Annotated in this window: 35 protein-coding genes, 1 tRNA gene and 1 pseudogene; 20 read left to right on the forward strand and 17 right to left on the reverse strand. The window is 72.6% G+C overall.

Features of this window, described 5'->3' with window-relative positions:
* A partial coding sequence (locus MXD62_RS34780) for a pyridoxal-dependent decarboxylase (RefSeq protein WP_248833582.1) occupies positions 1 to 1,411 on the reverse strand: 1,411 nt, incomplete at its 3' end.
* Positions 1,408 to 2,811 carry a diaminobutyrate--2-oxoglutarate transaminase family protein gene (locus MXD62_RS34785; protein ID WP_248833583.1) on the reverse strand — a complete coding sequence of 468 codons (1,404 nt, stop codon included), beginning with the start codon at positions 2,809 to 2,811 and terminating at the stop codon, positions 1,408 to 1,410. The genes MXD62_RS34785 and MXD62_RS34780, both read right to left, overlap by 4 nt.
* 366 nt (positions 2,812 to 3,177) lie before the next feature.
* Here MXD62_RS34785 and MXD62_RS34790 point away from each other — a divergent pair, with 366 nt between their 5' ends.
* A complete protein-coding gene (locus MXD62_RS34790) occupies positions 3,178 to 4,653 on the forward strand; it encodes a type III PLP-dependent enzyme (RefSeq protein ID WP_248833584.1) in 1,476 nt (491 codons plus the stop codon).
* Here MXD62_RS34790 and MXD62_RS34795 read toward each other — a convergent pair.
* Both MXD62_RS34795 and MXD62_RS34800 read right to left on the reverse strand, forming a co-directional pair.
* Positions 4,650 to 5,093, reverse strand: a complete 444-nt coding sequence (locus MXD62_RS34795) for an ATP-binding protein (RefSeq protein WP_248833585.1) — start codon at positions 5,091 to 5,093, stop codon at positions 4,650 to 4,652. The genes MXD62_RS34790 and MXD62_RS34795 overlap by 4 nt on opposite strands.
* A 224-nt stretch (positions 5,094 to 5,317) precedes the next feature.
* Entirely contained in the window at positions 5,318 to 7,741 is a 2,424-nt protein-coding gene (locus tag MXD62_RS34800; protein ID WP_248833586.1) for a SpoIIE family protein phosphatase, read from the reverse strand.
* Positions 7,742 to 8,298: 557 nt separating this feature from the next.
* Between MXD62_RS34800 and MXD62_RS34805 the strand changes: the two genes are divergently transcribed.
* From MXD62_RS34805 to MXD62_RS34825, 5 genes are all read left to right on the forward strand, one after another.
* The gene (locus MXD62_RS34805) at positions 8,299 to 12,513 is read left to right on the forward strand and encodes a HAMP domain-containing protein (protein WP_248833587.1); all 4,215 of its coding nucleotides are present in this window, start codon (positions 8,299 to 8,301) and stop codon (positions 12,511 to 12,513) included.
* A gap of 139 nt (positions 12,514 to 12,652) precedes the next feature.
* Positions 12,653 to 13,297: a two-component system response regulator gene (locus MXD62_RS34810; protein WP_020458319.1), complete on the forward strand. Its 645-nt coding sequence runs from the start codon at positions 12,653 to 12,655 to the stop codon at positions 13,295 to 13,297.
* 148 nt (positions 13,298 to 13,445) lie between these two features.
* On the forward strand, positions 13,446 to 14,291 hold the full coding sequence (locus MXD62_RS34815; RefSeq protein WP_248833588.1) for a hypothetical protein: 846 nt from the start codon (positions 13,446 to 13,448) through the stop codon (positions 14,289 to 14,291).
* A gap of 106 nt (positions 14,292 to 14,397) precedes the next feature.
* On the forward strand, positions 14,398 to 17,376 hold the full coding sequence (locus MXD62_RS34820; protein ID WP_308301372.1) for a protein kinase: 2,979 nt from the start codon (positions 14,398 to 14,400) through the stop codon (positions 17,374 to 17,376).
* 187 nt (positions 17,377 to 17,563) lie between these two features.
* Complete coding sequence (locus tag MXD62_RS34825) at positions 17,564 to 19,018, forward strand: MFS transporter (protein WP_248833590.1); 1,455 nt, start codon at positions 17,564 to 17,566, stop codon at positions 19,016 to 19,018.
* Here MXD62_RS34825 and MXD62_RS34830 read toward each other — a convergent pair.
* Positions 18,988 to 19,671 (reverse strand): alpha-ketoglutarate-dependent dioxygenase AlkB, encoded by a 684-nt coding sequence (locus tag MXD62_RS34830; protein ID WP_248833591.1) that lies wholly within the window; start codon positions 19,669 to 19,671, stop codon positions 18,988 to 18,990. The genes MXD62_RS34825 and MXD62_RS34830 overlap by 31 nt on opposite strands.
* A gap of 103 nt (positions 19,672 to 19,774) precedes the next feature.
* Between MXD62_RS34830 and MXD62_RS34835 the strand changes: the two genes are divergently transcribed.
* A complete protein-coding gene (locus MXD62_RS34835) occupies positions 19,775 to 20,242 on the forward strand; it encodes a MarR family winged helix-turn-helix transcriptional regulator (RefSeq protein ID WP_020458324.1) in 468 nt (155 codons plus the stop codon).
* A 48-nt stretch (positions 20,243 to 20,290) separates the two neighbouring features.
* Here the strand turns inward: MXD62_RS34835 and MXD62_RS41135 are convergent, their stop codons facing one another.
* The 6 genes from MXD62_RS41135 to MXD62_RS41140 all read right to left on the reverse strand — a co-directional run bounded on the left by MXD62_RS41135 (position 20,291) and on the right by MXD62_RS41140 (position 25,229).
* A complete protein-coding gene (locus tag MXD62_RS41135) occupies positions 20,291 to 20,737 on the reverse strand; it encodes a metal-sensitive transcriptional regulator (RefSeq protein WP_368862496.1) in 447 nt (148 codons plus the stop codon).
* A gap of 69 nt (positions 20,738 to 20,806) precedes the next feature.
* Positions 20,807 to 21,316, reverse strand: coding sequence for an STAS domain-containing protein (locus MXD62_RS34845; RefSeq protein WP_248833612.1), 510 nt, complete (start codon positions 21,314 to 21,316; stop codon positions 20,807 to 20,809).
* A 194-nt stretch (positions 21,317 to 21,510) separates the two neighbouring features.
* Positions 21,511 to 23,082, reverse strand: a complete 1,572-nt coding sequence (gene atzF / locus MXD62_RS34850; RefSeq protein WP_248833592.1) for an allophanate hydrolase — start codon at positions 23,080 to 23,082, stop codon at positions 21,511 to 21,513.
* Between the two features lie 11 nt (positions 23,083 to 23,093).
* On the reverse strand, positions 23,094 to 23,837 hold the full coding sequence (locus tag MXD62_RS34855; protein ID WP_248833593.1) for an isochorismatase family cysteine hydrolase: 744 nt from the start codon (positions 23,835 to 23,837) through the stop codon (positions 23,094 to 23,096).
* Positions 23,838 to 23,916: 79 nt separating this feature from the next.
* A complete protein-coding gene (locus MXD62_RS34860) occupies positions 23,917 to 24,642 on the reverse strand; it encodes a GntR family transcriptional regulator (RefSeq protein WP_248833594.1) in 726 nt (241 codons plus the stop codon).
* A gap of 299 nt (positions 24,643 to 24,941) precedes the next feature.
* Positions 24,942 to 25,229: a pentapeptide repeat-containing protein gene (locus MXD62_RS41140; RefSeq protein WP_368862497.1), complete on the reverse strand. Its 288-nt coding sequence runs from the start codon at positions 25,227 to 25,229 to the stop codon at positions 24,942 to 24,944.
* Here MXD62_RS41140 and MXD62_RS34870 point away from each other — a divergent pair.
* On the forward strand, positions 25,158 to 25,772 hold the full coding sequence (locus MXD62_RS34870; RefSeq protein ID WP_248833614.1) for an alpha/beta fold hydrolase: 615 nt from the start codon (positions 25,158 to 25,160) through the stop codon (positions 25,770 to 25,772). The genes MXD62_RS41140 and MXD62_RS34870 overlap by 72 nt on opposite strands.
* Positions 25,773 to 25,851: 79 nt before the next feature.
* Here the strand turns inward: MXD62_RS34870 and MXD62_RS34875 are convergent, their stop codons facing one another.
* Both MXD62_RS34875 and MXD62_RS34880 read right to left on the reverse strand, forming a co-directional pair.
* Complete coding sequence (locus MXD62_RS34875) at positions 25,852 to 26,001, reverse strand: hypothetical protein (protein ID WP_020458332.1); 150 nt, start codon at positions 25,999 to 26,001, stop codon at positions 25,852 to 25,854.
* Between the two features lie 245 nt (positions 26,002 to 26,246).
* Complete coding sequence (locus MXD62_RS34880) at positions 26,247 to 26,648, reverse strand: hypothetical protein (RefSeq protein WP_248833595.1); 402 nt, start codon at positions 26,646 to 26,648, stop codon at positions 26,247 to 26,249.
* Between the two features lie 79 nt (positions 26,649 to 26,727).
* On the opposite strand from MXD62_RS34880, the gene MXD62_RS34885 reads away from it, so the two are divergent.
* Entirely contained in the window at positions 26,728 to 26,958 is a 231-nt protein-coding gene (locus MXD62_RS34885) for a hypothetical protein (protein ID WP_195905892.1), read from the forward strand.
* Between the two features lie 1,034 nt (positions 26,959 to 27,992).
* Here the strand turns inward: MXD62_RS34885 and MXD62_RS34890 are convergent.
* Both MXD62_RS34890 and MXD62_RS34895 read right to left on the reverse strand, forming a co-directional pair.
* Positions 27,993 to 28,379, reverse strand: coding sequence for an FmdB family zinc ribbon protein (locus MXD62_RS34890; protein ID WP_248833596.1), 387 nt, complete (start codon positions 28,377 to 28,379; stop codon positions 27,993 to 27,995).
* A gap of 91 nt (positions 28,380 to 28,470) precedes the next feature.
* Positions 28,471 to 29,310 carry a 5-formyltetrahydrofolate cyclo-ligase gene (locus MXD62_RS34895; RefSeq protein WP_248833597.1) on the reverse strand — a complete coding sequence of 280 codons (840 nt, stop codon included), beginning with the start codon at positions 29,308 to 29,310 and terminating at the stop codon, positions 28,471 to 28,473.
* A 455-nt stretch (positions 29,311 to 29,765) separates the two neighbouring features.
* Between MXD62_RS34895 and MXD62_RS34900 the strand changes: the two genes are divergently transcribed.
* The 9 genes from MXD62_RS34900 (at position 29,766) to MXD62_RS34940 (ending at position 39,257) form a co-directional block, all read left to right on the forward strand.
* Complete coding sequence (locus MXD62_RS34900) at positions 29,766 to 30,779, forward strand: UTP--glucose-1-phosphate uridylyltransferase (protein WP_248833598.1); 1,014 nt, start codon at positions 29,766 to 29,768, stop codon at positions 30,777 to 30,779.
* 459 nt (positions 30,780 to 31,238) lie between these two features.
* Complete coding sequence (gene glp, locus MXD62_RS34905; protein ID WP_308301373.1) at positions 31,239 to 32,513, forward strand: gephyrin-like molybdotransferase Glp; 1,275 nt, start codon at positions 31,239 to 31,241, stop codon at positions 32,511 to 32,513.
* The gene (moaC, locus tag MXD62_RS34910) at positions 32,510 to 33,067 is read left to right on the forward strand and encodes a cyclic pyranopterin monophosphate synthase MoaC (RefSeq protein ID WP_248833599.1); all 558 of its coding nucleotides are present in this window, start codon (positions 32,510 to 32,512) and stop codon (positions 33,065 to 33,067) included. The genes glp and moaC overlap by 4 nt, the downstream gene beginning before the upstream one ends.
* Positions 33,064 to 33,645: a molybdenum cofactor biosynthesis protein B gene (locus MXD62_RS34915; RefSeq protein ID WP_248833600.1), complete on the forward strand. Its 582-nt coding sequence runs from the start codon at positions 33,064 to 33,066 to the stop codon at positions 33,643 to 33,645. The genes moaC and MXD62_RS34915 overlap by 4 nt, the downstream gene beginning before the upstream one ends.
* Complete coding sequence (locus MXD62_RS34920) at positions 33,642 to 34,274, forward strand: GNAT family N-acetyltransferase (RefSeq protein ID WP_248833601.1); 633 nt, start codon at positions 33,642 to 33,644, stop codon at positions 34,272 to 34,274. The genes MXD62_RS34915 and MXD62_RS34920 overlap by 4 nt, the downstream gene beginning before the upstream one ends.
* A 678-nt stretch (positions 34,275 to 34,952) precedes the next feature.
* The gene (gene glpR, locus MXD62_RS34925; protein ID WP_248833602.1) at positions 34,953 to 36,971 is read left to right on the forward strand and encodes a gephyrin-like molybdotransferase receptor GlpR; all 2,019 of its coding nucleotides are present in this window, start codon (positions 34,953 to 34,955) and stop codon (positions 36,969 to 36,971) included.
* Positions 36,972 to 37,717: 746 nt separating this feature from the next.
* Positions 37,718 to 38,338, forward strand: a complete 621-nt coding sequence (locus tag MXD62_RS34930; RefSeq protein ID WP_248833603.1) for a hypothetical protein — start codon at positions 37,718 to 37,720, stop codon at positions 38,336 to 38,338.
* A 16-nt stretch (positions 38,339 to 38,354) separates the two neighbouring features.
* Positions 38,355 to 38,428 (forward strand) — tRNA-Ala (locus MXD62_RS34935).
* Between the two features lie 265 nt (positions 38,429 to 38,693).
* The gene (locus MXD62_RS34940; protein WP_248833604.1) at positions 38,694 to 39,257 is read left to right on the forward strand and encodes a hypothetical protein; all 564 of its coding nucleotides are present in this window, start codon (positions 38,694 to 38,696) and stop codon (positions 39,255 to 39,257) included.
* Here MXD62_RS34940 and MXD62_RS41145 read toward each other — a convergent pair.
* Positions 39,180 to 40,226, reverse strand: a pseudogene (locus tag MXD62_RS41145) (recombinase family protein); the annotation flags it as partial. The gene MXD62_RS34940 and the pseudogene MXD62_RS41145 sit on opposite strands and share 78 nt — an antisense overlap.
* 51 nt (positions 40,227 to 40,277) lie before the next feature.
* Positions 40,278 to 40,586: a hypothetical protein gene (locus MXD62_RS34950; protein WP_248833606.1), complete on the reverse strand. Its 309-nt coding sequence runs from the start codon at positions 40,584 to 40,586 to the stop codon at positions 40,278 to 40,280.
* A gap of 1,054 nt (positions 40,587 to 41,640) precedes the next feature.
* On the opposite strand from MXD62_RS34950, the gene MXD62_RS34955 reads away from it, so the two are divergent.
* Together MXD62_RS34955 and MXD62_RS34960 are read left to right on the forward strand one after the other, a co-directional pair.
* The gene (locus tag MXD62_RS34955) at positions 41,641 to 42,882 is read left to right on the forward strand and encodes a helix-turn-helix transcriptional regulator (protein WP_248833607.1); all 1,242 of its coding nucleotides are present in this window, start codon (positions 41,641 to 41,643) and stop codon (positions 42,880 to 42,882) included.
* 494 nt (positions 42,883 to 43,376) lie between these two features.
* Positions 43,377 to 43,643, forward strand: a complete 267-nt coding sequence (locus tag MXD62_RS34960) for a hypothetical protein (protein ID WP_248833608.1) — start codon at positions 43,377 to 43,379, stop codon at positions 43,641 to 43,643.
* Positions 43,644 to 44,034 lie beyond the last annotated feature (391 nt).

The following is a 44,034-nucleotide window of genomic DNA, read 5'->3' on the forward strand; positions in this document are numbered from 1 at the left end:
GCGGCGGCGGCGGGCCCGCCCCCCGCCGCCGCCGGCGGCCCCCCCCCCCCCCCCCCCCGGCCGTGGTCCGCCCGACGACCGCCGCGCCCTCGGCGAGCAGCCGGAGCCGGATCGCCGCGTTCAGCCGGTCCAGCGCCTCCCGGCCCCCCGTCTCCCGGTCGTGGACGTAGCGGAAGAGCACGGTGCTGAGAGCCACCGGTGCCGAGAGCGCGAGCCGCTGGTCCGCCTCGATGACGGCCGCGGCGTGCCGGGCGAGGCGGTGGCAGGCGTCCACCAGGGCGCCGAGCCTGTCCCGGCCCAGCGCGCGCAGGGTCACGGCGATCTTGAATGCGTCCGGCCGGCGGGTGGTGCGAAGCGACCGGCCCAGCAGGCTCGGGTAGCCGGCGGCGGTCTCGTCGGCGGGGTTGAGGTAGGCGGCCTCGGTCTCCAGCCGCTCCCACCCGCGGCCGGACGGGGTGAGGAAGATCCCCGCGGGGGCCGGTTGCCATCCCAGCTTGTGCAGGTCGAGGGCGATCGAGTCGGCCTCGGCCAGCCCGGCGAGCAGCCCGGACAGCCGGTGGGAGAACAGGGCGCCGCCGCCGTGGGCCGCGTCCACGTGCAGCCAGCCGGGTGCGGGGTGCGCACGCACCGCCGCGGCGATCTCGCCCAGCGGGTCGATGGCTCCCGCGTCCGTCGTGCCCGCCGTCGCGACGACGAGGGCGGGCCCGCCGTGGCCGGCCAGTGCCGCCCGCAGCGCGCCGACGTCCATCCGGTGCGCGCCGTCGACCGGGACGGTGACCACCTCGCCGAGCCCCAGCAGCTCGGCGCCGCGGCGCACCGAATGGTGGCCGGCCGCCGAGCAGAGGACGGCGACCCGCGGCCCGACAACGCCGCCACCGCCACCACCGCCACCGCCACCGCCACCGCCGCCACCGCGGCCCTGGGCGCCGATCAGCAGCCCCATCAGGTTGGACTCGGTGCCGCCGGTGGTCACCGTGCCCACCGCGCGCGCCGGGTCCAGGCCGGCCAGCTCGGCCAGCGCGGCGACGACCTCCGTCTCGACCGTCGTCGCGGCCGGGGCCTGGTCCCAGGAGTCCAGCGACGGGTTGAGCGCGCTGACCGCGAGATCGGCGGCTACGGCGACGGGCAGCGGCGGGCAGTGCAGGTGCGCCGCGCAGAACGGGTCGGCGGGGTCGGCCGAGCCCGCCGAGAGCATGCGGGTGAGGGCATCGAGGGCCGCGGCCTCGCCGCTGCCCGCCGCGGTGAGCAGCCGCCCCCCGCCGAGCGCGGCCAGCGCCACCCGCCGGACGGCCACCGGCCCGCCGGCCGGCAGCGGGCCGACCCGGTCGCGGCGGCCCGCGTCGAGCGCGCCCAGGGCGACGCCGAGCAGGTCCCGCAACTCGTCGGCCGGGCGGTGACCCGGCCTGGTCATCCCGCCTGCTCGGTCGCCGCGGTGACTGTCGCCGCGGAAACTGACTCCGCGAGGATCTCCAACGCGAGGTCGGCCTCCTCGTCGGTGACGGTCAGCGGCGGCAGCAGCCGCAGGACGGCGTCGTCCCGGCCGCCGAGCTCGATGATCAGACCACGGGCGAGGCACTCGGACCGGATCGCCGCGGCGAGGCGGGGGTCCGCCGGGCGCGCGCCGATCTCGTCCGGCGCCGCCTCGGCAGAGACGACCTCCAGCCCGAGCATCAGGCCCCGCCCGCGCACGTCGCCGATGAACGGCTTGCCCCGGGTGATGCTCTCCAGGCCGGTCAGCAGCCGCTCGCCGGCCGCGGCCGCGCGCTCGGCCAGGGCCTGCGTCCGCACGAGCTCGAGTGTGGCGCGCCCGGCGGCCATGGCGAGCTGGTTGCCGCGGAACGTGCCGGCGTGCGCGCCCGGAGCCCAGGTGTCCAGCTCGGCGCGGTAGGCGACGACCGCCAGCGGCAGGCCGCCACCGATCGCCTTGGACATGACGAGCATGTCGGGCACCACCCCGGCGCGCTCACAGGCCCAGAACGTGCCGGTGCGCCCGACCCCGGTCTGCACCTCGTCCAGGATGAGCGGGATGCCGCGGCGGGTGGTGAGCTCGCGCATCGCGCGCAGCCAGGTGTCCGGCGCCGGGATCACGCCGCCCTCGCCCTGCACCGGCTCGAGGATCATCGCCGCCGGGCTGGTGATCCCGCCGCACGAGTCGTCGAGCAGCCGCTCGACGTAGTTGGCCGAGATCTCCGCGCTCGCCGCGCCACCGACCCCGAACGGGCAGCGGTAGGGGTAGGGAAACGGCAGCCGGACGACCGCCCCGGCGACCGGCAGCGGCTCCTTCGCGGCGACCTTGCCGGTCACGGCGAGGGCTCCGGACGTCATCCCGTGGTAGGCGCCGGTGAAGGCGAGCACGTTGTGGTGCCCGGTGACCGTCTGCGCCAGCTTCAGCGCCGCCTCGACAGCGTCCGCGCCGGTCGGCCCGCAGAACAGCAGCTTCGGGTCCTCCCGCAGGCCGGGCGGCAGGTCGCCCACCAGCTCCGCGGCGAACGCGTCCTTCTCCGGGGTGGCGATGTCGAGGGCGTGCAGCGGGGCACCCGAGCGCAGGACCCGCTCGATCTCCTCGACGACCACCGGGTGGTTGTGGCCGACGGCCAGGGTGCCGGCACCGGCGAGGAAGTCCAGGTAGCGCCGTCCGTCGGCACCCACGATCCAACAGCCCGCCGCCTCGACCGGCACGATCGGCAGGGAGCGGGCGTAGGTGCGGGCGGCCGATTCGCGGGCCTCCTGCCGGGCCAGGATCGCCGGCGCCACGGCGGGATCCGCGCCGTCGGGGCCGACGCCGACATCGGCTGGCGAGATCGTCGTCACGGGCGATTCCCCTTCGAACGGGCCGGGTCAAGGAAGGCTAACTTAATTCATTCCCGATCCCCGGCCTGTGAACGAGTAGAGGTCTTCCTCTCACGGCTGCCCTCGCGGTCGCGGTTACCCGCACAAAAATGTTGCCCTTCGTAAGGTTACGATCGCCCAGGGCTGGAAACGGGTCGTTTCCGGTGGCCTCCGGCGGTCAGACGTCACCCACGGCGGCCCGTGGCAGCTGCTCGTAACGCCGCCGGGCTTGCGCGTTGCGCATCAACCCCGTCATCGTCACATGTCGGGACGTCGGACGTCGCGCGGGAACCGAGCCGAGCGGGTGCGGTCCTGGTCACGGGCGCACGGGCGCCGGAAGGGTGCGCCGTGCTGGATCTCCCCATCTCCGCCGCGCCGCTGCGCGCGCTCGACCCGGATCGGCTGCCGGCGGCGGTGCTCGCGTGCCTGCGGGAGTGGCCCGCGCGGCGCGGAGAGATCGGCGGCTACCTCTACTCGCCGGCGGTGGCCGCGGCACGGGCCGCCGAGCTGCGCCGACACCTGCCCGACTGGGCGGAACTGCTCTTCGCGGTCAAGGCGAACGCCTTCCCCCCGATCCTCGACGCCCTGCTCGCCGGAACCGCGAACACCGACGCCGGGACCGCCGCGGGTGCCGGGAGCGGCGCTCGTGCCGGTGCCGGTGCCGGTTCCGGGAGCGGCGGCGGCGCAGGTGAGGGGGCCGGCATCGATGGGTTCGAGGTCTCGTCGGCGCACGAGCTCGCCCTGGCCGCCGCGGCCGTGGAGCGTGCCCGGCAGCGGGGCGCGGTGCGGGCGGCCGGGCAACACCCGTCCGGCGGGGCGCGGCTGGTGGCGTCCGGGCCGGGCAAGTCGGTGAGCCTGCTGCGTGCGCTCCTTGGCGCGGCGCCGGCGGTGGGCGCGGTGCCGGCGGTCGACGTCGTCAACGCCGAGAGCCCGCTGGAGCTGCGGCGGATCGACGCCGTGGCGGCGGAGACGGGGCGGCGGGCCGCCGTCGCGCTGCGGGTGAACCCGGCCCGCGTCGGCCTCTCCGGCTCGCTGCGGATGGGCGGGCGCCCGACCGCTTTCGGAATCCAGGAGCGGGACGTGCCCGCGGCGGTCGAGCTGGCCCGCTCGCTGCCGTGGATCGACCTGGTCGGCTTCCACGTCCACGCGGTGTCGGGGAACCTCGATGCCACCGCCCACCTGGACTATGTGCGGTGGTGCCTGGACTTCGCCGTCCGTCAGGCCCGCCTGGGCGATGTCGACCTGCGGGTGGTGGATGTCGGCGGCGGCCTCGGGGTGCCCTTCGAGCCCGACCGGCTCGGCGAGCGCCCCTTCGACCTGGACGTCTTCGGCGCCGGCCTGGACCAGTTGCGCCCCCCGACCGGGGTCCGGGTGGTCTTCGAGCCCGGCCGGGCCATGGTGGCCGACTGCGGCTGGTACGCGGCCGAGGTGACCGACGTCAAGCTGGTCCACGGCGGCGCCTTCGCGGTCCTGCGCGGCGGTATCCACCACTTCCAGCTGCCGACGTCCTGGGAGATCGTCCACAACTTCGCCGTCGTCCCGCGGGACGACTGGCTGCCCGGCTGGCCCCGGCCGGAGGTGGCCGCGGGCCCGGTGACCGTGGTGGGGGAGCTGTGCACCCCCGAGGACACCCTCGCCCGCGACGTGACCGTCGACCGGCTGCGCGCCGGGGATGTCGTCGTCTTCCCGATGGCCGGCGCCTACGGCTACGAGTTCGCGATGCACGAGTTCCTCGGCCACCCGCGCGCCCACCGCGTCGTCGTGGACCAGCCGGGCACGGGAACGGGACTCAACTCCGGGGTCCCCGGTCGGCGCGGTACCTAGGGCGTCCGGATGACCGGGAGGTCGAACCAGAGGTACTTGCCGGACCCTACCGACACCGCGCCCCAGCTGCCGGCCAGGGCGTCCAGGACGAGCAGGCCGCGGCCGCCCTCGGCGTCCGGGTCGGCCTCGCGGCGCTGCGGCAGGGTGGTCGACGTGTCCGTGACCGAGGCGTGGACGAGGCCCGGCCGCAGCTCGACCAGCAGCCACACCGGTGGCCGCCCGTACTTGACCGCGTTGGTGACGAGTTCGCTGACCAGCAGCTCGGCGGTGCACCGGGTGTCGTCGGGCAGGCCGGTCAGATCCAGGCACTCCCGGAGGACCCGCCGCGCCTGCGGGACGGCGGACGGCAGGTAGGGCAGCTCGGCGAGGATGTGCGTGGCCGGTGGGCGACACGAGCTCGCCTGCCGCACCACGTTCATCGGAACCGACGTAGGACTCATCGATCACCATGTCTGAACGGGGACATCCCGGACCGCCTACCCATCGGATCGCCTGAGCAATCTCCTACGCGGTGTTGTGTGACGAACGTCCGGCAATGGTGTTGGGGCCATTGGCGGGTGTTGTGCCATCGGTGCTCCAACCAGTTCACCACACCGGCGAACCGCCTTCACTCCGGGGCGTCGCCGGGTGGTGAGCGACCGGCGAGGGGCGGCCGGGACCGAGGTCAGTCCGCGACCCGGGTGACCAGGATCGCGACGTCGTCGCGCAGGTTGCCGCCGGCGAAGCGCTCGGCGGCCGTGAGCACCCGGTCGGCCACCCCCTGCGCGGACAGACCCGCACAGCCGGCGACCGCGTCGACCAGCCGTTGGTCGCCGAACAGCTCGCGCCCGCGGCGCGCCTCCACCACCCCGTCGGTGTACAGCACCAGGGACTCCCCGGCGTGCAGGTGCAGGTCCAGGCCGGGGAAGGACGTCTCGCCGTCGTCGAGCACGCCCAGCAGCGTGCCTGTCCGGCCGACGAGCGAGGCCGTGCCGTCCTTGTGCAGGACGACCGGCTGCGGGTGGCCGGCGAGGTGCAGGCGCAGCCGGGCGCCGTCGGTCTCGGACGGCAGCAGCGACGCGGCGGCCAGCGTGCAGAACCGGCCCTGCCCGTTCGGGTGCGAGGTGGCGGTGTCCCGTAGTGCCCGGTTCAGCTCGACCAGCAGCTCCTCGAGGTCCGCGCCCCGCCCGGTGAGCAGGCGGAGCACGGCACGGGCCACACCGGTGACGGTGGCGGCCTCCGCGCCCTTGCCGCAGACGTCGCCGATGGCCACCGTCCACCCGGTCGGGCCGGAGATCAGGTCGAAGAAGTCCCCGCCGACGTCCAGGCCGGCGGACTGCGCGGCGCCGTAGGCGGAGCCGAGATCCATCCCGGGGATGCGGGGCAGCGCCGGCGGGCGCAGGCCGGCCTGCAGGGTGCCGGCGAGCTCCACCTGGCGGCTGTAGAGCCGGGCGTTGTCCACGGCGAACGACGCGCGCCGGGCCAGGTCCGCGAGCAGGTCGATCTCGTCCGCGAGGAAGGTGTGCCCGGCCGAGCGGCCGAGCGCGAGCACGCCGAGCACCCGCCGGCGCGCCTGCAGGACGACGACGAGTGCCGGCCCGCCGAACGCCGTGACGGTCTGCACCTGGTCCCCACGGGCGGCGCGTACAGCGGCCATGAGCGCGCCGTCCGGGTCGACGGCGGCCTCGTTCAGCGCCGCGGTCTCCGACTCCTCGGCATGCCCGACCGCCTGGAGCTTCGGGCCGGCGTCGTCCCGGTTGAGGTACACCGCGCACCACTGGGCGAGGCGGGGGACCGGCAGCCGGGCGAGCAGCGTCAGCGAGTGGGTGAGATCCAGGCTGCCCGCGAGCAGGTCGGACGCCTCGGCGAGGAAGGACAGCATCCCGATGCGGCGCTCCTCCGCGCGCCGCATGTCGCCGCCGCCGAGCGCCAGCGCCATCCACCGCGAGACGAGCTGGATCCGCTCGATGTCGAACGGGTCGCGGTCGAATTCGGCGTGGTGGACGCCGTCGTGGTGGGCGCCGTTGCCAGGCTCGTGGCCCGCGCCGGGCTCGCCGGGCTCGCCGGGCTCGCCGGGCTCGCCGGGTACGCCGGGTACGCCGGCCGGGCGGTCGTCCGCGGCGCGGTACGGCCACAGCAGGAGCTCGCCGAGGCTGTCCTGCGTCGGGTCCAGGGCGAACACCCGGGCGTCGGCGCTCGGCCCGGTACGCCCGAGCGTGGCCACGGTCTCGGTGCGCACACCGTCCTGCGAGGGGCGCTGCACCCGGCCGCCGGCGGCCGGGACGGCGTCCAGCAGCTGGGCGAGCAGTTCGGAGACCTCGCCCTCGGCGGTCAGCGCCCGTGCGGTGTCGCGGGCCAGCAGCCGGGGCATCCGGGTCGACATCGCTGTTGGTGCCCGGGCCGTCACCGTGGTGGTACCGGCGCCCGCGCCGGCGGTGGTCATCAGGAGATCGCCGACAGGCGACGCGCCGAGCGGGCCCGGAGGAGGGCCCGAAGGTGTGGGCTGTGGGGGTACCGGATCGTGGGTGATGCTCGGCGCGGAATGGACGTCGTCCAGCGCGGCCGACCGCCGCGGGTCCTCCCGCCGCCGGGACTCCAGCCGGAACCAGACCGTCTTCCCCCCGGCCACGTGCTCCGTTCCCCAGGAGCTGGCGAGCGCGTCGACCAGGGCCAGCCCGCGCCCGTCCTCACGCAGGCCGTCGATGCCGGCCGTGCCGCCGCCGATCGTCTCGAACCCTTCAAGTCCTTCCAGGCTCTCCAGGCTTTCGATGTCCTCGTCGGGGTCGGTGGGCTGCGGCCGGCGCACGGCCGTCTCGCGCCGGCCGACGCCGATGCGCACGGGATGGCGGTCGCCCACGGCCACCCGCACGCTGCCGTGCTCCTCGGCGACGTCGACCGTCGCGACCGTGCCGGCGTGCACGACCACGTTGGTGACCAGCTCGGTGACCAGCAGCAGCGCCGAATCCAGCGTGTCCTCGTCCAGCCTGCCGCGCAGCGTCTCCTGCACGAACCGCCGCGCCGACCGGGGTGAGTCGGCGGTCGGCGGGAGGGCGACCGAACGCGGTGGAGTGCGCCGGTCTCCGGCCTGTGCCGCGGGGTCGGCGTTCATGTGGCTCAGTCTCTCCTGCGTTGTCCTCGGTAAGGCGGATACTGGCGGCTGATGCGTTCGGTCCGAGCGCTCTTGTCGTGAAGTTGTGCAGCGTGAAGTTGCTCAGTCGGGGACAAAAGTCCACGGCGGAACCACAGTCCGGATCGACCGCACGACACCATCACACCTCCCCTCCACGGATGCATTCCGCACCACCGACCGCCCCACGCCCGTCCGCCGCCGGATCTGGACCACACTGCCGACGGCCCCCCGCGGGCCGGCGCCCCACAAGCCGGACCGCCAGCGACCCGACGACCAGCAGCCCGACCACCAGCGACCGAACCCGCACAGGCCAGTCCCGTCCGATCCCCAGGAGCCAGCCGAACGGATGCGAGCCGCATGGACGCCGACCCGACAGCCGCCGACCCGACAGCTGCCCGCCCTCCGCCGGCAGCGGCCCGGGCCTGGTCGCGCACCCCACAGGGTGGTCACCGAACCCACCGACGTCGGTGCCGGAGTCGTTCTGAAGCGGTTCGCAGCCCCGATAATTCCACCGTCACAGGCAAGGTAGGAGACTGATGAGCGCCGACGCGAGCCCCGACCGCCAGCAGTTCCCCGCGAGTGCCGGGGATTCCGGTGGCCCGCCCGCGGGCGCCACGGCCACCCTGCCGGTGAACGCCGCGGTGAACGGCACGGGCGCGGGCGCCGCCGCGGGGGCCGGCGGTGGCACGGACGCCCTGCTCTCCAGCCTGCTCACCGGGCTCGACCGGCTCGTCGACGGCGAGTTCGGCGTCCGGCTGCCGATCGGTGACGGCGTCGGCGGGGACGTCGCCCGCCGGTTCAACGAGCTCGCCGGGATGCAGGAGCGGCACGCCCGCGAGGTTTCCAGGGTGAGCAAGGTAATTCGACGTGACGGTCGTCTCACCCTGCGAATGGACGACCTTGGTGGCAGCGGCGGCTGGGACGAGCTCACACTCTCGGTGAACTCGCTCATCGACGACCTGGCCCGGCCCACCCACGAGGTCGCCAGGGTCATCGCCGCGGTGGCGGAGGGTGACCTTTCCCAGCAGATGGCGCTGGAGATCGCCGGGCAGCCGGTGCGTGGTGAGTTCCTCCGGATCGGCACAACCGTCAACACGATGGTCGACCAGCTCTCGTCCTTCGCCGACGAGGTCACCCGGGTGGCGAAGGAGGTCGGCACCGAGGGCAACCTCGGTGGCCAGGCCAAGGTGATGGGGGTCTCCGGGGTCTGGCGGGACCTGACCGAGTCAGTGAACTCGATGGCCGGCAACCTGACCAGCCAGGTCCGCAACATCGCCCAGGTGACCACGGCGGTGGCGCAGGGTGACCTGTCGCAGAAGATCACGGTCGACGCGCGCGGTGAGATCCACGAGCTGAAGTCGACCGTCAACACGATGGTCGACCAGCTCTCCGCGTTCGCCGACGAGGTCACCCGCATGGCCAAGGAGGTCGGCACCGAGGGCAAGCTCGGCGGCCAGGCCCAGGTCAAGGGCGTCTCCGGGGTGTGGCGTGATCTCACCGACTCGGTGAACGTCATGGCCGGCAACCTCACCACCCAGGTGCGCAGCATCGCCGAGGTCGCCGCCGCGGTGGCCCGCGGTGACCTGACCCGCCAGATCACCGTCGACGCCCGCGGCGAGGTGGCGGGCCTCGCGCACACCCTGAACACGATGGTCGACCAGCTCTCGTCGTTCGCCGACGAGGTGACCCGGGTCGCCTGGGAGGTCGGTACCGAGGGCAACCTGGGTGGTCAGGCGCACGTTCGGGGGGTCTCCGGGGTCTGGCGGGACCTGACCGAGTCGGTGAACTCGATGGCCGGCAACCTGACCAGCCAGGTCCGCAACATCGCCCTGGTGGCGACGGCGGTGGCCCGCGGCGACCTCTCGCAGAAGATCACGGTCACCGCGCAGGGCGAGATCCTCGAGCTCAAGGAAACCCTGAACACGATGGTCGACCAGCTCTCGTCGTTCGCCGACGAGGTGACCCGGGTGGCCAAGGAGGTCGGTACCGAGGGCAACCTGGGTGGTCAGGCGCACGTTCGGGGGGTCTCCGGGGTCTGGCGGGATCTCACCGAGTCGGTGAACTCGATGGCCGGCAACCTCACCAGCCAGGTCCGCAACATCTCCGCGGTGACCAGGGCGGTGGCCCGCGGCGACCTCTCACAGAAGATCACGGTCACCGCGCAGGGCGAGATCGCCGAGCTGAAGGACACCGTCAACACGATGGTGGACCAGCTCTCGTCCTTCGCGGCCGAGATCACCCGGGTCGGCCGTGAGGTGGGCGTCGAGGGCAAGCTGGGCGGCCAGGCCACGGTCGCCGGTGTCGCGGGCACCTGGAAGGACCTGACCGACAACGTCAACCAGCTCGCGTCGACGCTGACGATCCAGCTCCGCGCGATCGGTGACGTGTCCACCGCGGTGACCCGCGGCGACCTGACCCGCTCCATCACGGTGGAGGCCGAGGGCGAGGTCGCCGAACTCAAGGACAACATCAACCAGATGATCGCCCGGCTGCGGGAGACCACCGAGGTCAACGCCCAGCAGGACTGGCTCAAGTCGAACCTGGCCCTCATCGGCAGCAAGATGCAGGGCCAGCGCGACCTCTACACCGTCTGCCAGATGATCATCAGTGAGATGACGCCGGCCGTGAACGCCCAGCAGGGCACGGTCTACCTGCTCGACTTCATCGAGGGCGACAAGCTGCGCTACGTCGCCGGCTACGGCTCGGTGCCGCGGCGCCGCTCGGACGGAACCTTCCTGTTCGGCGAGGGCCTCATCGGCCAGGCGGCGCTGGAGAAGAAGCGCATCCGGGTCGAGGACGTGCCCGCCGGCTACCTCAACATCCGCAGCGGCCTGGGCGAGGCGCCGCCGTGCGACCTGGTCGTCGTTCCGGTCATCTTCGAGAACCAGGTTCTCGGTGTGATCGAACTGGCCTCTTTCACCCCGTTCTCCGACCTGCACCTCACGCTCGTCGACCAGCTCGTCGACACCATCGGCGTCGTCCTGAACACGATCATGGCGAACGCCCGCACCGAGGAGCTGCTGGCCCAGTCGCAGCGGCTGACCCAGGAGCTGCGCTCGCAGTCCGTCGAGCTCCAGCGCACGAACAACGAGCTGGAGGAGAAGGCGGCGCTGCTGGAGGAGAAGAACCAGGAGATCGAGCTGGCCCGGATCGGGCTCGAGGAGAAGGCCGAGCAGCTCGCGCTGTCCTCCCAGTACAAGTCGGAGTTCCTGGCGAACATGAGCCACGAGCTGCGCACCCCGCTGAACAGCCTGCTCATCCTCGCCAAGCTGCTGGCCGACAACCCCGACCACAACCTGAGCCAGAAGCAGATCGACTTCGCCGAGACGATCCACTCCGCCGGCTCGGAGCTGCTCGGGCTGATCAACGACATCCTCGACCTCTCCAAGGTCGAGGCCGGCAAGATGAACGTCGACGCCGGCCCGGTGCGCACCGCCGCGCTGTGCGACGCGGTGGCGGGCGTGTTCGGGCCCACCGCCGAGGAGAAGGGCCTCACCTTCGAGATCAGCGTGACCGAGGACGTGCCGGACGAGTTCGTCACCGACGAGCAGCGCATCCAGCAGGTGCTCAAGAACCTGCTGTCGAACGCGGTCAAGTTCACCGACGCCGGCACCGTCCGGCTGGACGTCGCCGTCGCCTCGCCCGACACCCCGTTCGTCGCGCCCAGCCTGCGCTCGGCGCCGATGGTGCTGTCCTTCGCCGTCACCGACACCGGCATCGGGGTCGCGGCCGAGAAACTCAGGATGATCTTCGAGGCCTTCCAGCAGGCGGACGGCACGACCTCGCGCCGCTACGGCGGTACCGGCCTGGGGCTGTCGATCAGCAAGGAGATCGCCCGCCTGCTGGGCGGGTCGATCGCCGTCTCCAGTCAGATCGGGCAGGGCAGCACGTTCACCCTGTTCGTCCCGTCGGTGATGCCTTCGGAGGCACCCGCGGGCCCCCACCCCGGCGAGCCCGACGGCGTCCTCATGATCGTGGACGGCGCCGTCCAGCCGCGGTCACGGGCCGACGGCGGGGACGACGGCCGTGGGCCGGTGCTGGCCGGCGTCGAGCGGGCCGCGCTCGTCCCGGCGGAGCGCAGGCCGGCGGCGCCGGAGTCGCCCGGGGACGCGGCGCACCGGGAGAGCGCCGGCCCGGCTCCTGCCGGCACGTCCAACGGGGCGGGCACCGGCAGGCAGCGTGACGGCGAACGGGTCTACGGAGCGCCCGGCCGGCCCGGCGAGCCCAAGGCGGCCCGCCGGTTGGCGCGCACCTCGTGGTCGGGCCGCGGCGGCACCGACGCAGCCGGCGACCGGACGCCCGCCGAGGGCACCCCGTTCCTCACCGACCCACAGGCGCCCGCGCGGCCGCCGACGACGAACCTGGACGGCGGCGACCCGCTCGTGGGCGCCAGCATCCTGGTGGTCGACGACGACGTCCGCAACGTGTTCGCCCTGACCAGCGCGCTGGAGATGCACGGCATGCGGGTGCTCTACGCCGACAACGGCCACGACGCCATCCGGATGCTGCAGCAGGACAACGCGCCGGTGCACCTGGTGCTTATGGACGTCATGCTCCCGGGCATGGACGGCAACGAGACCACGTCGGAGATCCGTGCGATGCCGGCCTTCGCGGCGCTGCCGATCCTCGTGCTGACCGCGAAGGCGATGCCCGGTGACCGGGAGAAGAGCATTTCCGCCGGTGCGAGCGACTACATCACCAAGCCGGTAGACCTTGATCACCTCCTCGGAGTGATGCGGTCGTATCTGTGATGATCAGATCGCGTATGGTGCGCATTCGGGTAGGTGTCGACGGGCCGGTGCTGGACCGGACATGCCGATCGGCGATGGTTGAGCAGTGGTGTCATCACCACGAACACCCAGGCCGACCGGCGAAGGAGGAGGCAGGCGGGTGACCGAGCGGACCGGCGGTCCTGTCGACACCGAGGGCGCGTCGAACACTGAGCGGCCCCGGAGCAAGATCCTCCTGGTGGACGACCGACCCGACAACCTGATGGCGCTGGAGGCGATCCTCGCCTCCCTGGACCAGGATCTGGTGACCGCGTCCTCGGGCGAGGAGGCGCTCAAGCGCCTGCTCATCGACGACTTCGCGGTCATCCTCCTCGACGTCCAGATGCCTGGAATGGACGGCTTCGAGACCGCGCACCGGATCAAGCAGCGCGGGCGGACGCGGGACACTCCGATCATCTTCCTGACGGCGATCGACCGCGAGCCGCACCACGCCTTCCGGGGCTACGCGGTCGGCGCGGTGGACTACATCGCCAAGCCGTTCGACCCCTGGCTGCTGCGGGCCAAGGTGAGCGTCTTCGTCGAGCTGTTCGAGAAGAACGAGCGGCTGGCCGAGCTCGCCCACCAGCGGGTGCGCGACTTCGACCTCATCACCGAGGTCGCCGAGCGCCTGATCGCGCTTGACGTGCTCCTCGACGGCGCCGCGACGTCGAACGAGGAGACGCTCGCCGCCGCGAGCGCCGAGGTGCGCGGCCTGGTCTCGCGGCTGCGGCCCTTCGCGCGCTCGACGGGCGGCCAGCCCGAGTAGCCGCTGCCGGCGCCGGCCGGCGCCGGCAGCGGCAGCGGCGGGGCCGGTAGTTGCCCGCCGACTGGCGGGTTGCCGTTTCGCCCCCTGTCGCGTGCGCCGACGGTAAGGTCCCTTGTACCGGGAGTGGTCGCGAGGGGGGGGCGGGTCGATGGCGGGCGGCGACCCGCACGCGATCGCCGCCGAGGATCTGCCCCGGCTGCGGCTGCCCTACGCCGACGGCCTGATCACCATCGACCGGGTCCGCCGCCTACCCGACTCCCCGGTCTGCCGGGTGCGGTCCGGCGACCCGGCGGAGGGCTCGGTCGTCACGCTGGTCGACTTCGTCATGGCCGACCCCGCCCAGGCCGCCCGCACGGCCACCGCCCTGGTGCGGGCGGCCGACCTGACGGCCGTCGCCGTGCACGCGCGCTACGCGCCGACGGCCGCCGCGGCGCTCGCGGTCTGCTTCGCCGGCCGGGTCCGCGACGCCCGGGCCAGCCGCGGCCTGTCGGTGCGGATCGTCGTCGCGGACCATCGCCCGGAGCTTTCCGGCCCGCCGCCCGGCAGCGCGGGTGTCGTCGCCGTCGGTGGTGCCCGTGGCCCGGCCGGTGCCGGTGCCGGTGCCGCCGATGACACCGGTGACACCGGTCCGGGGCTGATTCGGGTGCCGCACATCGTGGCCATTCATGACTGGCCGAATGGTCCGAGTGGTCCGCAGGGTGGTCCGAAGGGGCCTGTGGGGGTGACGGACCGGGTGGTGTGGGAAATCATGAGCGCGGACCAGCATCGGGCGTGGCTGGGCGAGGTTCCCGGCCCGGATCGGGATGGTCTGGAGCGTCATCTGGGCGGGCTCGTCGCGCTCGCCGGGCTGGTAAGGGCGCCAGGTGCGCAGGTCCCGCACCGCGAGGAGGTTCTCCGCGCGCTCGCTGGTGGCCCGTTGACGACCGAGGCGGTGCACCGCCACCCGGGCCCGCTGCTCGCCGCCGCGGCCGTCCTCGGGAACCGCGAAGCGTAACCAGGCCGCGTAGGCGCCCGACCGCGCCGATAACATGCGGTTGCGCCCGAGGCGCCTGCGACATCCCGTTACGGGGTTTCACAAATATTTCGGAGGTGTCGAATCTGTGGTCATTGCCCGGCGACACCTCGAACGTTCGCGCGGCAATCAACCGGTTTCGATCGGTCCGTATGCTGTCGAACGTCAGCTCCTCGAGGCCGGAACCGGGCCGGTCTATCTCGGGCGGGATCCCGAGGGCGGCCAGGTGGCCATCAAGGTGATCAGCGCGGCGTTCGCTCGCGACCGTGATTTCCGCCGCAGGCTGCGCGCCGATCTCGAGACTGTCCGCGCACTGGCACCTCCGTGCCTGGCGGACATCATCGACGCCGACACATCCGCCCATCCGCCGTATGTCGTCACCGAGTTCGTGGACGCTCCGACCTTGGCAGCGACGGTCGCGCAGGGCGGTCCGCTGGCGGTGCCCGACGTTCGCCGGCTTGCCGTGGCGCTCGGTTCGGCGCTGACGGGGCTCCATGGTGCCGGTCTCGTCTTCGGTGACCTCAAACCGGCGAATGTGGTGCTTTTCGAGGGTGGAATCCGTCTCGTCGACTTCGGGTTGTCGCGAGTTCTGAACACCGTTGCCCTGCCGGGTCGCGGCGGATCAGGGCCCGGGATGGGTACCCCCGCATTTATTACCCCTGAGCATGTCCTGAGGCAGCCGCTCACGATGGCGTCAGACATCTTCACGTGGGGTGGAGCAGTCCTCTTCGCCGCGACCGGACGACTGCCGTTCGGTAACGGATCACCGCAGGTTCTGTTGCAACGTGCGGTCTATGCGGAACCCGACCTCACCGGTTTGGACCCGGTACTGCGCGACGTGGTCAGTGCCACGATGCGTAAGGATCCCTCCCGCCGACCCGGCGCTGCGGAGCTGCTCGAGGTGCTCGGACGACTCGTCGGTGGCCTCCCGGCACCCACGGGCCTGGATCCGCTCGAGCTCGCCGTCGCGGCGGCCGTAAGCGCCGCCGCCCCGCCCACCGAGACGCCCGCCGCCCCGCCTGACGAGATGTCTGCGGTCGAGGCGCCTGCCGACACCGCTGGCGTCGTCCTGACGGCCGCTGTGGCAGTCGCCGAGGCCGCCGAGCTCGCCGAGCCCGCCCCGGTGCCGGCGAGTGCGCCGGACGCGGCTGTCGCTCCGGATCCGACGCCCGGCTCCGATGCCGAGCCCGCGCCCGAACCTGAGGCCCCGGCGGAGTCTGAGGCGAAGGTCGAACCCGAGGCCACGGCCGAATCTGAGCCCACGGCGGAGTCTGAGCCCACGGCGGAGTCTGAGACGAAGCTTGAACTCGGGCCCGAGGCCTCGCGCGAACCTGAGCCCACGGCGAAGTCCGAAGCGAGGCCCGAGCCTGAGAGCGGTCCCGGGGCTGGCACCGGGGCGGCGGCCAGCGCTGCCACCGAGCCCGGGATCGGAATGCCGCCGGCTCAGCCATCGGAGGCGGCCCAGCCATCGGAGCTGTCGGAGCCCACTGCGCCGGCTGCGCCCACTGCGCCGGCTGCGCCGGCCGACGGACGTCGACGGCCTGACGGGCACTGGTTGTTTCGGCTGTTCATGGCGGGGATCGCCAGTCTCGCCGCCCTGACCATGGCGGTCGAGATCACGGGGGCTGTCCGGGCCCAGGCCGCGGTGCGGGCGTCCAAGGCCACCGCCGGTCAGGCGCGCGCCCTGCTGGAGCGTCAGCCGGACCTCGCCGGCCAGCTCGCCGCGGCGGCCTACGAGATCGCTCCGACCGCGGCGGCCGGCGAGGCGCTCATCGCCGCGGCCGTCCGTCGGAGCGGCCACCTGCCCGGCGACGTCCGCGACCTCGCCGTGGCCCCGGATGGCAGCAGCATCGTCACCGCGGGCGACACCGGTGCCGGCCTCTGGAACCTCACCGACCCGTCCGCCAACCGTCGCATCACCGCGTTCCCCGTCGACGGGCCCGCGGTCAGCGCTGTGGGCTACGTGTCGCCCCCCGGGCGGACGGCCGCCGCCGGCCAGATCATCGTCACCGCGGCCGGCCCGGTAGGTGCGGGTGAGAGCAAGGTCCAGCTGTGGCGGGTGACGCCGGACGGCGCGGTCGAGCGGCTCGGCGTGCTCGCCGGGCACACCGGCACCGTCGGCGAGATCGCGGTGAGCCGGGCCGGCGACGCGATCGCCACCGGCTCCTCGGACGGCATGCTCCGGCTGTGGGACGTGACCGACCCACGCGCCCCCGCCGAGCTCGCCGTCCTGCGGACACCCGGGCCGATCACCGCGTTGGCGTTCTCCCCGGGCGGGGATCAGATCCTGGTCGGCGGGGCCGCCCGACTCTCGCTGTGGTCGCTGCATGATCCGCGCCAGCCGCGCCGGCAGGGCCTGCTGCACGGCGAGGGCGTCGTCGCCGGCGCGTCCTACTCCCCGGACGGCCGGACGCTCGCGGTAGCCACCACCGGCCTGCCGGACGCCGCGACGGAGCCAGGGTCGACCGCCGGCGTTCCGATGGCGGTCGCCTCGTCCCTGGCGCCGCCGGAGAAGTCGCGGTCCGTGGTGGAGATCTACCGGCCGGGGGACCCGCGGGGGCTGCGCCGGCTCACCTCCTTCGCCCCCGCGAGCGGCGCGGGAATGGTGGCCTTCTCACCGGACGGGCGGGCACTCGCGGTGGCCGCCGCGGCGGGCGGCGGCGACGTCGGCGTCTGGGACATGTCGAACCCGGCCCGGCCGCGCCCCCGGCTCACCCTGCCCACGCCCGCGGCACCCTCCGACTCCGCCGGACGCTCCGACTCCGCCGGACCCTCCGACCTCGCGGCGCTCGCGATCGCCGGGTCGGCGCCCGCCGCACCCGAACCGGCGGCGCTCGAATCGGCCACGCCCCAACCGGCCAGCCTCGCGCCGACCGCGCTAGCCTTCGCCGCCGGCCCCGCCCGGACACTCGCCGTCGCCGACGGGAACGGCGCGCGCGTGTGGGATCTCGACCCGCGGACCGCGCGGGACCAGGTCTGCGGCCGGGCCCAGGTCGAGATCACGAGGCGGGACTGGCGCCGGTACATCCCCGACCGCCGCTACTCGCCGCCCTGCCCCCGGAACTGACCACCGACCGGGACACCGCCCCGACCGTCCGGCCCTGCAGGGGTCAGCCCAGCGCTGCGCCCGACCCCGCCCGAACCTCCCTGGTCGGTCCCGCCCGGCCTTCCGCGAGCGGCGCTGCCCGGTGTGTCCGTGTGACTTCGGCCGGTTGCGGTCGACAGATACCTCTGTTGCAGAGGAATATGAGGGCGTGGAGATCGCGAGCCGGCCAGGACGGATGTCCGGTGCGGCCGGTGCCCTGCTGCGGGAGCCCGCCCGGCCGGCCAGGATCCGTGAGTCGTCGCTGGCGACCGTGCTCGCGGTCGGCACCGTCTGCATCGGCAGCTTCCTGGGCCAGCTCGACGCCAGCATCGTCACGATCGCGCTCGCCGACCTGCGTGCCGACTTCGGCGTGTCCCTCGGCCTGGCGACCTGGGTCAGCCTTTCCTACCTGGTGACGCTGGTCGCGACCATCGCCGCGCTCGGCCGGCTCGCCGACATGTACGGCCGCAAGCTGCTGACCCTGTACGGATTCGCCCTGTTCACGGTGGCCTCGGTCGGCGCCGCCCTGGCCCCCGGCATCGGGGTGCTCATCGTCTGCCGGATCGCACAGGCCCTCGGCGCGGCCATGCTGCAGGCGAACAGCGTCGCCCTGATCGCGACGACCGTCGAGCCGAGGCGTCTCACCGCGGCGCTCGGCGCCCAGGGCGCCGCCCAGGCGTTCGGGCTCTCGCTCGGGCCGTTGGCCGGCGGTCTGCTCCTCGAGCTCGGCGGGTGGCGGTGGGTCTTCTGGGCCCACATACCCGCGGGCGTGATCGGGTTCGTGCTCGGCGTCCTGTTGCTGCCCCGCACGAGGGCGCACGCGCCGCGGACGCCGTTCGACTGGCGGGGCCTGGCCCTACTGGTGCCCACGGTGTCGGCCGTGCTGCTCGCGCTGTCGGTCGGCGAGTCCGCCCGCTCGGTCGGCCCGCTCGCCGCCGTCGGCGGGCTGGTGCTGGTCGCGGCGCTCGGCGGGGTGCTGTTCGTCCGCCGCGAGTCGTCCGCCGCGAGCCCGATGGTCGACCTGCCGCTCGTGCTGCACCGGGCGGTCGGGCCGCGGCTGGCCGCGGGGACGCTCTCCTTCCTCGTCCTGTTCGGCCTGCTGCTCACGATCCCGCAGAACTCCGACGACGGCGCCGTGGCGGTGGGCCTGCTGCTGGCGACCCTGCCGATCGCGATCGGGGTCGCGGCGCCGGTCGCGGGCACGCTCGTCACCCGGCTCGGCGTCCGCGCGGTGACGGTCGGCGCGATGGTGTGCGTGGCCGGCGGCCTCGGCCTGCTGGCGGCGGGGGGGAGCGGCCCGGCTGTCGGCGTGCCCTCGCTGGCGCTGATCGGCTGCGGGCTCGGCCTGTTCACCCCGTCCAACAACGGCGCCGTCATGGCTGCCGTGCCGGCACAGCAGAGCGGGATGGCCAGCGGCGTGGTGAACATGACCCGAGGGCTCGGCACAGCCCTGGGTGTCTCGGTGTCGGCTCTCGCCTACGCGGCGGGTGGCTTCGTCGCGACGATGCTGCTGCTCGCCGCGATCGCGCTCGGCGGGGCACTGCTCGCCGCCACAGCCGCCGCGCCCACGGTGCCGGGCAGCGCGCTGCCGCGTCAGCGCGAGAACGACCGCGCGGCGCCGTAACCGGGCCCGATCTCCGGCCGGCCGGCGCGGGACGTCCACCGCCACTGCACCGAGATGCGCCCGCCCACGTACCCGGGGACCCGGGGCACCGCGTGCAGCCAGTCGGCCTGCGCGCGCCCGCCGAGCACGAGCAGGTCGCCGCCGGCCGGGGCGAGGTCGCGGCCACCGGGAGCCATCGGGTCGTTGAGGATGCGGCGGCCGGGCGGCAGGTGCCGGGACTTCACGAGGAACGGCCGGCGCGCGCCGAGGGTGAGGATCGCGATCACCGTGTCGTCCAGCCAGCGCATCTCGCGGTCGCGGTGGAAGGCGACGGCGTCGTTCCCGTCGCGGTACCAGGACATCCCGTAGCCGTCGAAGTCGAGCCCGTAACGGCGCCGCAGCGCGCGGTAGGCGTCCAGCAGGGCGGGGAAGGGCACCGGGCGCCCGCTGCGGATGAAGGCGCTCAGCCGCGGCTCGGTCACGTGGCGCTCGTAGCGCCACATGGTTCCCTGCCGCCAGGAGGTGCCGTCCCGGACGGCGTCGTAGAGCTCGTCCGCCCCGGACATCCAGCCGCGGGCGACGTCCACCCAGGAGTGGTCGTCGAGGCGCACCCGCTCGAACACCGCGGACGGGTCGACGCCGGGGATGACCCGCCGGCCGTCGTCACCGGTCATCGCCCGACGCTACCTCCGTCCGCACAGGGCCCGGAGGCAGCGGGGTCGAACCGTGCGGGATGACCGGACGCCGGGCTTCCGCGGGCGTAACCTCCCGGTTGTCATGACGGTAGATCAGCATGCCAACGCCGTGGGCCTCACCGAGGTCGTCACCCGGCTGCGGCGGGTGCTGCGCAGCAGCATCCGCGCGGACATTCCGTGGGAGTCGCTGCCCATGGCCCAGGTGGAGCTGCTCCAGTGCGTCGCCGAGCGGGACGGCACCCGGGTCGGTGAGCTCGCCGGGCTGCTGCGGCTCGCGCCGAACTCGGTCTCGACGCTGGTCGCCCAGCTCACCGATGCCGGCCTCGTGCGGCGCGAGCGGGATCCGGCGGACCGCCGGGCCGTGGCCCTGCGGCTCACCGAGGCGGGCGAGCAGGCGCTCACCGGATGGCTGCAGGCGCACGAGCGGCGGATCGGCACCGCCATGGAGCTCCTCGCCGACCACGACCGCGACGTGATCATCGCGGCGTTGCCGGCCCTCGGCCGCCTGGTCGAGGCGCTCGACGACCGCCCCCGCCCGCCCAACGAGTGAGATCACCCGGGACGGCCTGGTCAGTGGGATCGGCCGATGTTCCCGGCCTCAGGACCGGACGAGGCGGGCGATGGCCGCGGTCGCCTCGCGGACCTTCTCGTCCGCCGCGGGCCCGCCCTCGGCGACGGCCTGGGCCACGCAGTGCGCGAGATGATCGGACAGCAGGCCGAGCGCCACGGACTGCAGGGCCCGGGTGGCCGCGGACACCTGGGTGAGGATGTCGATGCAGTACTTGTCCTCGGCGACCATGCGTTGCAGGCCGCGGACCTGGCCCTCGATCCGCCGCAGCCGGGCGGTGTACTCGTCCTTGCTGTTTGCGTAACCGTGATGCGACTTTCCGTGATCGGAGTGGGGTGAGGTCGGTTGGCTCTCGTCCGGCCGGCTCTCGTCCGACCGGCTCGCCTCCGGTTGGCTCGCCTCCGGTTGGCCCAGCTCCGGTTGGCTCTGAGCCGCCCGGTCCTGAGTCGTCTGGCTGACTTCGGCCTTCACCCGCACCGCCCGCCCCACGCCGTCACCCCGGAAATACCCCCCAACGGTACGTGCGAACAGGGGTGACCGTCGAGGTCAGCCCAGGGGGTCCAGCAGTTCGACCCGGACGCCCCGGTCGTCCAGCGCCTGGCGGACCCGCGGCCCCGCGTTGCGCAGGCGCAGCCGGGAGCCGCAGCGGGTGGCATGCCGGCTCATGGCTCCGAGCAGCACCGCTCCCAGCGGATCGGCGTCCCGCACGCCGGCGAGATCGACGATGATCTCCCGCTGCCCGAGGGCGGCCGCCCGCGCGACGGCGGACCGCGCCGCGCTCGCGGCGCTCGCCACGAGCAGCCCGGACAGGTGGATGACGGCACCCTTCTCCCGGAGCTCGACACGGGCCGAGAGGGGGCACGCCGAGGGGCGGGGCTCGACGGCGGAGAACGCGGCAGCGGCCACCACCCTGCCCCCGGAGGCGCGCAGCGGTACCGCCCCCGGTGGGGGCCCCGTCGGTGGGGCCGCCGTGACCGGCACGAGTGCCGTCGAAGGCCCTGCCGCACGGCCGGCATGGGTGGTGAGAGTGCCGGCTTCTTTGCCGATGGTGAGCATCACGTCGTCTCCGAAGGGAGCGAGGTCGCGGTAGACGCGCGAGAGTTACCCCAGGTTCCTGCCAGGTAAGTATTGCGCCCTCTCGTGACGGAAACCAATGCCGAAAGTCACCTTGTGTTGTGCCGACGGCACGTGTATAGCGTGTCACATTTACGGGCGTTGGCCTGGTCGGAGCTGGTAGAAGCGCCGGCGTCTCAGGCCAGGATCTCCGCCGCGACGTCGGTGGCGGCGGGGAGCAGGAGGGAATGGGCGCCCGCGCCGAGCGGCAGGCCGCTGCACCGGTGCAGCAGCTCGGCCGGCGCCGCCAGCAGCTCGTCGCCCCCCGCCGGAGCCAGCAGGGTGACACCGAACGGCAGGCCCGCCGCGAACCCCACCGGAACGGCCACCGCGGCCAGGTCCAGCAGGTTCGCGAACGTCGTGTACCGGCCGAGGTTCGCGTTGAGGCGGATCGGGTCGGCGAGCATCGCGTCGATCCGGTACGTCGTCGGAACAGTCGGCACCACGACCATGTCGACGTCCACCCACGTCCGCTCCGCACTGCGCCGTAGGGCGCGCAGCCGGGTCAGGCCGCGGAACACCTCGGCGCCGGTGATTCCCGCGCCCGGTTCGAGAACCGCCCGGATGACGGGATGCACCGGGTCCGCCGGGCCGGCGTCCGGGACCGTCTGAAGAAACGCCTCCACGGCGGCGTACCGCTCCGCCAGCCACGGGCCGCCGTAGAGCAGGGTGCCCGCCTCCAGGAACGGGCCGAGGTCGATCTCCGTCACCTCGGCGCCCCCGTCGGCGAGCAGGTCCACGGCGACACCGAACACGGCCGCGGCGCCCGCGTCGCCGAGGAAGTCGAGCTGATCGGCCCGGGGCACGCCGATCCGCGGCCGGACCGGCTCCGGCACCTCGGCCCGCGGCGCTCCGGTCCGTGGCGCTCCGCCCGGCGCCGGGCTTCCGAGCCCGGGGAACCGGCGGGAGTACGGGTCCTCCTCGTCGTAGCCGCTCATCACCGACAGCACGCGGTAGGCGTCGGGTACGGAGAGCGCGAAGACGCTCGGGCAGTCCAGTGAGCGGCAGGCGGGCACCACGCCCCTGGTGCTCACCAGCCCGCGGGACGGCTTGAGCCCGACGGTGTTCGTCAGCGCCGCCGGCACCCGGCCCGAGCCGGCGGTGTCCGTGCCGACCGCGAACGTGACCAGCCCGTCCGCGACGGCCACACCGGATCCCGAGCTCGACCCGCCGGCGATCATGTACGGGTCGAACGGGGACGCGGGGATCCCGTAGGGGGAGCGGGTGCCGGACAGCCCCGTGGCGAACTGGTCGAGGTTGGTCTTCCCGACGCAGACCGCGCCGGCCGCGAGCAGCCGGGCGACCGCCGGCGCGGTGCCCGCCGGGAGTCGACTGAAATCGGGGCAGCCGGCCGTCGTGGGCAGCCCGGCGACGTCGATGTTGTCCTTCACCGCGAACGGCAGCCCGAACAGGGGGGGCAGGCTGGGCCCGGTCCCGGCCGCCGTCCCGGGCTCGGGCCCGAGCCCGTCGGGGCCGGCGTGTCCGAGGCGTGCGCTCGCCAGCAGGACGTCCAGCTCGGTGGCCCGGCGCATCGCCTCCGCGCGGGGCACCAGGGTGATCCACACCCCGTCGTCGCCGCGTGCGGCGATCCGGTCGTAGACGCCGTCCACCACCTCGCGCACGCTCAGCCGTCCCGCGAGGTAGCCGGCGCGCAGAACGTCGGCCTGTAGGTCCGGGGGAGTGGGGCGGCGCGTGCTCCGGTCGCTCACCGGGCGGTCGCTCAGGCCGCCGCGAGCGCGGCCGAGACCGCGTCCCGCACCGCCGCCGAGGTCGCGACGGCACCGAACACCCCGCCCTGCATCGTCACCATGTGCAGGGCCGCCCGGTGGTTGGCGGGGTCGGTCGCGCCCGTGCAGTCCGAGAGGATCAGGCACTCGTAGCCGCGGTCGTTGGCGTCGCGCATCGTCGTGTGGACGCAGACGTCCGTGGTGATGCCCGTCAGGATGATGTGGGTGATCCCGCGCCGGCGCAGCACGAGGTCGAGGTCCGTGGCGTAGAACGAGCCCTTGCCCGGCTTGTCGATGATCACCTCGCCGGGCAGCGGCGCGACCTCGGGGACGATCTCCCAGCCCGGCTCGCCGCGGGTGAGAATGCGCCCGCGCGGGCCCGCGTCGCCGATCCCGGCGCCGATCCGCTTCGAGCGCCACAGCTTGTTCGGCGGGCAGTCGGACAGGTCGGGGCGGTGCCCCTCCCGAGTGTGAATGATCATGAAACCCAGGGGGCGCAGCACCCCGAGCAGCGCCGCCGTGGGGGCCAGGCCCGCCCGGGTGAGCTCGAGGTCGTACCCCATCGTGTCGACGTAGCCGCCATCGCCGCAGAAGTCGACCTGCCAGTCGATGTTGATGACGGCGGTGGTCGCGGGGCTGAACGAGCCGTCGTAGGGCCAGCTGTAGGGCTCGGCGGTGACGGGCCCCACGGTGAGACCACCGCTCGCGGGGGCCACGGGTTCGGTCGTGACGGTCATCTGCTCCTCCTCGGCCGGCCAGGTCTCTCGTCGGCACAGCGTTTTCCGCCGGCGCGGCGTTTCCCGCCGGCGCACCGTGCTAGGTGGCCGAGCGGGGCGGACGTCCGCGGTTCAGCACCATCTGGGTGATGGCCTGGGCCGCCCGCCGCTCCACGACCTCCATCGACTCGCCGACGTGGCTGCGCAGCGCCCGCACACCCGCCTCCATCTCCCCGGCGAGCACCTTCTCGAGGATGTCGAGATGCTGGGTGATGGTCAGATCGATCCGGTCGGCGGTCAGGAAGTCGTACATCCGCACGGGGCGGATCCGGGCGTTCACAGCGTCGAGCATGTTCGCGAGCTCGCCATTGCCGGACGCCCGGCTGAGCGTGATGTGAAAGTTCTCGTCCAGGGCCACAAAGGCCGGGTCGGGCGTGGGGGGATCGGCGCGTAGCGCCCGCCAGTCGTCGCGCAGCGGTTCGAGCAGTGCGGCCTGGTGCGCCGCGCCGGACTCCAGCGCCCGCTGCAGCCCGCGCAGCTCCAGCGTGACCCGGATCTCGTACAGGTCGCGCAGCCCGGCGAGGTCGGGTTCGGCGGGGTAGTAGCCGCCGTCCTGCCGCTTCTCGACCAGGCCGTCCCCAGCGAGCCGGGTCAGGGCCTCGCGTACCGGTGTCCTCGACACTCCCAGCAGCGCGGCGACGCGTTCCTCTCCCAGGCGGTCCCGGAAGGAGAACTCTCCTGACATGAGCCGATGGCGCAGCGCGACGTAGACATGGTCCCGCAGGTTTCCCGAGCCGGAGGCCCGGGTGGTTGGCGACGGTGTCATGACGCCGAGCATCTGCCATGGACGGCGCGGACGTACCACCCGCCCGCCGTCCCACCGGTGACCCGCCTCGCGGGGCCCGCGGCGCGGGGCCGTGCCGGGATCGCGGCACAGGCAGCAGCGCAGGTCGCGGCGGGTGCGTGGCCGGGCCCGGCCCGCGGTGGCGGGCGGAGCACCCGTCCGCGGCTTTCTGCATACCGAGCTGTATACAGTGTCGTGTACATGAAAGTGAAGGTAGAGACGAAGAATTTTCTGATCAACACTCGCGCAGTTACATTCACACGTCGACGGTTAAGTACCCGTTAATCGAGGGTGCGGAAGGTGGCCGGATGGAGCCGCGCGGTGCGCACGGGACCCGCAGCACCCCCCAGGGCGGCAGCGCGCAGGGCGGCCCCGCGCAGGGAAGCGTCCCGCAGGGCAGCCCCGCGCAGGGAAGCGTCCCGCAGGGCAGCCCCGCGCAGGGTGCTGTCGCCGCCGGCCGTGGCGCCGGGACTGCCGCGGGCCCGGCCTTCCTCCTGCTGCACGGCACCGCGACGACCGGGGCGGTGTGGTCGGGCGTGCGCGCGGCACTCGCCGGCCGGGAGGTGCACGCTCCGGACCGCCCGTCCACCGGCGAGCTGGCCGCGGAGATCGCGGCGCTGGCGCCGTCCGTGGCCGGCCGGGTGCTCGGGGGAGTCAGCGGCGGCGCCACCCTCGGTCTCGCGATGCTCGCGGCCGGCGTCCCCATGGCCGCCGCCGTGCTGCACGAGCCGGCGGTCGGCTCGCTCGTCCCGGGGCTGCTCACCCCGATGGCGGAGGCGTTCGCCTCGGGCGGGGTGACGGCGTTCGGGCAGCGGCTCTACGGCCCGTGCTGGCGGCCGGGGCACGCGCCGGCCGACATCGCCATGGTGGAGCGCGACCTCGAGATGTTCCTCGGCTTCGAGCCGGGCTCACCGCCCGTGGGGGCGCCACCGGTCCTGATCACCGTCGGCGCACAGTCACCGCCCGTGCGGCATCGCGCGGCCGCGGCGCTGCGGGCCCGGTTCGATCTTCCCGTCCGGGTGCTGCCGGGGTGCGGTCACGCCGTCCACCTGGAAGCGCCGGAGCTGTTCGCCGCGCTGCTCGCCGAGACCGCGGCCGGCCTCCCGCACTGATCCGCCGGCGCTGAGCGGCAGGTGCTGGGCCGCCCGCGCTGATCTGTCCGCGCTGATCTGCCTGCGCTGAGCGGTCGGGTCAGCGTTCGACGTGGTGGGGCGGCAGATCCGCCAGGAGACGGGCGAGGTCGGCGTCGGCCTCGTTCTCGTCGAGCAGGGTCTCGTCGCCCCAGCCGATCTCCCGCTCGTCGCTGGGGAGCTCGTGGTCGGGCAGCGGCGCGTCTCCCATGAGGATCTCCTCCGATCGCCATGCGGCCCGGTGGCCGCTCGGTCTGTGCGGGGCCGGTCCGGCCGGTGCCCCCGCGAGCGGCGGCACCGGCGGCGGGGCCAATCTACCGGCGCGGCCCCGCCGGACGGGGCAGACGACACGGCCCGCCACCGGTCCCGTTCCGACGCTCATCTTCGGGCCCCGGGCCCCGGGCCCCGGGCCCCGAAGCCCGGGGCCCTGGGAACCAGGCCAGCCCCTTGGTGGCGCTAGGGGCGAGCGTCGTCGCACGGGCGGGTCGGGCGGGCGGCGGCCGCTGCGCGGTCGGCTGGTGCGTGGTCGGCTGGTGCGTGGTCGGCGAGCGTCGCGGTAAGCGCCGCCGCCATCGCGCCGACGATCACGCGGTGGGTGGCCTGCCCGCCCGCGCGGTAGGCGTCGCGTTCCCGCTGGGACCAGGCCCGTTCGAACAGGCCGGGCTCCGCGGGCTCGGTGGCCAGGACGGCCCGCAGCGAGGCCCGGTACCTGGCCACCAGCAGCGGTGGTTCGCCGTACGGATTCTCGTCGTAGGCCTCGTCGCGGTCTATCAGCTCACGGATCTCGTCGCCGCCGATCGGCCGTCGCGGCCGGTGCGCTGCCGACGGATGTGCTGCGGGTGGGTCTGCTGGGGGCATGGTTTCCTCCTCGGCCATTATTTGTCGACAAGCAAAAACGACCCTAGCGAGGTTCTTGGACAAGAGCAAAGTGGTTACGATGTTCGCTGTGGACGACGGTGAGCAGTTGGTAGGCATCGGGGACATCGCGTTCCAACTCAAGATCACGCGACAGGCCGTGGACTACTGGACTCGCAAGGACGCCAAGTTTCCGGAGCCTCTGCAGGTCATCAACGCGCCGGCCGGCAGCGGGGCCAAAGGAACCAGGGTTTGGCGCAAGCGTGAGGTCGACGCCTGGATCGTGGAGCACTACCGGCGGCGCAAACAGTAGTGGCCTGCGCGGCCGGTATGGCTGATCGAGGTACGGCTGATCCCGGCGCGGTCGCGGTGGCCGGGATGCCGTGCGGTGTCAGGGATCCTGTACACAGGGAACCTTGATCACAAAAACGGGCAATACGCCCGAAACGCCCACGGCAAGTGTCGCCGGGTATGTGATTCGACCCGCTCAAGCGGAGCGTGGTCTCCGATCTCGTGGATCGACGGTATTCGGTACCCGAGTTCGCCGTGGTGGTCCGTTAGTGCGGCCGGGCGCCTTCCGGTAACCGGTCGCGTGACGCCGCCGCCGTCTTGAACGCGTGCGGCGGAGGGCGCGCCGGCGGGGTTCCTTCCGCTGCTGCCGGTCGCAATTAGCTGGACGTCCTTGAATCCGTTTAATTGGGTACACCAATCTCTTCGGCGGTCCGCCCATGCGGCTGATTGCCTGCCAGTCCGTTGCCGCCGAGCCATCTTGTTGTCGCCACGCAAGCTGGTGCGCCGCTCGGGAATCGTGGCGGCGAACCACGAACTCGCTGGTGAGGGCACGCTGCGGGGGTGGGGGGACGGTCTGCGGGGCCCGGCGGCGTGGGTGCGTGACCAGGCCTGGGCCCATGGTTCGAGGGACGGTGGGTCGGTGGCCACCTGGCCTGGGAGGCACCCCACCGGGCGGGCCCGGGCCGCGGCGGCCGGCGTCACCACGGCTCGCGCCGAGCCGGCCGGGGTACGCCCCGAAGTGAGTTGCCGCAGCGGCGTATGGAGTGGTTGAGCCAACTCACTCTCCGCTGGCGACCCCACCGTGAGGAGTATCAGCTCACGTCGATGACGGCCCCACCGGACCGGGCCGCCAGGCCGAGGAAGCCGGCGCGGGGAAGAACGCGATCAGGCGGAACCGGTATGTACGGCTGACCAGCTCGCGCGGCTGACCGGCGCGTCGGTGGCCCGGGGCGGATGACGAGATCCGGAGACGGGCATGGGGCAGCCCCCGGCAACTGCCGGGGGCTGCCCCATGTGAAAGGTGACAGGCGGGCCGGGGGCGGTTCCCGGCCCCCGTCAGGCCGCCGCGGTGCTGGAGGCCGTGCTGCTGGACGTGCTGGACGAACCGCCGTCACCCGACGAGGACCCGGCCGAGGCCGAGGACGAGCCGGTGGAGTCCGACTTGGCGGCCGAGGAGCCGCCGTCGGCGCCACTCCTGGCGGACGAGTCGCCGTCCGACGAGCCCACGGAATCCTTGGGTCGGGCCGGGACGCCTGACGAGGACCCGGACCGGCTGTCGGTCTTGTAGAAGCCGCTGCCCTTGAAGACGAGGCCAACGGAGCTGAACACCTTCCGAAGCCGGCCCGTGCAAGCAGGACACTCGGTCAGTGCCGCGTCACTGAAGCTCTGCACGGCCTCGAGATCGTGCCCGCAGGCGGTGCAGCGGTACTGGTAGGTCGGCACGGACTCCTCCCGGAGTTGGCACTCGGTGGTAAGGACTGCCAACTCTAACGCCTCGACGGGCCCGCTGGCTTCCCGAATGCCGGAGCAGGTGTCACAGCGGTGCCGGTCGGACGATTCTGGTCGGCGTCACGATGATGGTCACCGGCCGGTCGTGCGGCTTCGCCGGGACGTCCCCGAGCAGCTCGCGGTCGTTCAGCAGCGCGATCACCGGGGTCCCGGGGTTGGCCCGGGTCAGCGCGCGGTCGTAGGAGCCGCCGCCGCGTCCGAGCCGGTTGCCGCGCTCGTCCGCCGCGAGGGCGGGCACGATCACAACGTCGGCCTTGGCGAGCTCGACGAGCGGCGCGCTCGGCGGTGGCTCCCGGGTGCCCATCGCGCCGGGGATCAGTGTGCCGGCGAACTCGCGGAAGTCCAGGTCGAGGTCGGCGCGCACGACCGGCAGCAGCACCCGTACGCCCCGGGCGCGCAGCCGGGTGAGGATCTCGGCGGTGTCGGGCTCGTCGGCCATCCCCACGTAGGCGGCGACGCAGGAGGCGGCGGTGACCTCGGGCAGCGCGAACAGCCGCTCGGTCAGCACGGTTGGGTCCGGCAGGACGCCGGCCCGGCGCAGCGCGAGCAGCCGCCGGCGCAGCTCGCTCTTGGGTTGTGGTGCTCCGGGCCGCGTGTACGCGGGCACCGGCCCGGGTCTCGTGCCGAGGCCGGAACCGAGGCCGGAACCGGGGCCGGCCGCGATACCGACCTCGGCACCGTCCCCGGAACCATCAGCGCCGGAACCCGAGCCGGCTGCGGAACCTGGGCCGGCCGCGGTTCCGGAGCCGGCCGCGGAGGTGGTGATCTCCAGGCCGGCAGCCGCCGGCCCGGCCGGCCCCGCGGGATCCCGTTCGGAGCCGGACCGGCCCACCACGCCACTGCCGGTGACGCTACCTCCGGTCACAGCCATCCCCACCCTCAGCGCACTCGGGCCCGGTGACCTGGGCGCTGGGCCCGCCACCCGACTCCTCGAGCTTTCCGCGCCGGCGTGCTGTCCATGCGGCCGATGGTGATCCGAAAGACGACACCGGCACGACATCCCGCTGGCGAAGGCCTCACGGTACCGTGATCGACCCGCACGTGGAGATCTGCCCGCTGCGGACCCGCCGGGCCCGCCCGACAGGCCGGTGAGCGTGACTTACCGGGTGCGGACGGTCGGTCCCGGAGGGTCCTGGCCGGGCACGGCCCGCCGTGAGCGGAGCGGGGCTGTCGGGTGCGCTGTGCCGGCGGGGACCACGATGGCCCGGTGCCTCACGCGGATGCGGGTTCACGGCCAACACGGATGATCACTAGCTGTGAATGCCCTGTGTGTGTACACCGTCGTGCCCTGAGGATGCCCGCCCGACTAAGGTTTCGCCCATGCCAGTGACGAAGGCGGTCATTCCCGCCGCGGGTCTGGGGACCCGGTTCCTGCCCGCGACGAAGTCGGTTCCGAAGGAGATGCTACCTGTCGTCGACAGGCCGGCCATCGAATACGTCGTCGAAGAGGCCTCCCGCGCGGGCCTGCGTGACGTGCTGCTCGTGACGAGCCGCACCAAGAAGGCCATCGAGGACCACTTCGACCGGGAGGGGGATGTCGAGGCCGCGCTTGAGCGCAAGGGCGACAAGGTTCGCCTCGAACGCGTCCGGGCCTCCGCCGAGCTGGCCGAGGTCCACTCCGTCCGTCAGCCCTCGCCGCGGGGGCTCGGTCACGCCGTTCTGTGCGCCTCCGCGCACGTGGGCGACGAGCCGTTCGCGGTCCTGCTCGGGGACGATCTCATCGACGAGCGTGACCCGCTGCTGGTCGAGATGCTCGCCGTCCAGGAACGGCACGGCGGGGCGGTCGTCGCGCTGATGGAGGTGCCCGAGGAGGCCGTCTCCATGTACGGCGTGGCGACGATCGCTCCGGCGGCCGCCGCTCCCGCCTCGACCGCTCCCGCCTCGGCGGTCTCGGCGGCTTCGGCGGCTTCGGTGGCTTCGGTGGAGCGGGTCCCGGCGGGCGGGTCCGGCGGGCGCTACCGGACGGTGCGCATCACCGACCTGGTCGAGAAGCCGCCGGTGGACCAGGCGCCCAGCAACCTGGCCGTCATCGGGCGCTACGTGCTGCCTGCGGAGATCTTCGACGTCCTGCGGGCCACGCCGCCCGGCCGGGGGGACGAGATCCAGCTGACCGACGCGCTGCGGACGCTGGCGGAGCGGGCCGGCGCCGACCCGGGAGCGGAGATTCCGGTGCACGGCGTCGTGTTCACCGGGCGCCGTTATGACACCGGTGACCGGGTCGACTACCTCAAGGCGGTCGTCCGGCTCGCCTGCGAGCGGCCGGACCTCGGCCCGGAGTTCTACCCGTGGCTGGAGGAGTACGTGGCGTCCGGCGGTCCCAAGGCCGAATGCTGACAGGCGGGGCGGGCGGGCTCGCCCGCGGCCGCGGTGGCCGTGGGCCCGCCTGCCCCGAGGACGGACGCCGACGGGCTTACCTGACGGGGCGCTCCGAGCGGGCTCCACCGACGGTGCTCCTGGACGATGCTCCTGATGGAGCGCACCTTGTCCGCCGGTGGCGTGCCGCGCTGACGAAAAGTGACCAGGCCTGCGCGGCGAAGGACAGGTCAGGAATTTCCCGGGGCCCTTGCTTGGGCGCATCGGCACCTTCGGGCAGACTGGGCGCGCGTCTTCGCGCGGAAATGTCCAGGCTCCTGACATGTTGGCCCTGAAGTCGCCACGTCAGGCGAAGAACCGCCCGCGGGTCAACGGCTGTCGAGAGCTCACTCGCCGGCCGTCATGGCCTGCTGCCCGGCACACCGCTGACACGAAGGCTATACGGCCTGAACAGAAGTGTAAAGAACGGGACGGGTGCCTGTGAAAACGGTAGATCAGCACGCATCGGACATTATGGCAGCAATCCATCCCATGTCGCCGCGGCGGACGGCGCTGCGCGAGGCGCACGGCTGCGTGCTCGCGGCGCACGTGCGGGCGACGGTGGCCGTTCCGGGCTTCGACAACTCCGCGATGGACGGCTACGCCGCCCGCGCCGCGGACGTCGCCGAGGCCAGCGAGGACAACCCGGTGACGCTCCCCGTGGCCGGCGAGATCATGGCCGGCCCGGTGTCACCCGCGCCGCTCGCCCCGGGCACCGTCGTACGGATCATGACCGGTGCCCCGCTCCCGAAGGGCGCCGACACGATCGTCCAGCTCGAGTGGACGGACGGCGGCATCGAGACGGTTCGGATCAACCAGGCGCCGCGCCGCGGGCTGCACATCCGCCGTGCCGGGGAGGACATCGCGCCCGGCAACCTCGTGCTCGCCGCGGGCACCGTGCTCGGCGCCGCGCAGATCGGCCTGCTGGCGGCCGTCAACGTCGCCCGGCCGGCGGTCCACCCGCGTCCGCGGGTGGCGGTTCTGTCCACCGGCAGCGAGCTTGTCGAGGTCGGAACCCCGCTCGGGCCGGGCCAGATCGTCGACTCGAACAGCCACGCCATCGCCGCCGCGGCGCACGAGGCGGGGGCGCTTGTCCGCCGGGTCGACGGGGTGTCGGACGATCCCGACGAGTTCGGCGCGACCTTCGACGAACTGCTGCGCAGCACCGACGTCGTGATCACCACCGGCGGGATCAGTGTCGGTGCGAGGGACGTCGTCAAGCAGGTCCTGAGCAAGTCCGACGAGATCCGGTTCGAGCGCATCGCCATGCAGCCCGGCAAGCCGCAGGGCTTCGGTGTCGTCGGTGGCGTGCCCGTCTTCACCCTTCCGGGTAACCCGGTGAGCGCCCTGGTGTCGTTCGAGCTGTTCGTCCGGCCGGCGCTGCGGCGGATGCGCGGCCTGCCGGCGAGCCCGGAGGGCGCGAGCTGGCAGCGGCCGGCCACCGGCACCGTCACCGTCCGGGTGAGCGAGACTATGCAGTCCGCGGCCGGAAGGCGTACCTTTCCCCGGGTCCGTCTCGAACGTGACGACACCGGGGAGCTGGTCGCGACGTCCGCCGGGGGGCAGGGTGCCCACCAGATGTCCGGGCTGGCCTCGGCCCACGCGCTGCTCGTCGTCCCCGAGGAGGTCACCGAGGTGCCCGCAGGCACGAAGCTTCCCGCGGTGCTGCTGCCCGAGCCCGAGTGGGCCGGCCCGTTCGGTGAGGCCCGCGGGTGACCGGTCCCGGGCGGTTCACCCACGTCGACGACCGAGGCGCGGCGCGGATGGTCGACGTCTCGGCCAAGGAGGTCACGGCGCGCACGGCGACCGCCGCCGGCTGCCTGCGCACCTCACCGGACGTCGTCGAGCTGCTGCGCGGCGCGGGGGTGCCCAAGGGTGACGCGCTCGCCGTGGCCCGCATCGCCGGGATCATGGGCGCCAAGCGCACCCCGGACCTGATCCCGCTCTGCCACCCGATCGCCGTCTCCGGGGTCAAGGTGGAGCTGACCGTGGTCGACCACGGGGTGGAGATCACCGCCACGGTGCGCACCGCCGACCGGACCGGGGTGGAGATGGAGGCGCTGACCGCGGTCGCGGTCGCGGGGCTGACGCTGCACGACATGGTGAAGGCGGTGGACCCGCTGGCCGAGCTGACCGAGGTCCGGGTCGTTACCAAGACCGGCGGGAAGTCCGGGGACTGGCACCGCGACGGTGCCGGGCTGCCGGGAGACGGTGCCGGGCTGCCGGGAGACGGTGCCGGGCCGCCGGGAGACGGGGCCGGACCGTCGTGAGTGGCGCCTCCGGGCTGCCGGCAGGGGCTCGGGCGCGGGTCGTGACGGTGTCCGACCGCGCCCACCGCGGCGCCTATCCCGACCGCTCGGGCCCGCTGCTGGTCGACGCCCTGGTCGGGATGGGCTTCGACGTGCCCGCGCCGGTCGTGGTCCCGGACGAGCGGGCGGAGATAACCGCGGCCCTGCGCGCGGCTGTCGACGCCGGGGTCGACCTGGTGGTGACCACCGGGGGAACCGGTCTCGGGCCGAGGGACGTCACGCCGGAGGCCACAAGGGACCTGCTTGACCGAGAGGTGCCTGGGCTGGCCGAGGCGCTGCGGGCGGCCGGGCGGCTCAAGGTGCCCACCGCGGTCCTCTCCCGTGGCCTCGTCGGCACCGTCGGAGCGACCCTGGTCGTGAACCTGCCCGGCTCGACCGGAGGAGTGCGCGACGGCGCCGCGGTCCTCGCCCCGGTCGTCGCGCACGCGATCGCGCAGCTGCGAGGCGACACCGACCACGCCGGCGGCACCGACCGCTCCGGCGGCCCGTCGGGTACGGCGCCCCACCCGCCCGCGTCCACCGGGGGCACACCGGCGTGAGAGCGCCCGGCTGGCCGGTCACCCTGCGCCATGATGACGTCGTCGTCCGGCCCATGCGCCTGCGTGACGCCCCGACCTGGGTCGAGGTCCGCACGCGCAACGCCGACTGGCTCGCTCCGTGGGAGGCCACCTCGCCGGGCTCGGAGTCGGTGCGGGCCACCTGGAACGAGCGCCAGACCATCGGCGTCTACACGCAGATGCTCCAGCGGCTGCGGGCACAGGCCCGGGTGGGCGCGGCGCTCCCGTTCGCCATCGCCGTCGACGGACGGTTGGTGGGGCAGCTCACAGTGTCGACGATCGTGCGCGGGGCGTTCAACAACGGCCAGGTCGGCTACTGGGTGGACGGCGCGCACGCCGGCCGCGGCATCGCCCCGACGGCGCTGGCGATGGTCACCGACCACTGTTTCGGCCCGGTCGGGCTGCACCGGCTGGAGGCCAACGTCCGCCCGGAGAACGCGGCCAGCCGCCGGATGCTGGTGAAGCTGGGCTTCCGCGAGGAGGGCCTGCACCGCAGATTTCTCGCGATCGACGGCCGGTACCGCGACCATATCGGCTATGCACTGACGACCGAGGACGTCCCCGGGGGATTGCTGGCCCGCTGGAGCCGCACCCGTTCGCCCTCCTCCTGAGCAGGCTTACGGCACAGGCTTTCGCCCCGGCGTCGTCGGTGCCGGTGGTCTCCTTGTCCAGTGCCCGTTAGCGGGGTTTCCGGCGTCGCCTAGGCCCCTCTTCAGGGGGCGGTTCGCGGTCCGTTCGGACGTCCTACGTGACCTCTTCGGACGTCCAACGCGTGCCGTTCGGGTCGCCTTCGGCGTGCCCGCGCGGTGCCGCCGGTGCTCGCCGTGGCCCACTCGGGCCGCTTGGGTCGTCGCTCAACCTGCCCGGCGTTACGTTGGGTGCTCGTAGTGTGACCTGCCCACCCGGACGGGGGGAGTATCACCCAGCCCACATCGGTATCACCTCGGATTGACAGTGGACGGCCACCTGGTGAACCTCGCCGACGAGTGCGACACGCGGGCTTCCGGTCGGTGACCGCGCGCATTCCGCTCACTAGCGTCGAGCACGGAATCGTAAACGACGACATCGAGAAGAGGCGTCCAGATGGTCTGCTCGCTCGCGCATACCGCGCCTGGCGCGTCCGATCCGCGCCCGGCTCGCGGCGGGCGGGCGGGGACCAGGTCCTCTCGCCCCGGCCGCACTGAGGGATGCCCAGCCGGGCACGCCGAAGGCGACCCGAACGGCTCGCGTCGGCCGAACGGCGTCAGGTCGCCGAACGACGCCCCAGGAACATTGCGGAGCGTGACCGCGTGAGTGCGCTCATCTGGCTGGCGATCGTTGCCGTATGGGGCTTCGTACTCATCCCCATGTGGCTGCGTCACCATGATTCGGCGGTGGAACAGCGGTCCGCGGACCGCTTCTCCACCGCCATGCGGGTGCTCTCGCGGCGCGGCTCACCGCGCGCCGGCACGGGCCCGCTGACGCGGGCCCCGTCCGAGGGCTCGCCGGCGGTGGCACAGGAGGCGGCAGGGATGGCGCGATCGCGCTCCGGCGAAGGTCCCGGCACGGGGCAGCTCGGCGCGGCCGACCCGGCGGATACCCGGGCCGGGGCGAATTCCGCGGCCGCCCCGACCGCTCCGGAGACTTCCGGCGCGGCGGCATTTCCCGTGGGTACCGGCACGGACGCGCACCCCCGCACGGACCTGGCCGACGACCTCGACCCCATGGACGACCTCGAGCACCTCGACGGGCTCGAGCACCTCGACGGCGTTGCCGGGACGGACGGCGTCCACGGCCTGGAACACGCCGACGGGATGGACCTCGACGGGATGGATGACTTCGCGGACAGCCGCTCGGTGGGGGCGCCGGGCACGCAGGGGGACGTTGATGCGCCCCCGCGGCTGTTCGGGCCGACCTCGGGTGTGCCGCGTCGTGTCCCCGCCGACCGGGCGGTCCGCGCGGCGCAGGCCGATCGCACGGCGCTCGTCCGGCAGCGGCGGCAGCGGCTCTTCGTCCTGCTCACCGCGCTGCCGATCAGCGTCATCCTCGCAGCCACGCTCGGCGGCATGTGGATGATCGTCCACCTCGCCGTCGACGTCGCCGCCGCCGGGTATGTCCTGCACCTGCGCCGGTCCGCGCAGGCGCACCGCCGGGTGGTGCGCTCCCGGGCCGCGCTCGACCGGCGGATCGCCGCCGAGCGCGCCGCCCGCGCCTACGGCGGCATCCGCGGCTGGACCGGCGGCGCGCGGGAGCACGCCCCGGGCTCCGCCTCCTGGGCGGGCGGCGCGGCACGCGGCACCGAGTACTCCCCGGTGCGGCTCTCCGCCGGCGGCCCGGACGAGACCCTCACCGCCGACGACCTCGCGCACGCGCGGGCCGAGACCGTCGACCTCGGCTCCGTCGCCGACCAGGCGCACGCCACGGGCGGGGCTGATGGCCACCGTGGCGGCGCGGGCGACGAGGAGGCGGAGGGCGACGACCCGGCCCAGCCCGGCGAGTACCACTCCGGCGAGTACCACCCCGGCGACGCCCACGACGCTTACGACGCCCACGAGGCGGACGCGGCAGCGTCCTCGTCGCCGGTGGCAGAGGGCGCCCACCCCGGCCACCAGCCCGAGTACGCCGAGTACGCCGAGTACACGGCCCGCCGCGACGCCTCCGGTGACGTCGAGTACGTCGAGTACGTCAACGCGGAGCAGTTGGGCTACGACGCCGCGGCGGCCTACCAGGCGCCCGCCGGTGACGTCGCGGGGACCGAGTACGCCCAGTACGCCGTCCAAGCCGAGTACACCGAGTACACCGAGTACCCGGGGCACGTCGAGTACCAGGCCGAGTACGTCGAGTACGCCCAGCAGGCCGTTCACGCCGAGGAGGCCGGGTACGCGGAGCAGGCTGGCTACGGCGAGGCGGCTGGCTACGGCGAGGCTGCCGGTTACGCCGCTCACGCCGGGCAGGCGGGCTACGCCGAGGCGGCGGGCTACGCCGAGCAGGCCGGATACACGGAGCAGGCCGGGTACGCCGAGCAGACCGGGTACGAGGCCGGCGACCAGGTCGCGCGCGGCTACGGTGGCGCCGCCGGGCCCGCGGCACCCCGCTCCGGCGGCGCGTCCCGTCCCGTCCCGCGCCCCGGGGCGCGGCCGAACACCTCGCGTCCCGGACGCGTCCAGGTCAACCCGCCCGGAACGCACGGCGGCCTGATTCCGCCCGCCGCGGCGACCGCGGGCCAGGGTGAGGCGGTCGCGGCGACCGAGGCAACCGGGCCGGCGGCCGGTGCCCAGGCACCGGACGAGCTCGAGACCCTGCTCCGGCGGCACGCCGTCGGCAGCTGACCACCAGCGGCCGACAGTCGCCGGCTGGGCGCCAGCGGCTGGCCGTCGGTGGCTGGACTGCCGGGCACCGGCCGGTGCCCGGCACCGCCGTGTGGGTGACCCCGGCTACAGGTTCCGGCGGCTGATCGGCCGCCGGAACCGGAGACGTCCAGGCCGGCGGTGATGGCCTGCGGCGGGCCGTCGCCGCACCCGCCCGCCGGCCCGCCGACGGTCGTTGACGGGCCGGGGCACGTCCGGCCGGGGGCTCGGTCCGCGTGCATAATGGCCTCGTGACACTCCGCTCGCAGACCACCCACACCGCCGCTCGTCGGCGTGCCGGGGTCCTGGCTGCCTGTCCGCGGTGTTGTCCCTGCCCTCGCGCCCACTGACGCCGCGCACGAACCTCGAACCACCGCCCGGCGTCGCCCGATCCGGTTCCACCCGGCGGGCCGGGGCGTGAGGGGCCTCCGGATCACGTTCCTCCCGCCTGGCCGGCCAGCGGCCTGAGTCCACGCGGGGCCCGTGATCACGTGCCAGCCTTCCGGAGCTCACCGCGGGCCGACGCCCGCGCTCGTGCTCCGGCGATGTGTCCTTCCGTGTTCGTTCAGCGGTGCGTCCCAAGGGCCGCGCCGTCGGTGTCTCCGTCCGCCCCGCCGCCGCGCGCCCGTCCGGCGTCCCAGGCGGGATCCGGAACGCCGGCGAGGCGCGGCGCCAGTCGGGACCAGGCGCCGGCGGGGACAGCCCGCGGCAGGAGGAGAGATCCGGTCTTGATGTTCGAATCTTGGCTCGCCCGGCTGCGGGACCGGGGATTCGTCATGTGCCCGGCGAGCAGCGCCATTCCCGTGGACGTGAGAGCCGTCGCGGCCGATGGCACGGGCCTGCATTTCCGCTGCCGTGGCGTCCGCGTCCGGCTCGCGGTCTACCGGCCCGGCAGAGCGGCCTGGCAGACACCGCTGCGGGACGAGAACTGGGCGCCCGAGGAGTCCCTGGAGCTGTGGGAGCGCCGCCCGCTGCGCGACGGCACCGTTCCCGCCCAGGGCCGCCTCGTCTTCGTGGCGGACGGCGAGGACGGCGCCGCGGAACCGGACGCGGAGATAGTCCTCGACGGCGCGCGCAGCCACGGCTGGCGCGGCCACGAGGCCGGGCTGCTCAGGACGGCCGAGGCGGCGTCGTTGTTCGAGAACATGCTGCTGGTCGCCGGGCTCGCCGCCGAGCTCGACGAGATCCCCGACCCGGCGAGCCCACCGGTCTTCGCCGTCCTGCCCAGCACGCCGTGGCCGCTGGTTCAGGCTGACCCGGCCGGCTGGGACGGCGGCCGGACCGTCCGCCAGACGGATCGCCAGCCGGCCAGCGAGGGCGCCCACCCACTCCCATCCGGCGTGCTGTAAGCTTCAGTTGCTTCCAGGGGGTGTAGCTCAGCCTGGTAGAGCGCCTCCCTCGCACGGAGGAGGCCAGGGGTTCGAGTCCCCTCACCTCCACGAGAGTTGCCATGTTCGAAACTTGACCATGGTCTCTCTGCTCGCTGGCAAGCAATACGCCGTCCGGGTTGATCCCGGGCGGCGTCTTTGTTTGTCCGCTGTGGGGCCTGGTGTCGCCGTAGGCGAGTGCGACCACCGATCCGGTGGAGGAGTCTGATCTGGGGGTCTCGGAGTCCTCTGGGGCTCGCTGGGCGTTGATCAGGTTGTCGGTCTCGGTGGCGAGCCGCTGGTCAAGATCCTTTCCGAGGAGCTGTGCCAGGGGCGGGTGCAGATCGGCGGTGCGGATGCCGAGGTCGACGATCCAGAACCGGTGAAAGACGGCCTGGTTGAGTTGGCGTTTCACGGTCGCGGGCGCGGTGCGGTAAAGGGTGTGGCTGTCCTCGCAGAGCGCGAGAATCCGGTCGAGGACACGGTCCAGGTTGCGCCATTCACCTTCGCACACGGCGAGGGTCTCCCGGGCCCGGGACAGTGCCCGGTCGATGCGGGACTGTTCTTCTTTCAGGAATTCCTCGGTGATCGCGCCGTTGTAGTAGGCGCGCATGCACGCGCGCCGCTCGTGTTCGAGGTCGGTGATGGTCTGCTTCTGGCGGGTGGCCTGTTCGGCGCCGTGGGCGGTGAGGGACTGCGCGCTGGCGAGTACGAGTTCCCGGATGCGTGCCTTCTGTCGGGGGGTGATCTCGACGCGGCGCCACCACTCCTCGACGAGTTGCTCCACGGTACTGATGAGGATGTAGGGCTGGCGGCATTTCCCGCGCTGGCGGCCGAGGCAGTAGAAGTAGGGGTAGGTGCCGCCGTGCCGGCCGGTGGCGTTGGTGATGCCGAATCCTGATCCGCAGTGCCCGCAGAACAGGCTTCCCTTCAGCGGGTGGAAGTGCCGCTGCGGTTTCTCTCCGGCGATGTCACGGGCGCGCAGTATCGCCGTGACGCGGTCGAAGATCTCGGGAGGGACGAAGGTCGGGTGCCGGCCGTTCGGGTACTCGACACCGGCGAAGGTGACGACGCCGATGTAGTACCTGTTGGTGAGCATCTTGTGGACGTGGGATTTGTTGAGTGGCCGCTCGGGGCGTTTCCCGGCGGCCCGGTTCGTGAGGCCACGGTGGTTGAGTTCCTCGGTGAGGGTCGCGACCGTCCATTTCCCGGTGGCGAACTCCTCGAACGCCCATTGCACGAGCCGCCATCGGTCCGGATCAAGAGCGACGTCCGCGATGTTGCGGCCCTCGGTCCTGATCCGGACGTTAAGGTAGCCGATCGGGGCGAGGCCGGGGGTTCCGCCGTTGCTGGCCTTCTGCGTCATCTTGTAGGAGATGTCCTTGCCACTCGCGGCCGACTGGTACTGGTTGATCGCGGCCATGATTCCGTGGAGAAGTTCCCCGGACGGGGTCTCGTCGATGTTCTCCGTGGCGGAGACGAGCAGGACGCCGAGGTTACGTAGCCGCATCGTGAAATCGGCGTCCTCGTACCTGTCGCGCGCGAACCGGTTCAACTGGTAGACGATCACAATGTCGACGTCCCGTTGCGCCTCAATACGGGAGATCATCGCAAGGAACGCCTGACGCTTGTTCAGGTCCTTGTAAGCGGACGCGCCCGGCTCCACGTACTCGTCGATGACATCGACATTGATGGCTTCGGCTTTTTCGCCGCACTTCGTGCGCTGCGCGGGGAGCGAGATCCCCTCCGGGTTGTAGTCCGTGCGTACCTGCGACTTCGAGGAAACTCGGAGATAGAACACGGCGCGCAGCCGCCGCATGGATTCCGCAGATGGCGGTATAGCCGTTTCGGTGACAGCGGCAGGGGGCATGGCAAACCCTTTCGTCCGATGATCGGCGACGACATGGTAACACCCTTTCGGTTAGCATTTCTTTCTCTCTGAAGCTGCATCAGATTCCGTGCGGCTCTTCGAGGGATCATCATCCACTGGGCTGTCAGGGTTCTCGTTCTCTTCGCGGATAATCGTGCTCGCCCATCCGACCAGTGCGGCAGCGAAACCACCGCTGTCGATGTCCGGATGGCGTTGTGCGATGACGGAGACTTGCTTGCGGCGCGCCGCATTCAACGGATCAGACCCGATTCTGTCGCGCGGTTGGAGGAATCGCAGAAAAGGGGACTTGTCCAGCCGGGTAGCGGTAGCGGCGGCACAGACAGCCACCTCGGCCGCCACGCGCGTGCGCGCGCGACCGGCGGCGCCGTCCGCTACCCGCTACCCGGCTGTCCGCGTGCAGGTCGCGACGGGTGGGAGAGGTAGCGGCCCGGGTAGCGTCGGCGCTACCCGTAGCGGCCCGCCCGCTACCCGTCACTCAACGTAAAGATCCGTTATCTACGTTGATCCACGGCAGGATGTCGACGCCTGTTTCCCGGGGGTGATCGTGAATCCTCCGAAGGTCGGCGCGGCCACCGGGCGACCACCCGTCCTCGTCGCAGCGGCCGGACGCGAGATCCGGTGACCGGAACCCCGCTGACGGCCAGAACAGACTACGAAGATCCACAATGACGTCAAGCGCACCCACTCCAGGAAGACGGGACCGATGGTCGAGCGTGCGAGCCACGGCACGAAACGTCATGACTCACTTACTGTTATTCCCCGTCGGTGAATCGGACAATCGCCGCAGAAACCAGGCAGAAAGTCCCATCAATTCCACGAGGCACCCGATCTCGAACCGGTTACGGTTCCGCCGTGGCGGCCGTCGCTCGGGTGACCCTGCCGCGCGAAGATCATGCCTGCCGCGTCGACCGACCGCCGCACGTCCACAGCTACCCCTGCGGTTACGGAAAGTAGCCATCGGGGCGTTCGGAGGGGTGCTAACGTTAGCGGCCTCGCTGCTTGCGTAAGCACCCCCTGATAGCGGCTCAGATGCCCGGTGACCTGCTTGTTAGCGGGTAAGCACCCCTGGGCCGCCAGGCGCTGAAACCCCGGAAAACGGGCCTCCGAGGCCCTCCCGCGACCCGCTTGCGCCATCCCGGCCACCGACCTCGTCGCCGCTACGTTCCGTGACCGGGGCTGCGAGTGGCGCCCGTGCCCGCAGCGGCATCCGGCCGTCACCGGCACAGACCGCGTGACCGGGCCGGCGGCGCGGCCTCGCGGGGGTATCCGTATCGCGCCGGTAGGCGGCGGAGCGTGCGGATGACGCGAGTACCCGTCGTGATGTTGCCGTGTCTGCCCACCGTGGCGCCGTACGCTGTTGTTGGCCGCGTGCACATGCGGGAAGAGGGTCGCGATGGTAGACGAGCCGGCACCGGGAACCCACCTCCAGAATCTCCGCCGCCGACGCGGTCTCTCCCAGGAGGGGCTTGCCGACCGGGCCGGGCTGAGCGTTTCCACGATCCGCAAGATCGAACAGGGCGGAACCGCCCGGCTGGAAACATTCCATATGCTCGCCCGCGCACTCGACGTGGAGACCTCGTCTCTCTTCGAGCCGGGTTCACCCGCCCCGGTCGCGGAGCAGGAAGAAAGTAACAAGCTAAATCTCCTTCCCTTGCGGCAGATGCTCACGCCCATCATCGGCCTCGCGGGTTCGGTGACGTTTGGTGCGGACCCGCCCGGCGAGGCACGGGAAGCCAACCTTCGCGCGGCGCTGTCGGAGGCCGCCCGCCTGTATCGCGCGGACGACTTCGAATCCGTCGCCGCAATGCTCCCGCGAATGATCCGACAGAGCCACTCGCTCGTGGACCACGCGGCCGACGAGGAAAGAGAGAACCTGCTCCGCCTGCGCGCCGATATCTTCCAACTCGCCGGCCTGTTTCTGACACAGGTGAGGCAATATGACCTTGCCTATACGGCGATTCGGGACGCGATAGGCGACGCCACGGCCGTCGGGGACAACGTGACGGCGGCGTTCGGGGCGATTTCGCAGGCATGGCTGTTCATCCGGCAGGGCCGGTTCGCCGATGCCGAATCGCTCGCGGGAAATATCGCTTCGAAGATCGAGCCGCGTATGTCGACCGCGACCGACGAGGAGCTGTCGGCGTGGGGCTGGCTCCTGCTGCGCGGCTCCGCCGCCGCGATCCGCAACAACCGCCGGGACTCCTCCGACGAGTTCCTGTCTCTCGCGGATGTCGCCGCGTCCCGGGTGTCCATGCGGGTACCCGACCACTACAACCAGTACCTGACGACTTTCGGTCCCGCGGTGGTCGCGATGAAACGCGCGGAATCCATGATGGTCATGGGTGACGCGCGCGGCGTGCTGCGGATGGCCGAGAGCATCCCGTACCCGCGTTCGGGCCGGTACCGGTCGGACAACCTGAGCCGCCACCTGCTCGACGTGGCCGCCGCGCACACGGACCTCCGCGACTACAAGGACGCGACAGACGTACTCGTCCATCTGAGGAAGAACTCACCCGAGTGGCTGCGGCACCAGCGTAAGGGAAAGGACATTCTGCTCACCCTGCTGCGCAGCCGCAAACGCTCCCTGAGTCAGGAACTCCGGAGCCTGGCCGACTTCCTCGACGTCTCAGCGTAGGAGCAAACAGGAACTACCATGCAGCGTGGTAGTTCCGCTGAACCGTCCGGAAACTACCATGCTTCGCCGCTCGTGATCCCCGGGCGCGGTGCCTAGATTTCTGTACCAGGCACCCGGGTTCGGTCGCAGCGGAGGGCACCCCACGCCTTTCAGCCTCCCGGGCCCGGGTCGCCGCCATCGACGAGAGAAACCTGTAGATCGGGCCCGGAACGGGACGGGCGGAGTGGAGGCCGGACATTGAACAGCGACACCGTCTACGCGATCGTGTGGTATCAGGGTGGGCCGGAACCCTGTGTCGGTGGGGTCCTTTTACCGTATGAATCGGTCGCCGCCGCGGAAAGATCGGCCCGCATGCGAAACCTCGACGGGTACGACGTGGCACCTATCGAATTCGATGTCTCGCCCGACTCCGAATCCGACGGCGTGGGTCTGGTGGTCCGGTGATACCCGAGATCGGTGAATCGGCCGTCGCGACCATGTACCGGCGGTATGTGATGAACCTGCTCGACCTCGACACCGACCGGGAAGAGAAGCCGCCACTGACGAAGTCCGACTACCGCCGGGCGCTCTTCGCCATCCTCGGCACCGATCCGAGGCCGCTCCTGACCGCCGGCCATCAGGTGACCGAAGACGAAGCGGTCGCCTACGAATATGGCCAACAGGCGATGCTGGACGCGCTCTTCGTCAAACTGGGTGAACTCTGGCGGCCGCATGCCCTCGAAGCGTCCGGGAAGACGGAACGGTCGCCGGACCGGCGGTGAGGTACCCACCAACCAACCCAAGCGCGAATCCGACTGCGGCCATCCGCTAGCAGAAGTGCTTGCCAGAGCTAGCGCTTGGGTAGGGGCCGTGGGAACGCGGAGGGCCCACCGGGGCATCCCCGGTGGGCCCTCCGCTGTGCGAAGTCGAATCGCTACGCCACGTTGTCACCCTGTCTGGCCGCTCCGCGTTCCCGCAGGTAGCGGGCGAGATCGGGGTTCAAGGTCCATCCCCTCACCTCCACTCGACTTGGACGCCCCTATGCCTTCCTAGAAGGCATAGGGGCGTCTTCGTTATGTCTGCCCGGGGGCCGAGCCAGTGGAGTCCACGCACGTGGTGTACGGATCGTGATCGTCTAGCGACTCGCCGGAGTGGCGGTCCGTGACGTAGAGC

The sequence above is a fragment of the Frankia sp. Mgl5 genome, assembly GCF_023242985.1.
Classification (GTDB): Bacteria; Actinomycetota; Actinomycetes; order Frankiales; family Frankiaceae; genus Parafrankia; species Parafrankia soli.

Coding starts and splice junctions, on each gene's coding strand:
- MXD62_RS34795 (WP_248833585.1), bottom strand. CDS start 5,093: ATGAGTCCTACGTCGGTTCCGATGAACGTGGTGCGGCAGGCGAGCTCG.
- MXD62_RS34800 (WP_248833586.1), bottom strand. CDS start 7,741: ATGAACGCCGACCCCGCGGCACAGGCCGGAGACCGGCGCACTCCACCG.
- MXD62_RS34805 (WP_248833587.1), top strand. CDS start 8,299: ATGAGCGCCGACGCGAGCCCCGACCGCCAGCAGTTCCCCGCGAGTGCC.
- MXD62_RS34815 (WP_248833588.1), top strand. CDS start 13,446: ATGGCGGGCGGCGACCCGCACGCGATCGCCGCCGAGGATCTGCCCCGG.
- MXD62_RS34830 (WP_248833591.1), bottom strand. CDS start 19,671: ATGACCGGTGACGACGGCCGGCGGGTCATCCCCGGCGTCGACCCGTCC.
- MXD62_RS34835 (WP_020458324.1), top strand. CDS start 19,775: ATGACGGTAGATCAGCATGCCAACGCCGTGGGCCTCACCGAGGTCGTC.
- MXD62_RS34845 (WP_248833612.1), bottom strand. CDS start 21,316: ATGCTCACCATCGGCAAAGAAGCCGGCACTCTCACCACCCATGCCGGC.
- MXD62_RS34855 (WP_248833593.1), bottom strand. CDS start 23,837: ATGACCGTCACGACCGAACCCGTGGCCCCCGCGAGCGGTGGTCTCACC.
- MXD62_RS34860 (WP_248833594.1), bottom strand. CDS start 24,642: ATGACACCGTCGCCAACCACCCGGGCCTCCGGCTCGGGAAACCTGCGG.
- MXD62_RS34875 (WP_020458332.1), bottom strand. CDS start 26,001: ATGGGAGACGCGCCGCTGCCCGACCACGAGCTCCCCAGCGACGAGCGG.
- MXD62_RS34880 (WP_248833595.1), bottom strand. CDS start 26,648: ATGCCCCCAGCAGACCCACCCGCAGCACATCCGTCGGCAGCGCACCGG.
- MXD62_RS34885 (WP_195905892.1), top strand. CDS start 26,728: ATGTTCGCTGTGGACGACGGTGAGCAGTTGGTAGGCATCGGGGACATC.
- MXD62_RS34900 (WP_248833598.1), top strand. CDS start 29,766: ATGCCAGTGACGAAGGCGGTCATTCCCGCCGCGGGTCTGGGGACCCGG.
- MXD62_RS34955 (WP_248833607.1), top strand. CDS start 41,641: ATGGTAGACGAGCCGGCACCGGGAACCCACCTCCAGAATCTCCGCCGC.
- MXD62_RS34960 (WP_248833608.1), top strand. CDS start 43,377: ATGAACCTGCTCGACCTCGACACCGACCGGGAAGAGAAGCCGCCACTG.